The sequence below is a fragment of the Pseudomonas sp. EL_65y_Pfl1_R83 genome (assembly GCF_963970695.1).
Classification (GTDB): Bacteria; Pseudomonadota; Gammaproteobacteria; order Pseudomonadales; family Pseudomonadaceae; genus Aquipseudomonas; species Aquipseudomonas tritici.
Genome location: NZ_CAXAQI010000007.1, coordinates 56777 through 110567 on the forward strand (window position 1 = coordinate 56777; position 53791 = coordinate 110567).

Annotated in this window: 60 protein-coding genes and 2 pseudogenes (2 of these 62 cut by a window edge); 33 read left to right on the plus strand and 29 right to left on the minus strand. The window is 60.9% G+C overall.

What is annotated here, in order from left to right:
• On the plus strand, nt 1-213 hold the end of the coding sequence (gene mutM / locus AACY08_RS12175) for a bifunctional DNA-formamidopyrimidine glycosylase/DNA-(apurinic or apyrimidinic site) lyase (RefSeq protein ID WP_339415239.1). The gene continues 600 nt to the left of window position 1, outside the view; the window shows 213 of its 813 coding nt (coding positions 601-813); the start codon falls outside the window, past its left edge; its stop codon occupies nt 211-213.
• A gap of 121 nt (nt 214-334) precedes the next feature.
• Here mutM and AACY08_RS12180 read toward each other — a convergent pair whose 3' ends face one another.
• The 5 genes from AACY08_RS12180 to AACY08_RS12200 form a co-directional block, all read right to left on the minus strand.
• Nucleotides 335-586, minus strand: coding sequence for a YfhL family 4Fe-4S dicluster ferredoxin (locus AACY08_RS12180; protein WP_003195146.1), 252 nt, complete (start codon nt 584-586; stop codon nt 335-337).
• A gap of 102 nt (nt 587-688) precedes the next feature.
• Nucleotides 689-1168 carry a pantetheine-phosphate adenylyltransferase gene (gene coaD, locus AACY08_RS12185; protein WP_049711086.1) on the minus strand — a complete coding sequence of 160 codons (480 nt, stop codon included), beginning with the start codon at nt 1166-1168 and terminating at the stop codon, nt 689-691.
• 103 nt (nt 1169-1271) lie between these two features.
• Complete coding sequence (locus AACY08_RS12190; protein ID WP_339436154.1) at nt 1272-2867, minus strand: GMC family oxidoreductase; 1596 nt, start codon at nt 2865-2867, stop codon at nt 1272-1274.
• A 76-nt stretch (nt 2868-2943) separates the two neighbouring features.
• Nucleotides 2944-3489, minus strand: coding sequence for a twin-arginine translocation pathway signal protein (locus AACY08_RS12195; protein ID WP_339415241.1), 546 nt, complete (start codon nt 3487-3489; stop codon nt 2944-2946).
• 28 nt (nt 3490-3517) lie between these two features.
• The gene (locus AACY08_RS12200) at nt 3518-4945 is read right to left on the minus strand and encodes a coniferyl aldehyde dehydrogenase (protein WP_339469646.1); all 1428 of its coding nucleotides are present in this window, start codon (nt 4943-4945) and stop codon (nt 3518-3520) included.
• 146 nt (nt 4946-5091) lie between these two features.
• On the opposite strand from AACY08_RS12200, the gene AACY08_RS12205 reads away from it, so the two are divergent.
• Both AACY08_RS12205 and AACY08_RS12210 read left to right on the plus strand, forming a co-directional pair.
• Nucleotides 5092-5763: a TetR/AcrR family transcriptional regulator gene (locus tag AACY08_RS12205; RefSeq protein WP_065871966.1), complete on the plus strand. Its 672-nt coding sequence runs from the start codon at nt 5092-5094 to the stop codon at nt 5761-5763.
• 33 nt (nt 5764-5796) lie between these two features.
• Nucleotides 5797-6651 (plus strand): sulfurtransferase, encoded by an 855-nt coding sequence (locus tag AACY08_RS12210; RefSeq protein WP_339469648.1) that lies wholly within the window; start codon nt 5797-5799, stop codon nt 6649-6651.
• Nucleotides 6652-6679: 28 nt separating this feature from the next.
• Here AACY08_RS12210 and AACY08_RS12215 read toward each other — a convergent pair whose 3' ends face one another.
• The 4 genes from AACY08_RS12215 to AACY08_RS12230 are packed head-to-tail and all read right to left on the minus strand — an operon-like array spanning nt 6680 to nt 11153.
• Nucleotides 6680-7675, minus strand: coding sequence for a hydrolase (locus AACY08_RS12215; RefSeq protein WP_339469650.1), 996 nt, complete (start codon nt 7673-7675; stop codon nt 6680-6682).
• Between the two features lie 22 nt (nt 7676-7697).
• Complete coding sequence (rsmD, locus tag AACY08_RS12220; protein ID WP_339469651.1) at nt 7698-8315, minus strand: 16S rRNA (guanine(966)-N(2))-methyltransferase RsmD; 618 nt, start codon at nt 8313-8315, stop codon at nt 7698-7700.
• On the minus strand, nt 8315-9805 hold the full coding sequence (locus AACY08_RS12225) for a M16 family metallopeptidase (protein ID WP_339469653.1): 1491 nt from the start codon (nt 9803-9805) through the stop codon (nt 8315-8317). Before AACY08_RS12225 ends, rsmD begins: the two co-directional genes overlap by 1 nt.
• A complete protein-coding gene (locus AACY08_RS12230) occupies nt 9798-11153 on the minus strand; it encodes a M16 family metallopeptidase (protein ID WP_339415247.1) in 1356 nt (451 codons plus the stop codon). Before AACY08_RS12230 ends, AACY08_RS12225 begins: the two co-directional genes overlap by 8 nt.
• A 285-nt stretch (nt 11154-11438) precedes the next feature.
• Here AACY08_RS12230 and ftsY point away from each other — a divergent pair, with 285 nt between their 5' ends.
• The 4 genes from ftsY to rpoH all read left to right on the plus strand — a co-directional run bounded on the left by ftsY (nt 11439) and on the right by rpoH (nt 15518).
• Nucleotides 11439-12845 carry a signal recognition particle-docking protein FtsY gene (gene ftsY / locus AACY08_RS12235; RefSeq protein WP_339469831.1) on the plus strand — a complete coding sequence of 469 codons (1407 nt, stop codon included), beginning with the start codon at nt 11439-11441 and terminating at the stop codon, nt 12843-12845.
• Nucleotides 12842-13513, plus strand: coding sequence for a cell division ATP-binding protein FtsE (gene ftsE / locus AACY08_RS12240; protein ID WP_003213784.1), 672 nt, complete (start codon nt 12842-12844; stop codon nt 13511-13513). The genes ftsY and ftsE overlap by 4 nt, the downstream gene beginning before the upstream one ends.
• A complete protein-coding gene (ftsX, locus tag AACY08_RS12245; RefSeq protein ID WP_339469655.1) occupies nt 13510-14535 on the plus strand; it encodes a permease-like cell division protein FtsX in 1026 nt (341 codons plus the stop codon). Before ftsE ends, ftsX begins: the two co-directional genes overlap by 4 nt.
• Before the next feature lie 128 nt (nt 14536-14663).
• Nucleotides 14664-15518, plus strand: a complete 855-nt coding sequence (gene rpoH, locus AACY08_RS12250) for an RNA polymerase sigma factor RpoH (RefSeq protein ID WP_339469657.1) — start codon at nt 14664-14666, stop codon at nt 15516-15518.
• A gap of 98 nt (nt 15519-15616) precedes the next feature.
• Here rpoH and mtgA read toward each other — a convergent pair whose 3' ends face one another.
• The gene (mtgA, locus tag AACY08_RS12255; protein WP_339469659.1) at nt 15617-16339 is read right to left on the minus strand and encodes a monofunctional biosynthetic peptidoglycan transglycosylase; all 723 of its coding nucleotides are present in this window, start codon (nt 16337-16339) and stop codon (nt 15617-15619) included.
• Between the two features lie 74 nt (nt 16340-16413).
• Between mtgA and AACY08_RS12260 the strand changes: the two genes are divergently transcribed.
• The 5 genes from AACY08_RS12260 (at nt 16414) to AACY08_RS12280 (ending at nt 19541) form a co-directional block, all read left to right on the plus strand.
• Entirely contained in the window at nt 16414-16788 is a 375-nt protein-coding gene (locus tag AACY08_RS12260; RefSeq protein ID WP_339469660.1) for a DUF423 domain-containing protein, read from the plus strand.
• 80 nt (nt 16789-16868) lie between these two features.
• Nucleotides 16869-17069, plus strand: a complete 201-nt coding sequence (gene thiS, locus AACY08_RS12265; protein ID WP_163003275.1) for a sulfur carrier protein ThiS — start codon at nt 16869-16871, stop codon at nt 17067-17069.
• Nucleotides 17070-17121: 52 nt separating this feature from the next.
• Nucleotides 17122-17916, plus strand: coding sequence for a thiazole synthase (locus tag AACY08_RS12270; RefSeq protein ID WP_032884143.1), 795 nt, complete (start codon nt 17122-17124; stop codon nt 17914-17916).
• Between the two features lie 9 nt (nt 17917-17925).
• Nucleotides 17926-18651 (plus strand): tRNA (guanosine(46)-N7)-methyltransferase TrmB, encoded by a 726-nt coding sequence (gene trmB, locus AACY08_RS12275; RefSeq protein ID WP_339469661.1) that lies wholly within the window; start codon nt 17926-17928, stop codon nt 18649-18651.
• Nucleotides 18652-18728: 77 nt separating this feature from the next.
• The gene (locus AACY08_RS12280) at nt 18729-19541 is read left to right on the plus strand and encodes a hypothetical protein (protein WP_339469663.1); all 813 of its coding nucleotides are present in this window, start codon (nt 18729-18731) and stop codon (nt 19539-19541) included.
• Here AACY08_RS12280 and AACY08_RS12285 read toward each other — a convergent pair.
• The 10 genes from AACY08_RS12285 to AACY08_RS12330 form a co-directional block, all read right to left on the minus strand.
• Nucleotides 19534-20082, minus strand: a complete 549-nt coding sequence (locus tag AACY08_RS12285) for an RNA 2'-phosphotransferase (RefSeq protein ID WP_339469664.1) — start codon at nt 20080-20082, stop codon at nt 19534-19536. The genes AACY08_RS12280 and AACY08_RS12285 overlap by 8 nt on opposite strands.
• A gap of 28 nt (nt 20083-20110) precedes the next feature.
• A complete protein-coding gene (locus tag AACY08_RS12290) occupies nt 20111-20434 on the minus strand; it encodes a DUF3392 domain-containing protein (protein WP_010207241.1) in 324 nt (107 codons plus the stop codon).
• A gap of 17 nt (nt 20435-20451) precedes the next feature.
• Nucleotides 20452-21654: a radical SAM family heme chaperone HemW gene (gene hemW, locus AACY08_RS12295; RefSeq protein WP_339469666.1), complete on the minus strand. Its 1203-nt coding sequence runs from the start codon at nt 21652-21654 to the stop codon at nt 20452-20454.
• A complete protein-coding gene (rdgB, locus tag AACY08_RS12300) occupies nt 21651-22247 on the minus strand; it encodes an RdgB/HAM1 family non-canonical purine NTP pyrophosphatase (protein ID WP_339427647.1) in 597 nt (198 codons plus the stop codon). Before rdgB ends, hemW begins: the two co-directional genes overlap by 4 nt.
• Nucleotides 22244-22678, minus strand: coding sequence for a DUF4426 domain-containing protein (locus AACY08_RS12305; protein WP_339469668.1), 435 nt, complete (start codon nt 22676-22678; stop codon nt 22244-22246). The genes rdgB and AACY08_RS12305 overlap by 4 nt, the downstream gene beginning before the upstream one ends.
• 22 nt (nt 22679-22700) lie before the next feature.
• Nucleotides 22701-23321 (minus strand): methionine biosynthesis protein MetW, encoded by a 621-nt coding sequence (metW, locus tag AACY08_RS12310; RefSeq protein WP_339415255.1) that lies wholly within the window; start codon nt 23319-23321, stop codon nt 22701-22703.
• Nucleotides 23322-23328: 7 nt separating this feature from the next.
• The gene (metX, locus tag AACY08_RS12315; RefSeq protein ID WP_339415256.1) at nt 23329-24468 is read right to left on the minus strand and encodes a homoserine O-succinyltransferase MetX; all 1140 of its coding nucleotides are present in this window, start codon (nt 24466-24468) and stop codon (nt 23329-23331) included.
• 207 nt (nt 24469-24675) lie between these two features.
• A complete protein-coding gene (locus AACY08_RS12320) occupies nt 24676-25266 on the minus strand; it encodes a YggT family protein (RefSeq protein WP_339415257.1) in 591 nt (196 codons plus the stop codon).
• A 9-nt stretch (nt 25267-25275) separates the two neighbouring features.
• Nucleotides 25276-26094 (minus strand): pyrroline-5-carboxylate reductase, encoded by an 819-nt coding sequence (gene proC, locus AACY08_RS12325; RefSeq protein WP_339415258.1) that lies wholly within the window; start codon nt 26092-26094, stop codon nt 25276-25278.
• 34 nt (nt 26095-26128) lie between these two features.
• On the minus strand, nt 26129-26815 hold the full coding sequence (locus AACY08_RS12330; protein WP_339469670.1) for a YggS family pyridoxal phosphate-dependent enzyme: 687 nt from the start codon (nt 26813-26815) through the stop codon (nt 26129-26131).
• Between the two features lie 57 nt (nt 26816-26872).
• Here AACY08_RS12330 and AACY08_RS12335 point away from each other — a divergent pair, with 57 nt between their 5' ends.
• Nucleotides 26873-27907, plus strand: coding sequence for a type IV pilus twitching motility protein PilT (locus AACY08_RS12335; RefSeq protein ID WP_339469672.1), 1035 nt, complete (start codon nt 26873-26875; stop codon nt 27905-27907).
• Nucleotides 27908-27984: 77 nt separating this feature from the next.
• Here AACY08_RS12335 and AACY08_RS12340 read toward each other — a convergent pair whose 3' ends face one another.
• A complete protein-coding gene (locus AACY08_RS12340; RefSeq protein ID WP_339469674.1) occupies nt 27985-28623 on the minus strand; it encodes a C40 family peptidase in 639 nt (212 codons plus the stop codon).
• 250 nt (nt 28624-28873) lie between these two features.
• On the opposite strand from AACY08_RS12340, the gene AACY08_RS12345 reads away from it, so the two are divergent.
• Nucleotides 28874-29302, plus strand: a complete 429-nt coding sequence (locus AACY08_RS12345) for an NINE protein (RefSeq protein WP_370467849.1) — start codon at nt 28874-28876, stop codon at nt 29300-29302.
• Between the two features lie 76 nt (nt 29303-29378).
• Here AACY08_RS12345 and AACY08_RS12350 read toward each other — a convergent pair whose 3' ends face one another.
• The 7 genes from AACY08_RS12350 to gshB form a co-directional block, all read right to left on the minus strand.
• The gene (locus AACY08_RS12350) at nt 29379-30650 is read right to left on the minus strand and encodes a dihydroorotase (protein WP_339427649.1); all 1272 of its coding nucleotides are present in this window, start codon (nt 30648-30650) and stop codon (nt 29379-29381) included.
• Nucleotides 30647-31651: an aspartate carbamoyltransferase catalytic subunit gene (locus tag AACY08_RS12355; RefSeq protein WP_339427650.1), complete on the minus strand. Its 1005-nt coding sequence runs from the start codon at nt 31649-31651 to the stop codon at nt 30647-30649. The genes AACY08_RS12350 and AACY08_RS12355 overlap by 4 nt, the downstream gene beginning before the upstream one ends.
• Nucleotides 31652-31675: 24 nt before the next feature.
• Nucleotides 31676-32182: a bifunctional pyr operon transcriptional regulator/uracil phosphoribosyltransferase PyrR gene (gene pyrR, locus AACY08_RS12360; protein WP_339469676.1), complete on the minus strand. Its 507-nt coding sequence runs from the start codon at nt 32180-32182 to the stop codon at nt 31676-31678.
• 72 nt (nt 32183-32254) lie between these two features.
• The gene (gene ruvX, locus AACY08_RS12365; RefSeq protein ID WP_339469678.1) at nt 32255-32692 is read right to left on the minus strand and encodes a Holliday junction resolvase RuvX; all 438 of its coding nucleotides are present in this window, start codon (nt 32690-32692) and stop codon (nt 32255-32257) included.
• Nucleotides 32692-33261 carry a YqgE/AlgH family protein gene (locus AACY08_RS12370; RefSeq protein ID WP_339469679.1) on the minus strand — a complete coding sequence of 190 codons (570 nt, stop codon included), beginning with the start codon at nt 33259-33261 and terminating at the stop codon, nt 32692-32694. Before AACY08_RS12370 ends, ruvX begins: the two co-directional genes overlap by 1 nt.
• Nucleotides 33262-33328: 67 nt before the next feature.
• Nucleotides 33329-34234 carry an energy transducer TonB gene (locus tag AACY08_RS12375; RefSeq protein ID WP_339469680.1) on the minus strand — a complete coding sequence of 302 codons (906 nt, stop codon included), beginning with the start codon at nt 34232-34234 and terminating at the stop codon, nt 33329-33331.
• A gap of 102 nt (nt 34235-34336) precedes the next feature.
• The gene (gshB, locus tag AACY08_RS12380; protein ID WP_339469681.1) at nt 34337-35308 is read right to left on the minus strand and encodes a glutathione synthase; all 972 of its coding nucleotides are present in this window, start codon (nt 35306-35308) and stop codon (nt 34337-34339) included.
• 239 nt (nt 35309-35547) lie between these two features.
• Here gshB and pilG point away from each other — a divergent pair, with 239 nt between their 5' ends.
• The 6 genes from pilG to AACY08_RS12410 all read left to right on the plus strand — a co-directional run bounded on the left by pilG (nt 35548) and on the right by AACY08_RS12410 (nt 45326).
• Complete coding sequence (gene pilG / locus AACY08_RS12385) at nt 35548-35955, plus strand: twitching motility response regulator PilG (RefSeq protein ID WP_339415266.1); 408 nt, start codon at nt 35548-35550, stop codon at nt 35953-35955.
• Between the two features lie 46 nt (nt 35956-36001).
• Nucleotides 36002-36367, plus strand: coding sequence for a twitching motility response regulator PilH (gene pilH, locus AACY08_RS12390; RefSeq protein ID WP_014720320.1), 366 nt, complete (start codon nt 36002-36004; stop codon nt 36365-36367).
• Nucleotides 36368-36379: 12 nt separating this feature from the next.
• Nucleotides 36380-36904: a chemotaxis protein CheW gene (locus tag AACY08_RS12395; protein WP_339469683.1), complete on the plus strand. Its 525-nt coding sequence runs from the start codon at nt 36380-36382 to the stop codon at nt 36902-36904.
• Nucleotides 36901-38952 carry a methyl-accepting chemotaxis protein gene (locus AACY08_RS12400; RefSeq protein ID WP_339436147.1) on the plus strand — a complete coding sequence of 684 codons (2052 nt, stop codon included), beginning with the start codon at nt 36901-36903 and terminating at the stop codon, nt 38950-38952. The genes AACY08_RS12395 and AACY08_RS12400 overlap by 4 nt, the downstream gene beginning before the upstream one ends.
• 106 nt (nt 38953-39058) lie before the next feature.
• Nucleotides 39059-44878 carry an Hpt domain-containing protein gene (locus AACY08_RS12405; RefSeq protein ID WP_339469685.1) on the plus strand — a complete coding sequence of 1940 codons (5820 nt, stop codon included), beginning with the start codon at nt 39059-39061 and terminating at the stop codon, nt 44876-44878.
• A complete protein-coding gene (locus AACY08_RS12410; RefSeq protein ID WP_339415270.1) occupies nt 44871-45326 on the plus strand; it encodes a chemotaxis protein CheW in 456 nt (151 codons plus the stop codon). Before AACY08_RS12405 ends, AACY08_RS12410 begins: the two co-directional genes overlap by 8 nt.
• A 66-nt stretch (nt 45327-45392) precedes the next feature.
• Here AACY08_RS12410 and AACY08_RS12415 read toward each other — a convergent pair whose 3' ends face one another.
• Entirely contained in the window at nt 45393-45524 is a 132-nt protein-coding gene (locus tag AACY08_RS12415) for a hypothetical protein (RefSeq protein ID WP_339469837.1), read from the minus strand.
• A gap of 137 nt (nt 45525-45661) precedes the next feature.
• Here AACY08_RS12415 and AACY08_RS12420 point away from each other — a divergent pair, with 137 nt between their 5' ends.
• From AACY08_RS12420 to mdcH, 13 genes and pseudogenes are all read left to right on the plus strand, one after another.
• Complete coding sequence (locus tag AACY08_RS12420; protein ID WP_339415271.1) at nt 45662-46045, plus strand: polymorphic toxin type 44 domain-containing protein; 384 nt, start codon at nt 45662-45664, stop codon at nt 46043-46045.
• Nucleotides 46023-46442, plus strand: coding sequence for a hypothetical protein (locus AACY08_RS12425; protein WP_339469687.1), 420 nt, complete (start codon nt 46023-46025; stop codon nt 46440-46442). Before AACY08_RS12420 ends, AACY08_RS12425 begins: the two co-directional genes overlap by 23 nt.
• 328 nt (nt 46443-46770) lie before the next feature.
• Nucleotides 46771-47010, plus strand: coding sequence for a DUF6124 family protein (locus tag AACY08_RS12430; protein WP_339415273.1), 240 nt, complete (start codon nt 46771-46773; stop codon nt 47008-47010).
• Nucleotides 47011-47054: 44 nt separating this feature from the next.
• Nucleotides 47055-47180, plus strand: a pseudogene (locus tag AACY08_RS12435) (transcriptional regulator); the annotation flags it as partial.
• Nucleotides 47143-47370: pseudogene (locus AACY08_RS12440) on the plus strand (hypothetical protein); the annotation flags it as partial. The pseudogenes AACY08_RS12435 and AACY08_RS12440, both read left to right, overlap by 38 nt.
• A 206-nt stretch (nt 47371-47576) precedes the next feature.
• Nucleotides 47577-48299 (plus strand): hypothetical protein, encoded by a 723-nt coding sequence (locus tag AACY08_RS12445; protein WP_339469689.1) that lies wholly within the window; start codon nt 47577-47579, stop codon nt 48297-48299.
• Nucleotides 48300-48418: 119 nt separating this feature from the next.
• Entirely contained in the window at nt 48419-50089 is a 1671-nt protein-coding gene (gene mdcA, locus AACY08_RS12450; protein WP_339469690.1) for a malonate decarboxylase subunit alpha, read from the plus strand.
• On the plus strand, nt 50090-50923 hold the full coding sequence (locus AACY08_RS12455) for a triphosphoribosyl-dephospho-CoA synthase (protein WP_339469692.1): 834 nt from the start codon (nt 50090-50092) through the stop codon (nt 50921-50923).
• A complete protein-coding gene (locus AACY08_RS12460) occupies nt 50923-51222 on the plus strand; it encodes a malonate decarboxylase subunit delta (RefSeq protein WP_339415277.1) in 300 nt (99 codons plus the stop codon). Before AACY08_RS12455 ends, AACY08_RS12460 begins: the two co-directional genes overlap by 1 nt.
• The gene (locus AACY08_RS12465; protein WP_339469694.1) at nt 51215-52057 is read left to right on the plus strand and encodes a biotin-independent malonate decarboxylase subunit beta; all 843 of its coding nucleotides are present in this window, start codon (nt 51215-51217) and stop codon (nt 52055-52057) included. Before AACY08_RS12460 ends, AACY08_RS12465 begins: the two co-directional genes overlap by 8 nt.
• Nucleotides 52054-52824 carry a biotin-independent malonate decarboxylase subunit gamma gene (gene mdcE, locus AACY08_RS12470; RefSeq protein WP_339469695.1) on the plus strand — a complete coding sequence of 257 codons (771 nt, stop codon included), beginning with the start codon at nt 52054-52056 and terminating at the stop codon, nt 52822-52824. The genes AACY08_RS12465 and mdcE overlap by 4 nt, the downstream gene beginning before the upstream one ends.
• Entirely contained in the window at nt 52818-53414 is a 597-nt protein-coding gene (locus AACY08_RS12475; protein ID WP_339469697.1) for a malonate decarboxylase holo-ACP synthase, read from the plus strand. The genes mdcE and AACY08_RS12475 overlap by 7 nt, the downstream gene beginning before the upstream one ends.
• Nucleotides 53411-53791, plus strand: the start of a protein-coding gene (gene mdcH / locus AACY08_RS12480) for a malonate decarboxylase subunit epsilon (RefSeq protein WP_339469698.1). It continues 519 nt past the right edge of the window; 381 of the gene's 900 nt are visible here — the first part of the coding sequence; its start codon is at nt 53411-53413; the stop codon falls past the right edge of the window. The genes AACY08_RS12475 and mdcH overlap by 4 nt, the downstream gene beginning before the upstream one ends.

Genomic DNA, 53791 nt, shown 5'->3' on the forward strand with positions numbered 1-53791 from the left:
ATTGAGATCAAGCGCATCCTGGCCGCCGCTATCGAGCGCGGTGGTACGACGCTGCGGGACTTTATCGGAGGTGACGGGCAGCCGGGGTATTTCCAGCAGGAATTGTTCGTTTATGGCCGGAGCGGCGAGGCATGCAAGGTGTGCGGGACTGAGTTGCGCAATGTGGTGCTGGGGCAGCGGGCGAGTGTGTTTTGCCCTAAGTGTCAGCGCTGAACCTGTGTGATGGCTGAAATCGCCATCGCAGGCAAGCCAGCGCCCACCTTTGAATGTGCTCACAAATCCAATGTGGGCGCTGGCTTGTTTGCGATGAGGCCCTTACAGGCCCTGAAAAAACTCAAGCCTTACCGGTAATCTTCCGGTACTTCTCCATCAACTGCTCTTCCGTCTCCGGATGGGCTTCATCCAGCGGAATGCAATCTACAGGGCACACTTGCTGGCACTGAGGCTCGTCATAGTGGCCGACACACTGGGTGCACAGGTTAGGGTCGATCACGTAGATCTCCTCGCCTTGGGAAATCGCGGCGTTCGGGCACTCGGGTTCGCAGACGTCGCAGTTGATGCAATCGTCGGTGATGATCAGGGACATGGAAACTCCTGCCAGGGCTGTCAGCCAAGGCATCTGAAAACTAATGCGCGCAATTGTGCCGCATTGGCGCCCGCAGTGCGAGCAGGCGCCGATTAAGCGGTCTTACTTCTTGAAGCGCAGTGTCAGCGCATCGGCCACGGCCGGGTGCACGAACTTGGTGATATCGCCGCCCAAAGCCGCAATTTCACGGACCAACGTCGAGGAAATGAACGAATAACGTTCAGACGGCGTGAGGAACAGGCTTTCCACGTCCGGCGCCAATTGGCGGTTCATGTTAGCCAATTGGAATTCATATTCGAAGTCCGACACCGCGCGCAGGCCACGCAGGAACACATTGGCGTTCTGCTCTTTGGCGAAGTGCGCCAGCAGAGTGGCAAACCCCACCACTTCCACGTTGGGCAGGTGTTTGGTGACCTCACGCGCCAGCTCCACGCGCTGTTCCAGGGGAAACAGCGGGTTTTTCTTGGGGCTGGCCGCGACCGCGATGATCACATGGTCGAACAAGCGTGAGGCGCGTTCGACCAGATCGCCATGGCCTTTGGTAATCGGGTCGAAGGTACCTGGGTACAACACTCGGTTCATCGCGTCGTCCTGGCGGAGTCCGTTGGGGAACCGGATGGTATCGCAGCCATCCCGGTCGGCCAAGTCGACTTATGTAGATACATGCCGCTTATCGCGCGTTTTTTCATGCTGTTTTCAGACGTTCGGCCAAAGCCGTCGCCAGTTGCGCGGTTAAACCGTACACCGATAATTGTGGATTGGCCCCAATACTGGTGGGGAATAGCGAGCCATCGTGGATCGACAGGTTGCGCAGTTGGTGATGACGACCGAGGCTGTCGGCCACTGCGTTTTTCGGGTCTTCACCCATGGCACAACCGCCCATCACATGGGCGCTGCCCAGGCAGGTGCGGTGCAGTTCCAGGTTGAGGCCGTCGATCAGGCTGCGCGCTTCGGCCAGGGTTTTCACGTAGCGCGCGTCGTGGTGCAGCGGCTTGACCGACTTGGCGCCCGCCGCGAACTGGATTTCGGCCATGCTGTGGAACGCGCGGCGCAGGCCGTCCCATGCGTAATCCGAGACCTGATAGTCAAGCACTGGCGTACCGTCGCCGCGCAATTCCACGCTGCCGCCCGGGCTGTCAGGGTGGAAGCCGTCGCGCAGCAACGCCAGCATCGCGTGGGTGTTGGGCAATTGGCTCATATCCAGAGCGTTCTGGGTGCCATAGCCGCCGAGTAGGGTGCTCGCCAGCGCAGGGTGTAAGGGTGGCGCCTCTAGCTTGTAGGACATTTTGCCAGTGGTGCCGTCTTGCCATTGGAAATGGTCGGAATAGATCGACTGGGGTGCGCCATAGAACGGGTTGATCACCTCATCGAATAGCGCTGCGGAGAAATTCACCAGATGCAGGAAGGTGCGCTTGCCCAACCGTGAATGCGGGTCCGGAGCATCCGAGCGCATCAGCAGCGCCGGGCTGTTGATACCACCGCCCGAGAGCACGTAATGCTTGGCTTTTACCGTGATCTTACGTCCGGTCGGCGCCACGCACAGGTCGTCCAGGGCCACGCATTCCAGGCTGCTGATGGTGTCGCCGTTGTAGACGAGGCGTTCGGCGCGTGCCAGGTAAAGCAACTCGCCGCCCTTTTCCAGGGTGGAGGGAATCGTGGTCACCAGCATCGACTGCTTGGCGTTGACCGGGCAGCCCATGCCGCAATACCCGAGGTTGAAACAGCCACGCACATTGCGCGGGATCACATGCCAGCTGTAACCGAGCTTTTCGCAACCTTTGCGGATCACGTCATTGTTGGGGTTGGGCGGCAGGGCCCAGGGCGCTATGCCCAGGCGTTGTTCCATCTTTTCAAACCACGGCGCCATCTCGGCGCTGCTATGACCCTTCACCGCATATTCGCTGGCCCAATGGGCGAGTGTGGCGTCCGGGGTGCGAAAGCTCGACGTCCAGTTGATCAGTGTGGTGCCACCTACCGCCCGACCCTGCAGGATGGTGATCGCACCGTCCTTGCTCATGCGGCCGATGCCCTCCTGGTACAGGCTGGTGTAGGCCTCGTCCTCGAGCAGCTTGAAATCGCTGCTGGTCTTGAGCGGGCCTTCTTCGATCAGCAGCACTTTGTAGCCGGCAGCGCTGAGGATTTCTGCGGTGGTACCGCCACCTGCGCCGCTGCCGATGATCGCCACATCGGCTTCCAGGGTCAGGTCGCTGTCGAGGGCGGCGCCGTTATGGGTTTTCCAACCACGGGCCATGCCGTCGCGGAACAGATCAGGTACGGGCATAGAAGTGCACTCTTGTTGTTATAGATATCACTGGCTACGACGTTGCGGTCCCACATTTTTGAGTGGGTTATCAGGGTCAGATTTTGGGCGGGCCCGGATAGCCGCAGTGGGCCCAGGACGCCGGCTGGAAGTACCAGGCCATGATCACCAGCTTGAGCAGCGAGCCCTGGCCCATGCGCAGCAGGTTCAGGTAGCTGTTTTCCCAGCGGTGCAAAAAGTTGCGAATCTGTTCGCCGCTGGCGTTCTCCCAGCTGCCCCAGATCCCGGTCAACGGCCCACGGGTAATGCCCATGCCCAGCACGTCGAACAGTTGTTGGGTGAGCTTGAACATCTCCGGCGACAGGCGCTGCAGGCTGAAGTCGAGCTTCTTAAGCGTGTCTTCAATCCCGCGGGTGACTTCCTGGGCGCTGGCGACGCCTTCGAGCAGCACTGGGATGACTGCGCGCAAGAAGGGCAAGTCACTGCTGCGCAACATGGCAAAGCCGCTGGCCGGCGTGCTGCTGGAGCAACCGCTGAGGCTGGCGCCGAGCCCGGCGGTGGCCAGGAAGGCACTGGCGCACAAGCCGATTTTCAAGACGCCGCGCCGTGAAAGCGCAGGTGAATCAGTCAGGCTAGGGTTCATTGTTGTTGTTATCCCGTGGGTGGCGGTATCAGCGAACGAACAGCTTCTGGATCAACGTCTGGATGGATTTGCCGTAGGGCGGGTAGATCAACTTCGCCGCGTTCAGGCGTTGTTTCACCAACACACCCTTGGCTTTGCTGAAGGTAAGAAAACCTTCGTGACCGTGGTAATGGCCCATGCCCGAGGGGCCGATGCCGCCGAACGGCATATCGTCCTGGGCCACGTGCAGCAAGGTGTCGTTCAGGCACACGCCACCGGAATGGGTTTCGTGGAGCACGCGGTTTTGCTCGATTTTGTTGTAGCCGAAGTAATACAGGGCCAGTGGGCGAGGGCGCTGGTTGATGTAGGCAAAGGCTTGGTCGATGCCGCGATACGGCACGATCGGCATCACCGGGCCGAAGATTTCGTCCTGCATCACGGTCATGTCGTCGCTGACATTCAACAACAGGCTGTGAGCCATGCGCCGCGCCTGGCCCTGGTCGTACAGCGGGATCAGGGTGGCGCCCTTGTCGGTGGCGTCTTTCACGTAGGCATTGAGCCGGGCCAGTTGTCGCTCGTTGATGATGGCGGTGTAGTCCGGGTTGTTGGCCAGGGTCGGATAAAACCCGCGAATGGCCTGGGTGTAGGCCTTGACAAAACCGTCGACACGATCTTCCGGCACCAGCACGTAGTCGGGTGCCACGCAGGTCTGGCCGGCGTTCAACGCTTTACCGAAGGCAATGCGCTCGGCAGCATCCTTGAGCGGTACATCAGCGGACACGATGGCCGGCGACTTGCCGCCCAACTCCAGCGTGACTGGCGTGAGGTGTTCGGCCGCCGCACGCATTACATGCTTGCCGATGCTGGTGGCGCCGGTAAACAACAGGTGGTCGAAGGGCAGCTTGGAGAACGCCATGCCTACTTCGGCTTCACCCAGCACCACGCACACCAAATCCTCCGGGAAGACCTTTGCCAGCAGCGTCTTGAGCAGTTCGCCGGTGGCGGGGGTAGATTCGCTGAGCTTGAGCATCACCCGGTTGCCCGCCGCCAACGCGCCGACCAGCGGACCGATGGCCAAGTACAGCGGGTAATTCCAGGGCACGATCACCCCGACAACGCCCAAGGGCTGGTAGATAACTTTGGCCGAAGCCGGTTGGAAGGCAATGCCTACCGCCCGCCGGGACGGTTTCATCCAGCCCTTCAGGTGTTTGCTGGCATAGTGAATGCCATGCAGGCTGGGCATCAGTTCGGCGAACAGGGTTTCGTCGGCGCTGCGGTGGCTGAAGTCCTGGCTGATCGCGTTGATCAACGCCTGGCGCTCGTCGCTGAGCAAATCACGCAGAGCCTTCAGCCATTGTTGGCGCTGTGCGGCCGGTGGCATTGGGTTGGCGGCGTAGGCGCAGCGTTGCGCATCGAACAGGGTCTGGAGTTGATCCAGCACCTGGGAATCTTGCAAGTAGGCAACGTTGGCAGACATGGCGGCGTTCCCGATTGTTATAGGTCTGCCTGAGTTTTTAGAGTCATTACTCTAAATTGTCAAATAACATTGCAGCAACATGCACATTTATCCTGGCAAGGATAGGCCGTAAGATGCCCCATCACGTGTACAGAAGCTGATCCCCTATGGCACCACGAGTAAAGACCAGCGAGCGCATTGTGCAAACCAGCCTGGAGCTTTTTAACCAGCAGGGCGAGCGCAGTGTGAGCACCAACCACATCGCCGCCCATATGGAAATTTCGCCGGGCAACCTGTACTACCACTTCCCCAACAAGCAGGCGATCATCGCCGTACTGTTTCGCGAATACGAAGCCCTGGTGGACAGTTTCCTGCGCCCGCCTCAAGGCCGTGCCATGGCCGTGGCGGACAAGCGCTTCTACCTGCAAGCCGTATTGGCCGGCATGTGGCGTTATCGTTTCCTGCACCGCGACCTCGAACACCTATTGGAAAGCGATCCAGAACTGGCCACCGGCTATCGGCGTTTTTCCCAGCGCTGCCTGATCCAGGGCGGCGCGATTTACCAGGGGTTTGTCGATGCCGGCATTCTGAATATGGACCCGGTGCAAACCGAGGCGCTGACCCTCAATGCGTGGATTATCCTGACCTCCTGGGTGCGTTTTTTGTGCACGACCAACGAAAATTCCGCCCATTTGAGCGCCGAGGCCATCAAACGCGGGGTGTATCAGGTGTTGGTGCTGGAGGCTGGGTTTGTCACGCCCCAGGCGAAAGAGGCCGTGGACGCCTTATTCAAAGAGTTTTACGTGCCGTTGAATCAGGCATTGGAAGAAGTGAAGTAGGACCTTTCTCGAATCTATTCATAGGAGGCCGTCATGCCGCTTGCCCAACTGATCAGTCCCCAGCAACTGGCCGAGCGCCAGAAGGCTGGCGGGTTGGTGATCCTGGATTGCCGCTTTGCCCTGGAAGACCCGGACTACGGGCGCTGCAGCTACGCCGAAGGGCATATCGAGGGCGCGCAGTATGCTGACTTGGAACGTCATATGAGCGGGCCGGTGACCCAGGGTGTGACCGGGCGTCATCCGTTGCCGGCAGCGCAGACGTTCGCTCGGCAATTACGGGCTTGGGGCATCAGCGCTGACACCGATGTGGTGCTGTATGACGACGGTCCTGGCGCCTACGCCGCGCGGGCATGGTGGCTGTTGGTTTGGTTGGGCAAGCGTGATGGCGTGTTTATTCTGAATGGCGGCCTCAAGGCATGGCATGCCGCGGGTTTCCCGTTGAGCCTGGATACGCCGGTCGTTGAAGCTGGCACTTTCGCGGGGACGCCGGACAATCGCCTGCTGCTCGATGCCGAACACCTGCAAAAACGCCTGGGCCAGCCGGGATTGACGCTGATCGATGCGCGCGCTCAACCGCGTTTTCGCGGCGAAGTGGAGCCTATCGATCCGATTGCCGGGCATATCCCTGGCGCGCAATGCGCGGCGTTTAACGAAAACCTGGGCAGCGACGGTCGCTTCCTGCCGGCAGATCAGCTTAAGCAGCGCTTTGCTGCCCAACTCCGGGGGCGCTCGCCGGATGAGCTGGTGGCGTATTGCGGTTCAGGCGTGACGGCCTGCCACAACCTGTTTGCGCTGAGCCTGGCGGGTTATTCCTTGGGTAAGTTGTATGCGGGGTCTTGGAGTGAGTGGATTACTGATCCGCAGCGGGAAGTCGCTACCGGCGACTGAGTTGTCCGGCGAGCAAGCCCACACATGTTTAACCGTGTTGTGTCAGTAACCACTGGGGAATCCGGCGCTCCAGGTAGTAACCGGGGCGTTTGAGCGAGCCCTCAACAAACCCAACATGCCCACCCTTGTCCGTCAGCTCAAACTCAGTGCAGTCCGACAGCTCGCTGGCCTCTGGCAGGCTATGGGCAAACACAAACGGATCATCCGCCGCCTGGATAATCAGGGCCGGCGTGCGGATACTGCCCAGGTAATAACGACTCGATGCGCGGCGGTAATAATCCTTCGCACTCAGGTAGCCGTGCAGCGGCGCGGTCACGCGGCCGTCGAAGTCCCAGAACGTGCGCATCTTCTCCAGTGAGCCGAGGGACTCCAGGGTTTTAAGCCCGTCAGCCCGACCATCCTGCAGAAAACGGCTTTGCTTGACGCGGATATACGCGAGCATTTCACGCATGAAGTGTTTTTGATAAATCCGCGAAAAGCCCAGGCCGATCCGGTCCGCACACTGATCCAGGCGAAACGGCACCGACACCGCCGCCGCGCCTTGTAGCCCCGACGCCTTTCCGGTTTCGCCCAAATGCTTGAGCAGCACATTGCCGCCCAGGGAATAACCCACCGCGTACAACGGCGCCAAAGGCCGCTTGGCGCGCAGATGAGCAACCGCTGCGGCCAGGTCTTCGCTGGCGCCGGAGTGGTAACTGCGTGCCAGCAGGTTGGGTTCACCCGAGCAACCGCGCCAATTCAGCGCCACGCTGGCCCAGCCTTGGACGGCGAGGGCTTTTTGCAAGCCCGCTACGTAGGGTGAGTTGGACGAACCGGTCAGCCCGTGCAGCACCAGCACCAGAGGTGCGTGCGTGTCATGAGGCCCGTGCCAGTCGAGGTCGAGGAAGTCGCCGTCGTCCAGCCACAGGCGTTCGCGTTGGCGCTCGATATGAGTGGTGGGGCGGCACAGCGGCCCCCATAGCGTTTGCAAGTGGGGGTTGCCGAGGCCGAAGGCGGGGGTGAATTTTTCAGCGAAAGGCTTCATGAGGGTCCCGCTCACCACAGGTTTAGGCGGCGGTTTCGACCAGACGGTGCCACAACGCGTAATACACCCGCCCGGACTTCTGCTCCCGGTGCAGGCGCCACGCGCCCGGCAAGCCCAGTGTCGACGGCGCCGTCTCACTTTCGGTGTAGACCCACGCATCCGGCGCCAGCCATTGGCGTTCTTCCAGCAGCGCACACACGGTCGGCAACAGGTTCTGGTTGAACGGCGGGTCGAGGAACACCACGTCGTACTCGCTGGCGGCTTGGGTTTCCAGGTAGCGCAGCGCGTCGGCGGTTTGCACCTGGCCGTTGGTGCAACGCAGGGTGCCCAAGTGTTCCTTGAGGCTGGAGACGGCCACATTGCTGGCGTCCAGCGCCTGCGCCTGGGCGGCACCACGGGACAGCGCCTCCAGGAACAGCGCGCCGCTGCCCGCGAACGGGTCCAGCACCTTGGCCCCTGCGATGTAAGGCGCGAGCCAGTTGAACAGGGTTTCGCGCACGCGATCCGGCGTCGGGCGCAGGCCTACGACGTCGGGGAAGCTCAGCTTGCGGCTGCCCCATTCGCCGCCAATGATGCGCAGCTGGCCCACACCGTTATGCACGTTGTGGACAGGTTTTTTCGGGCGAGATGAACTGGCCATTAATGCTCCGGAACCCCGAGCGGCTGCTCGGCGGGTTTATCAGTGGGGGGCGGTAGTGGCTTTTGCGCAATCGTCGGGCCGGCGGTCACGATGACCATCTTGTCCGCGCTCAAGTGTTTGTTCATTGCAGCCTTGACCTGTTCTACGGTCAGGGCCTGGGATTGTTTCATGAAATCTTCCAGATAGCTCAGCGGCAGGTTGTAGAAACCCATCGCGCCCAGCTGCCCGACGATATCGGCGTTGCTTGCGGTAGACAGCGGGAAGCTGCCAGCCAGCTCACGCTTGGCGTCATCCAGTTCTTTTTGCGTCGGGCCGGTCTTGAGGTAGTCGGCCACCACATCCTCAACCAGACGCAGGGTGCCGCCGCTCATTTCGGCGCGGGTCTGCAGATTGATCATGAACGGTCCGCGCACCTGCATCGGCGAGAAACCGGAGTACACGCCGTAGGTCAGACCGCGCTTTTCACGCACTTCACTCATCAAGCGGGTGCCGAAACCACCGCCGCCGAGGATCTGGTTGCCCAAGGACAAGGCTGCGTAGTCCGGGTCGGCGCGGTCGATCCCCAGTTGCGCGAACAGCAGGTGCGTCTGCTTGGACGGGAACTCGATACGGGTCAGGCCGGGCTTGGGCTCGGTGGGCTGGGCGATTTTTGCCAGGGCCGGGCCTTTGGGCAGCGATGAGGAAATCTTGGCCGTCATGGCTTCAGCTTCGGCGCGGGTCATGTCGCCGACTACGGCAATCACCGCGTTGCCCGCTGCATAAGCCTTGGCGTGGAACGCCTGCAACTGCGCCAGGGTAATCTTCGGAACGCTTTGCGGCGTGCCTTCGCTTGGGTGAGCGTAAGGGTGGTCACCGTACAAGCGCTTGAACAGCTCGAGGCTCGCCAGCTTGCCGGGGTTTTGCTTCTGGTACTCAAAGCCGGCCAGGATCTGGTTCTTGATCCGCGCCAGGGAATCGGCCGGGAAAGTTGGCTTGCCGATCACTTGATCAAACAGGGTCAAGGCGGCGTCGCGTTTGGTGCTGTCACTCAGGCTGCGCAGGGAAACCAGCGCCATGTCGCGAAATGCGCCATTGCCAAAGTCCGCGCCGAGGCCTTCAAAGTCGCGGGCAATCTGGCTCACGTCCTTGCCCGGCACGCCTTCGTTGAGCATGGCGTTGGTCATCAGCGCCAGGCCAGGCACGTCGCCGTCCTGGCTGCTGCCAGCGGCGAACAGGATGCGCACGTCGAACATCGGCAGTTCGTGGGCTTCGACGAACAGCACTTTGGCGCCTTCGGCGGTATTCCAGGTTTGCACGTCGAGCTTGCGGTTGGTCGGCGCCTTGCCGTCCAGTTCCGTCAGGGATTGCAGTGTACTGCCCGATTGGGCTTTTTCCAGCGCTGGGCTCGCAACCGATTCAGTCGGACGCAGGAAGTACACGGCGCCGGCGGCGATCAAGGTGACAGCGATCAGGCCGGGAAAGATCAGGCGGCTGTTTTTGCGATCACTCATGAGCGGTCTCCTGGGGCAGGACATGGGCGACGCTGAGACGTTCGCGGGTGAAATAGGTGCGCGCGGCTTTCTGGATATCTTCCGGGGTCACGCTTTGCAGGTCGGCCAGTTCGGTGTCCATCAGCTTCCAGGACAAACCAACGGTTTCCAGCGCGCCAATGGCCGTAGCCTGGCTGGTGATGGAATCACGCTGGTAGACCAGGCCGGCAATGACTTGGGCGCGGATGCGTTCCAGTTCTTCGGCGGTCGGTGGTTTGGCTTTCAGCTCTTCCAGCAGGCGCCACAGGCCGGCCTCGGCTTGGGCCACGGTTTTCTTTTTCTGCTGGTTGGGAGTGGCGGTCAGCATGAACAGGGTATCGCCACGGGTGTAGGCGTCGTAGTGGGTAGAGGCAGCGGAGACCAGTTCCTCACCGCGTTCCAACTGCTCGGATATACGCGCGCTGTAGCCGCCGTCCAGCAAGGCCGAGATCAGGCGCAGGGCTTGTACCGAGCGTTTGTCTTCGGCGGTGGCCAGCCCAGGTACGTTGAAACCCAGGATCACGCTCGGCAGTTGAGTCTGCACATGCAGGGTCAGCAGGCGTTCGCCCGGCTCGGCCAGTTCCATCGGGATCTTGGCCGGTGGTACGTCACGCTTGGGGATCGGGCCAAAGTAGCGCTTGGCAAGGTTTTTTACCTCGTCCGGGGTGACGTCGCCGACCACCACCAGGGTCGCGTTGTTCGGCACGTACCAGGATTGGTACCAGTGGCGCAGCTCTTCGACCTTCATGCGGTCCAGGTCGGCCATCCAGCCGATGGTCGGCGTGTGATAACCGCTGGCCGGGAAGGCCATGGCCTTGAAGCGCTCATAGGCCTTGGACATCGGATTATCATCGGTGCGCAGACGGCGCTCTTCCTTGATCACCTCGATCTCGCGGCTGAACTCGTCGGCCGGCAGGCGCAGGCTGGCCATGCGGTCGGCCTCCAGCTCGAAGGCCACACCCAGGCGGTCACGCGCCAGCACTTGGTAATAGGCGGTGTAGTCATCGCTGGTGAACGCATTTTCTTCGGCGCCGAGGTCGCGCAGGATCAGCGAGGCTTCGCCGGGGCCGACTTTGGCGCTGCCCTTGAACATCATGTGCTCCAGGGCGTGGGACAAACCGGTCTGGCCCGGGGTTTCGTAGCTCGAACCGACCTTGTACCACACCTGGGAAACCACCACTGGCGCGCGATGATCTTCGCGCACGACCACCTTGAGGCCGTTATCCAGGGTGAACTCATGGGTGGGTTGTGGATCGGCAGCCAAGGCTGACAGAGGCAGACAAACTGTACCGAACAGCAGGCCTGCGGCGCGGCGGGCTAGAGCATTCATTCGTTTTTAAACCTGTTGGGCTGACCGCTTGGTCTTAGCGTCGGCGGGCGAGGAGGTTAGGGCGTGTCATTCATCATTACCAGTGGCACTGGTAATGATGAATGACACGCCCTAGGATACTGATCCGACTTAAGGACGGCCACTGCGGCGGTCCTGTTGAGGTCCTATTTAGGCCTTACAAAATGTTGCGCATGAACGAGCTGGCTAAAAAACAGTCTGTTACGCATCAAATTTTATTTACCGAAGCGCCCCTTGGCGCGTCGCTACCTTGAGATAGCCGTCTCCATGTTTGGTTCCAACGACGACAAGAAGACCCCAGCTGCGGCTGGCGAGAAGAAAGGCCTGTTCGGATGGCTGCGCAAAAAGCCGCAGGAAACCGTCGTCGAACAGCCGCAGGTTCAAGCTGAACCGATCCCTGACCCTATAGTAGAAGCCGAACCGGTCGCCGAAACGCCAGCGCCGGTGGTGTTGCCGATGGCTGAGCCGGTGTTGCAGCCGGTGTTGCAGCCGGTGGCAGAGGTTGAGCCAGAGCCAGAGCCAGAGCACAAACCGTGGCCTGAGTTGCCGGTGGCCGAAGAGCCTGTGGCGTTGGTTGAAGATGTGCAGACCGAGCATGTGGCACCGCCGATTCCGGCTGTGGCTGCGCCGGTTGACATCGTGGTCGAAGCGCCGCCCGTCGTTGAAGTGCCTGCGCCAGCGGTCGTCGAATCCCCGCCTGCCGCCGTCGAGCCCGAGCCTGTCGCTGACACTGCGCAAACCAGCAAAGCTGGCTTCTTCACCCGCCTCAAGCAAGGCCTGAGCAAAACCAGCGCCAGCATCGGCGAAGGCATGGCCAGCCTGTTCCTCGGCAAAAAAGTCATTGATGACGAACTGCTGGAAGACATCGAAACCCGTCTGCTCACCGCTGACGTGGGCGTCGAAGCTACTGCCGTAATCATCCAGAGCCTGACCCAGAAGGTAGCGCGCAAGCAGCTGACCGACGCCGACGCGCTCTACAAATCCCTGCAGGCAGAGCTGGCCGCCATGCTCAAGCCGGTGGAAGCGCCGCTGGTGATCACCCCGAACAAGCCGTTCGTGATCTTGGTGGTGGGCGTCAACGGCGCCGGCAAGACCACCACCATTGGTAAATTGGCCAAGAAACTGCAGTCGGAAGGCAAGAAAGTCATGCTGGCCGCGGGCGATACCTTCCGTGCCGCAGCGGTTGAGCAGTTGCAGGTCTGGGGCGAGCGCAACAAGATCCCGGTCATCGCCCAGCACACCGGCGCCGATTCCGCCTCGGTTATCTTCGATGCCGTGCAAGCCGCCAAGGCGCGCAACATCGACGTGCTGATCGCCGATACCGCCGGTCGCCTGCACACCAAAGACAATTTGATGGAAGAACTGAAGAAAGTGCGCCGCGTGATCGGCAAGCTGGATGCAGACGCGCCGCACGAAGTGCTGCTGGTGCTCGACGCCGGTACCGGCCAGAACGCCATCAGCCAGGCCAAACAATTCAACCAGACGGTGCAACTGACCGGCCTGGCATTGACTAAGCTCGACGGCACGGCCAAGGGCGGTGTGATTTTCGCCCTGGCTAAACAGTTCGGGCTGCCGATTCGTTACATCGGCGTTGGTGAAGGCATCGACGACCTGCGCACCTTTGAAGCCGAACCCTTTGTACAGGCGCTGTTTGCCGAGCGGGAGCGTTCATGATTCGATTCGAACAGGTCGGTAAACGCTATGCCAACGGGCATGTCGGCTTGCATGAGCTGAGCTTTCGAGTGCGTCGCGGCGAATTCTTGTTTGTCACCGGCCATTCCGGTGCAGGCAAAAGTACCTTGCTGCGCCTGCTGCTGGCCATGGAGCGCCCAACCACCGGCAAACTGCTGCTGGCGGGTCAGGATCTGGCAACTATCAGCAATGCGCAGATTCCGTTCCTGCGCCGCCAGATCGGCGTGGTGTTCCAGAACCACCAGTTACTGTTCGATCGCACGGTGTTCAATAACATCGCGCTGCCGTTGCAGATCCTCGGGCTGTCCAAGGCCGAGATCGTCAAGCGCGTGGACTCGGCCCTTGAGCGCGTGGCGCTGTCTGACAAGACCGATCTCTACCCCGGCGACCTGTCCACCGGCCAGCAACAGCGTGTCGGCATCGCCCGCGCCATCGTGCATCGCCCGGCCTTGCTGCTGGCTGATGAACCCACCGGTAACCTCGACCCGCGACTGGCGGCCGAGATCATGGGGGTATTCGAAGACATCAACCGCCTGGGCACCAGCGTGCTGATCGCCAGCCACGACCTCGCGCTGATCGCGCGCATGCGCCATCGCATGCTGACCCTGCAACGCGGCCGCCTGATCGGTGACGGGGAGGCCGGCGTATGAGTGCAACACGCAGCCCTAAAGTCTCCGAGCGCGTGGCGCCGAAACCGGCCGACCCGCAACCGCAGAAGAAGAAAAAACACGACGAAGACGACGGCCCGGACTTCAGCACCTTGCTGCGCGCCTGGATTGAAAGCCATCGCGCCAGCCTGCTCGACAGCCTGCGTCGCCTGGGCAAGCAGCCGATCGGCAGTTTTTTCACCTGCCTGGTGATGGCTGTGGCGTTGAGCCTGCCGATGGGTTTGTCGTTGCTGCTCAATAATGTCGAGCGCCTGGGCGGTTCCTGGCAGCGCGCGGCGCAAATTTCCCTGTACTTGAACATCGACGCCAGCTCCAAAGACGGCGAGTCCCTGCGCGATGACATCAAGAATATGCCCGGCGTGGCGGAGGCTGAGTACATCAGCCGTGATCAGGCTCTTGAAGAGTTCCAGCAACAATCCGGCCTGGGCGAGGCGCTCAAGGAGCTGCCGCAGAACCCACTGCCGGGCGTGGTTCTGGTAACGCCGAACGAAGTCGATAAGCCGACGCTGGAAGCCCTGCGACAAAAACTCGCAGAGATGCCCAAGGTGCAACAGGCGCAACTTGATCTAGTCTGGGTTGAGCGGCTGGCGGCGATTCTGAAGCTGGGCGACCGGTTTGTGTTCGGGCTGACGGTGCTGTTGGTGTCTGCATTACTTTTGGTGATAGGTAATACCATTCGTCTTCATATTGAAAACCGTCGCATCGAGATAGAAGTGATTAAACTGGTCGGCGGCACGGACAGCTATGTGCGTCGTCCTTTTCTGTACATGGGCGCGCTTTATGGCTTCGGTGCCGGGATTTTGTCCTGGGGGGTGCTGGCTTTTGGCCTTGACTGGCTGAACGACGCGGTTGTCGGGCTTGCCGGACTTTATGGCAGTGATTTCGCCTTGGCCGGTGTGCCGGTCGCCGATGGTCTGAGCCTCTTGCTTGGCGCAGTACTGTTGGGGTATATCGGTGCCTGGATTGCGGTTGCACGCCATTTACGTGAGTTGGCACCGAAGTAGTTAATGCCAGATTAATGTGGTTACGTTGTATTGACCGTATCAGTGGTTTAGGGAACTTGTCCTACGGTTCCCGGTCAATTTTCGCAGTGCTGAACTGCACGAGTTATGTGAGTCGGAGGTTTTTTCGTATGACCACTTCTTTGCAACCTGCTTATGCCTTGGTGCCAGGTGGGAACCTGGAAGCCTATGTGCACACGGTGAACAGCATTCCATTGCTGACGCCTGAGCAGGAGCGTGAACTGGCCGAGAGTCTCTACTATGAGCAGGATTTGGGGGCGGCTCGGCAGATGGTGCTCGCCCACCTGCGTTTTGTCGTACATATCGCCCGTAGCTATAGCGGCTACGGCCTGGCCCAGGCTGACCTGATCCAGGAAGGCAACGTTGGCCTGATGAAGGCGGTCAAGCGCTTCAACCCTGAAATGGGTGTGCGCCTGGTGTCGTTTGCCGTGCACTGGATCAAGGCGGAAATCCACGAGTTCATCCTGCGCAACTGGCGCATTGTGAAAGTCGCGACCACCAAGGCCCAGCGCAAGCTGTTCTTCAACCTGCGCAGCCAGAAGAAACGCCTGGCGTGGCTGAATAACGAGGAAGTCCACCGTGTGGCCGAAAGCCTCGGCGTGGAGCCGCGTGAAGTGCGCGAGATGGAAAGCCGCCTGACCGGCCATGACATGGCCTTCGACCCGGCCGCCGAAGCGGACGACGACAGCGCCTTCCAATCGCCGGCCAACTACCTGGAAGATCACCGGTACGACCCGGCGCGTCAGTTGGAGGATGCGGACTGGAGCGACAACTCCAACCACAACCTGCACGAAGCGTTGGAAGTGCTGGACGACCGCAGCCGTGACATCCTCTACCAGCGCTGGCTGGCGGAAGAAAAAGCCACGCTGCACGACCTGGCACAGAAGTACAACGTGTCGGCCGAGCGGATTCGTCAGCTTGAGAAAAGCGCGATGAATAAGCTGAAGTTGTCGATCGCCGCCTAAAGCGCTGCGAAAAACCAAAAAAATGCCCCGATCGAGAGATCGGGGCATTTTTGTTTGCATCTATTAACTGACCGTAGCAGCTGTCGAGAGAGGTTGGGTCAGTCGGACCAAGGGGCCTTGCGGGAGTTATTCAGCTCAACCAGATAACCATCCCCACCCAACTGGCCCATCTGCTGCCGAATCCACGCCGCGCGCCTTGCCACATACGCCGTCGGATGGCTGGCACTCCAGACCCGCGGGTTAGGCAGTACGGCGGCCAAATAGCTGGCCTGTTGCCGAGAAAGCCCCTTGGCACTTACCCCAAAGTGATGCCGCGCTGCCGCTTCTGCGCCAAACACCCCTTCATCCCACTCAACGCTGTTGAGGTACACCTCAAGAATCCGCTGCTTGGGCCACAACACCTCGATCAGCCCGGTAAACCAAACCTCCAGGCCTTTGCGCAAATAACTGCGGCCGGCCCACAGGAACAGGTTTTTCGACACCTGCTGGCTCAGCGTGCTGGCGCCGCGTATCGAACCGCCGCGCTCGTTGTGCTGGATCGCCGCCTGGATTGCGCCGAAATCAAAACCCCAGTGCTGCGGGAAGTGCTGGTCTTCACCGGCAATCACCGCCATTTTGAGGTCATCGGAGATATCGTCCCACGGCACCCAGCTGCGCTGCAGGTCGATGGGCTCGCCGTCAAGCCACGATTCGACCTTGCGCTCCACCATCAGCGCAGTGAAGGGCGGCGGGACGAAGCGAAACAGCAGGACCAACAGCATACTGCCGATGGCGAGCCATTTGACGACATTGAGAAAGCGTTTGAAGAGGACACGCAGCATAGAGATGGCTTGGCCGAACCCGTTGAGCGGGCCATTATACAGACCCTGCCCGATGAGTCTGACTGGAGTTCCTCATGCTGCGTAGCTTTCTGATGCTGGCTGCCTTTTTCGGCTTCACCGGTGTCGCCCTTGGCGCCTTCGCCGCCCACGGCCTGAAGAACCGCCTGAGTGCCGAATACCTGGCGATCTTCCATACCGGTGTGACCTACCAACTGGTGCACACCCTGGCCCTGTTTGGCGTGGCACTGTTGGCCGCGCACATTCCTGGCCGGCTGGTCACCTGGGCGGGCATCTCCTTTGCCGTCGGCATCCTGCTGTTCTCCGGCAGCCTGTATGTGCTGACGATTACCGGTATCAGCAAGCTCGGCATCATCACGCCATTTGGTGGCCTGGCTTTTCTGCTCGGCTGGTTCTTTCTGGGCCTGGCGGCGTGGCGCTTGCAGCTTTAGACCGCTTGACGCTTGAAGCTGACCTTCAGGTCCCAATCGCGCTAGAATGCTGGCCCCTAAAAACGATGGCGGCCCTTGGCATGCGCATTCAGTTGAACGGCGAGTCCCTTGAACTGCCCGACGGTGAAACCGTTGCGGCCCTACTGACCCGTCTGGACCTGACCGGGCGCCGCGTCGCAGTGGAGCTCAACCTGGATATCGTCCCGCGTAGCCAGCACGCCGAGACCGCGCTCACCGACGGTGACCAGGTCGAAGTGGTCCACGCCATCGGCGGCGGCTAGTCGCGCAGCTTGCTGAATTCTGCAGAACCTCACCCCATTTCGAGGATTTCCCATGAGCATCGTTCGTAGCGACAAGCCCTTCGTCCTGGCCGGTCGTACCTACCAGTCCCGCCTGTTAGTGGGTACCGGCAAGTACCGCGACATGGAAGAGACCCGCCTGGCCATCGAAGCCTCGGGCGCCGAGATCGTCACCTTCGCCGTGCGCCGCACCAACCTCGGCCAGATCGAAGGCGAGCCGAACCTGCTCGAAGTGCTGTCGCCGGATCGCTACACCTTCTTGCCGAACACCGCCGGGTGCTATGACGCCATCGAAGCCGTGCGCACCTGCCGCCTGGCCCGTGAGCTGCTCGACGGCCATAATCTGGTGAAGCTGGAAGTGCTGGCCGACCAGAAAACCCTGTTTCCCAACGTGATCGAGACCCTCAAGGCCGCTGAAACGCTGGTCAAGGAAGGCTTCGACGTGATGGTCTACACCAGCGATGACCCGATCATCGCGCGCCAACTGGCCGAAATCGGTTGTATCGCCGTAATGCCGCTGGCCGGTCTGATCGGTTCCGGTCTGGGTATCTGCAATCCGTACAACCTGCAGATCATCCTTGAAGAAGCCAAGATTCCCGTACTGGTGGACGCGGGCGTGGGCACTGCCTCCGACGCTACCATCGCCATGGAACTGGGCTGCGACGCAGTGCTGATGAACTCGGCCATCGCCCATGCCCAACAGCCAATCATGATGGCTGAAGCCATGAAACACGCCATCGTCGCGGGCCGCCTGGCGTACCTCGCCGGTCGCATGCCGAAAAAACTCTACGCCAGCGCCTCCTCGCCGCTGGATGGTCTGATCAAGTAAGAGCCATTGATGACTGAATCAAACGAAACGCCGAACACTCTGGACGACGCCGACGAGTCCAAGCACCGCCGCATCAAGAGTTTTGTGATGCGCGCCGGTCGCATGACCGAAGGCCAGCAAAAGGGCCTGGAGCAAGGCGCACCCTTGTTTGTGCTGCCCCTGGCCGACGCACCGGTGGATTACGACCAGGTGTTCGGCCGTTCGGCCCCGCGTTCCCTGGAAATCGGCTTCGGCATGGGCCACTCCCTGCTGGAAATGGCGGCAGCCTCGCCAGAACAGGATTTCATCGGTGTTGAAGTGCATCGCCCAGGTGTTGGCGCGTTGCTCAACGGCGTATTGACCCAAGGGTTGACCAACCTGCGGGTCTACGACTGCGACGCGATCGAAGTGCTCAACCGCTGCATCGCCGACAACAGCCTTGATCGGCTGATGCTGTTCTTCCCGGATCCTTGGCATAAATCCCGTCACCACAAGCGCCGTATCGTCCAGGCTTCCTTCGCGGAGCTGGTACGCAGCAAGCTCAAGGTCGGCGGCATCTTGCACATGGCCACCGACTGGGAACCGTACGCGGAATACATGCTGGAAGTCATGAACGTGGCCCCCGGCTACCGCAACCTGGCCGAAGACGGCAAATGCGTGCCACGCCCGGCTGAGCGCCCGATCACCAAGTTCGAACGCCGCGGCGAGCGATTGGGGCATGGGGTTTGGGATTTGAAGTTCGAGAAGTTGGCTTAAGCCGCTCTGCTATCACGGCGGTGGAATGGCTCCGTTCCACTGCCGCTTCGCTTTTACTTGTAAAGGAATACAAGTGCTTGAGAACCCTCCTTTCCAGCCTGCTGTTTCTCGGCTTTCTGTCTATGACAGCCTTCGCGGCCAGCACACCCTCTTTGCCAGTGATTTCCCCGGATGACTATTTTGAGCGTGCTCAAAAAAAGGCGGAACAACTCAAGCTGCTGTTTGATGAGAACGTCAAGCTGGAGGCCGGTGGCAAGCTGGATAAGGCTACGTTGCCCGAACAACTCAAAGAGGTTCAGGGCATCATGGAGGCGTTCCAACATGACCTGAAGATGGCCTCGGAGGGCGGGCATGTTGTCGCGACATACATGCTGGCCAATTACCAAAGCCGGTTCGGAATGTCCGACGAAGAACGCAAACAGGTTTGTGAGCCGATGCGCAAGGCCATGGGTCAAGGTCTGTTAGCCGCCGGTGTGGGTTATTACTATCAGTGCGATATGACCTACATGCGGCTGGACTTGTTGGATCCTGGGCACATAAAGTACTTGGAAGCGCTCAAGCAGATGCTGCTGAACGTTGACGCCAACCGTGATTATTACCCGTTGTACACCCATCGTTCGCTTTGTTTCGAAAGTGATCGGCTGGCCGAGATCAAGGAAGAAAGAACCTTGGGCAACATGCAAGCTCGCGCCAGTGCGCGGATGCTGACCTATGATCAGTATCGGGCTGATGCCTACTATATTTTAGCGGCGACGCGTATGAACGACAAAGGTCAGCCCGACAGCGTGAACTTGACCTACCTGAATCAGGCGCTGGCGCTGGGTTGCAAAGACCCGATGACGCTTAAAGCGTATTACGAGAAAGCGTTTGGTAGTCAGGCCTCTAAATAGCTTCAAGGAATTGAGCAGGAACCTGCTCGGTCAGCCAAACCCCGTTCTCAGCCTGGAAAAACTTGAAACCCTCGGCAAGCATCGTCGAGGTGTCTACCTTCAGAATCACCACCTTTCCATAGCGCTGCCCAACTTCCCTGGCCGTCTCAAGTCGTTCGCTGAGGTGCACATGGTGACGCGAGCCCGGAATCAGACCCTTCTGGCTGATCGATTCGATGAATCGCGTTGCGGTCCCGTGGTACAGGACTGCCGGCGGTTTTTTTTCATCGAGTTGCAACTGGACGCTTTGATTGGAGTGGCCCTGCACGGCCCGGATATGTTGACCGTCCACGGAAAACGAAAAGCGTTTCTTCTCGTTTGTGTGCACCACCTGCTCCAGCAGTTCTCGGCTAAGGCTGCGTCCTTCACGGGATGCGGCGTCGATCAGTGCTGCCACGCTGGCCCAACCCTCTGAGTCCAGTGAGAGGCCTATCGCTTGCGGTTCGTGACGTAATACATAACTCAGGAATTTGCTGGTGTCGTCCAGTAGCTTTTTGCTCATTTGCTGTCCTTGTCTTGGTCTGGTCGGTTCAGCGGCGATCTGCCACAACCCCAATCAACACCAGCACCACCACCAGCACCGGTGCCAGGCTGTAGTTATTGAACTGGCTCAACCCTCGCACAATCCACGGTGTGGCATAGATCAACGCCGCGCCGCTGCCGATCATGCACAGCAGCGCCATCAACGGTACGCGCAATGCGCCGGCGACGCTGCCCAGGCGGGCTTCTACCCAGCCTTTGATATCAGCGCCAAACAGCACCAGCAAACAGCCCACAAGGGCCAGGGATATTTCCGACAGGTTGCTGCGGCTCCAGCGGGATACGGTGGCGAGCAGGTCGAGTACCAAATCCATTCGATTTCCTTAGAGCGTCAGCTCAAAAACGTCTGCAGCAGGTCATTGAGAAAGAGTTGCCCGCGGTCGGTCGCCGCCAGGCGTGACGGTTCGACCTGCATTAAGCCGCTTTGTTCTGCATCCGTGCGTGCGTCATCCAGGCTTGCCAGATCGAGGCCGGTGCGCTCGGCGTAGAGCTTGGCTTCGACACCTTCGGTCAGGCGCAAAGCGTTCATCAGGAACTCAAACGGCAGTTCCTCGTTAGTCAGCTCTTTCGCCCCAGCCTGAAAGCTTTTGGCCGGGTTGAGGTAGTCCTTCGGCGCTCGCGTCTTCCAGGTGCGCACGATGCGCCCGTCCGGATGGCTGAGTTTGCCGTGGGCGCCGGCGCCGATGCCGATAAAGTCACCGAAGCTCCAGTAGTTCAGGTTATGCCGCGCCGGGCGACCTGGCTGGGCATAGGCCGAGACTTCATATTGCGCGTAACCGTGTTCAGCAAGCAGCGCCTGGCCCGCTTCCTGGATATCCCACAGCGTATCGTCTTCCGGCAGCGCGGGCGGCTGGTTCCAGAATACGGTGTTGGGCTCCAGGGTCAGTTGGTACCACGACAAGTGCGTGGGTTTGAGTGCGATGGCTTGGCGCAAATCGCTCAACGCGTCGTCCAGGGACTGATCGGGCAAACCGTGCATCAAATCCAGGTTGAAGTTATCAAACCCGGCCAGGCGCGCCATGCCCGCTGCACGCACGGCTTCATCACCATTGTGGATACGTCCCAGGGCCTGGAGCTTTTCCTGCTGGAAACTCTGGATGCCGATGGACAGGCGATTGATCCCCAGCTTGCGATAAGCCACGAATTTCTCTTGCTCGAACGTCCCTGGGTTGGCTTCCAGGGTGATCTCTATATCGCTGGCAAACCGGATGCGTGCTTCCACGCCCTCAAGCAAGCGGCCCAGCGCTGCGGCGCTGAACAGACTGGGCGTACCACCACCGAAGAAGATCGAACTCAGTTCGCGACCGTAAACCGCATACAGGTCCTGATCGAGATCGGCCAGCAAGGCGTCCACATAGTCTTCCTCCGGCAGCACCTTGCTGGCGGTGTGGGAGTTGAAGTCGCAATAGGGGCATTTGCGTACGCACCACGGGATGTGGATATACAGCGCCAGGGGCGGCAGCACAGGCAGGGCCGCCCGGGGTGTTTGCGCGCCGCCGTGGATCAGCGGCTGCGCGGAGGTGTTCTGGGTCATTTCAGGCTCAGGCGTTGGCGCAGCAAATCCATTGCGCGAGCGCGATGGCTGATCTGGTTCTTGTCGGCCGGGCTCAACTCGGCGCTCGAGACATTACGTTCCGGCACCCAGAACAGCGGGTCATAGCCAAAACCATGCTCACCGCTGGCCGCATGCAGAATGCGCCCGTGCCACAGGCCTTCGCACAGGATCGGCAATGGATCATCGGCATGTCGTACCAGGGCCAGCACACACACGAACTGCGCGCCGCGCATCGCGTCCGGTACATCCTTGAGGGCGTCGAGCAACTTGGCGTTGTTGGCCGCGTCGCCTTTGCCGTCGGCGTAACGTGCCGAGTAAATGCCAGGAGCGCCGCCGAGGAAGTCCACCGCCAGGCCCGAGTCATCCGCCAGCGCCGGCAGGCCGGAAATACGTGCCGCATTGCGTGCCTTGAGAATGGCGTTCTCGACGAAGGACAGGCCGGTCTCTTCCGGCTCCACCTGGCTGAACTCGCCAATCGAGCGCAATTGCACGGATTCGCCGAGCATCGCCTGGAGTTCTTTAAGCTTGCCGGCGTTGTGGCTGGCGAGTACGAGTTGGGTAAGGTTTATCATTGCGCCGGAAACAGTTCCTGGTTGAATTGGAAGCTATGGGCTTTGCCACCGGTTTCAACATTGATGGTAAACGTCTTGTATTCCCGCTGCGTCACGGCGTAAGGGGCGAGGTAGTTAATCCCGCCTTTTTCTTCGATTTGCTTGAACGTCAGTATCTCGCTCTTGCCGCTCAGATCCTTGATGGTGCCGGTGACTTGCGCCGCCACTGGCGTCACGCCTTTGATCACGGTTACGTTGATCAAGCCCTTCTCCTTGCTGCGCACCACGCCGATCTTCTGGGCGGTTTCCGGCTGCAGGAAGCTGGAAGTGAAGGTGTTGTAGTGGACGGTGATATCGCCGAAGTCTTTCTTGCGATTTGCGTCGATAGCGTCCGCGGCCATGGCGCTGGCGCCCAGGCAAGCGGTCAATAGAAAAACAGCCAAACGACTCATGAACGTCCCTCTTGAAAGATGATTAGACGGCAATCTTGTGGTCGATCAGGCCAGGGCTGCTGACCCGGTAAATACCAATTTCGCCCAACAGGTTGGGCCATAGCTTACTCGCCCAGCCGTGGCGGTGCTGTTGATCGACGGCAAGGCGGTTGATCACTTTGGCTTCACGCTCGCTACACAAGGCTTCGAAGTCTTCGAAAGTGCAGAAGTGGATGTTCGGCGTGTTGTACCAGGTGTAGGGCAGGAAATCCGATACCGGCATGCGGCCCTTTGTGGCCAGGTACCAGCGGCAGCGCCAGTGACCGAAGTTGGGAAAGGTGATGATGCACTGGCGGCCGACGCGCAGCATTTCGTCGAGGATGCGATCCGGGTAGTGCACCGCCTGTAGCGCCTGGGTCATCACCACGATGTCGAAACTGTTGCTGGCAAAGTTGCCCAGGCCCTTGTCCAGGTCCTGTTCGATCACGTTAATGCCCTTGGCTACGCACTGGGCGATGTTGTCCGGGTCGTTTTCCAGGCCGTAGCCGGTGACTTGCTTGTTGTCCCGCAGCCAACTCAGCAGTTCCCCATCGCCGCAACCCAAGTCGAGCACGCGGCTGCCAGCGGGGATCCAGTCTTGGATGATTTCCAGGTCGGCTCTCATGGTGCTCTCACAAAGTTATGCGGTTCATGTAGTTGCTGAAGGCTTGCAGGTACCGCGGGATCGGAATCAGGAAGGCGTCATGGCCTTGCGGAGCATCGATCTCCAGGTAGCAGACGTCTTTGCGCGCAGCCATCAGCGCATCCACCAGCTCACGCGAGCGTGCCGGCGAGAAACGCCAGTCGGTGGTGAAGGACATCACGCAAAACTTGGCCGTAGCGCCCTCGAAGGTTTTCGCCAGGTCGTCGTCGTGGTTGGCGGCCGGGTCGAAGTAGTCCAGGGCCTTGGTCATCAGCAAGTACGTATTGGCGTCGAAACGCCCCGAGAATTCCTCGCCCTGATAACGCAGGTAGCTCTCCACCTGGAACTCAACGCTGTGGAAGTCGTAGTTGAGCTTTTCGCTCTTGAGGCCACGGCCGAATTTTTCGCCCATGGAATCATCGGACAGGTAGGTGATGTGCCCGACCATGCGCGCCAGCATCAAGCCACGCTTTGGAATCACCCCCGCTTCCTGGAACGAACCGCCGTGGAACTCGGGGTCGGTAAGGATGGCCTGGCGCGCCACTTCGTTGAAGGCGATGTTCTGTGCCGACAACTTGGGGGCCGAGGCGATAGCCAGGCAATGGCGCACGCGATCCGGGTAGGTAATGGTCCATTGCAGCGCCTGCATGCCGCCCAGGCTGCCGCCGATCACCGCTGCCCATTGATCGACGCCCAGCAGGTCGGCAAGACGCGCCTGGCTGTGCACCCAGTCTTCCACGGTGAGCACCGGGAAGTCGGCGCCGAACGGCTTGCCGGTTTCCGGGTTGATACTGCTCGGGCCAGTGGATCCGTTGCAGCCGCCGAGGTTGTTCAGGCTGACCACGAAGAACGTGTTTGTGTCGATGGGTTTGCCAGGGCCGATGCAACTGTCCCACCAGCCAGGCTTGCGCTCGTCGGCGGAGTGGAAACCGGCAGCGTGATGATGGCCGGACAGGGCGTGGCAGATCAGCACGGCATTGCTCGCCGTGGCGTTCAGTTGGCCGTAGGTTTCGTAGATCAGGTCATAGGCAGGCAGCGAACGTCCGCAGGCCAGGGCCAGCGGTTCGCTGAAGTGCGCCACTTGGGGCACGACCAGTCCAACAGAATCGGGGGGGAAGGCAGTTGGCATCGACCCTGCTCTCGTTTAAATGAGGCGTAAGTCTAAAGACCGCTGCACCTAGCGGCAAGCAAAGGCCTGTGCGGATTCAATTCAATAGGCAGATACAAAATGTGGGAGCTGGCTTGCCTGCGATACCGGCGTGCCAGTCAGCCAATCCGTTGACTGATACACCGCTATCGCAGGTAAGCCAGCTCCCACACTTTACTGCGCCAAGTGTTAGATCAGCACTCGCAGGATGTCCGGCATTGAGGTCATGGCCGCCAGGTTGTTGATCACCAGCATATCCAGCAACTTGAGCACCATGAACGCCAGGATCGGCGAGATATCCAGGCCGCCCAGGTTCGGCAGCAGCCTGCGGAACGGCGCCAGGGCCGGCTCGCAGATCTGGTTCACCAGCTCAGCGCCAGGGTTATGGCTACCCGGAGCGACCCAGGACAGGATCACGCTGATGATCAAAGCAAAGAAGAAGATCTTCAGGAACAGTGCGGTCACGCCGATGATTGCCCAGACCAGCAACTGGACGAAATTGCCGGTGGTGCCGTAGGTCAGCAGCAGGGTCAGCGCCATCAAGGCCAACTGCACCAGGATCGCCAGTACCAGCGACGACATGTCCAGGCCGAAAAGGCTCGGGATGATCCGGCGCAACGGCTTGAGCAGTGGCTGGGTGGCCTTGACGATGAACTGGCAGAGCGGGTTGTAGAAGTTCGCGCGCACCAGTTGCAGCACGAAGCGCATCAGCACGATCAGCAAATACAGACTGCCGATGGTTTGCAGCACGTAGACGGCTGCGGTGTTCAAACCAATCATGTTGGCTCCTTATTTGCCAAGTTGTTCGGCGAGTTCGGCCGAGCGGTGCGCAGCGGCGCCCAATGCTTTTTCGACCAGGGCTTCAAAGCCCCCGGCCTGGAACGATTCGATAGCCGCTTGTGTGGTGCCGCCGGGGGAGGTCACGCGACGGCGCAACTCGGCTGCGTCCACGTCGCTGGACACCGCCATATGTGCGGCGCCCAGGGCGGTCTGTTCAGCCAGCTGCTCGGCAACGTCCTTGGACAGGCCCAGTTTCACGCCGGCGGCGGTCATGGCTTCGATCAGCAGGAAGAAATACGCCGGGCCGCTGCCGGACACGGCGGTGACCGCGTCCAGTTGCTGCTCCTGTTCCAGCCACAGGGCGATGCCCACGGCGGACAGCAGCTCTTGGGCCTGGTCACGTTGTTCGGCGGTGACGTCAGCCGTTGCGTACAAACCGCTCACGCCCTGGCGCAGCAGGGATGGCGTATTCGGCATACAACGCACGATCGGCTGGTCGCCGAGCCATTGCTTCAGGCTGGCGCAGTTGATCCCGGCGGCGATGGACACCACCAGTTGCTGCGGTTGCAGGCTCGGGCGCAGGCTTTCGCACACGGCCTTCATGGCTTGCGGCTTGACTGCCAGCACGATCACGTCGACGCCCTGGATGGCCTCAGCGTTGTCGGCAAAGGTTTCAATGCCGTGCTCGGCGCTGACGCGGGCACGGGTGTCGGCGCCCGGGTCGCTGGCGCGAATTTGCGCGCTGCCCAGGCCTTGGGCCCTTAGGCCACCGATCAGGCTGGCCGCCATGTTGCCGGCGCCGATAAAAGCTATACGCGTGTCTGTCATGACAGGTCCTTGGTTAAATAGAAGTCAGCCATTTTCAAGGCTGGCCGTAGTCGCGGGCGCCGAACAGGGCGGTACCGATCCGCACCCAGGTGGCGCCTTGGGCAATGGCCGACTCGAGGTCGTGGCTCATGCCCATGGAAAGTGTGTCCAACGGCAGGTTCAAACGGGCTTGCAGCTCGCGTACGGTGGCGAACGCCGCATCTTGGGCCGTCCGATCTGCAGTCGGCTCGGGGATCGCCATCAAGCCACGCAGCTTCAGGCGCGGCAAGGCGCTGATCGCATTGGCCAGGGCCGGCAGGTCGGCGGGTGTACAGCCGGACTTGCTGGCTTCGCCACTGACGTTGACCTGAATGCAGAGATTCAGCGGCGGCAGGTTGGCCGGGCGCTGTTCGGACAAACGTTGAGCAATTTTCAAACGGTCCACGGAATGCACCCAAGCGAAGTTCTCGGCGATCGCACGAGTCTTGTTCGATTGAATGGGGCCGATGAAGTGCCAACTCAAGGGCAAGTCGGTCAATTCCTCCTGTTTGCCCAACGCTTCCTGTAGATAGTTCTCGCCAAAATCGCGCATCCCGGCGGCATAGGCTTCGCGCACTGCGAGTGCGGGTTTGGTCTTGCTCACGGCCAGCAGGTGGATGCTGCTTGCGTCACGTTGCACGGCGTCGGCTGCGGCGCGGATGCGCTGGCTAACCAGGCCGATGTTGTCTGCTATCGTCGACATTCAAGATGCGCCCGTGGATATGGAGTCCGCGGCATTCTACTGGAAATGGAAAGCCCTATGGATATCACTGAATTACTCAGGGCCAGCGTGCGCCGTGGCGCCTCCGACCTGCATTTGTCAGCTGGCCTGGCGCCGATGTTGCGGGTGGATGGCGAGGTGTGGCCGCTGGATTGGCCGGTGCTCTCACCTACGCAAGTAGCGGACTTATTGAGACCCTTACTGAATCAGCACCAACAAAAGGATTTCGAAACATCTCTTGAAACGGATTTTGCTTTCGAGCTACCCGACGTAGCGCGGTTCCGGGCGAATGTGTTCCAGCAGGACCGCGGCATGGGCGCCGTGTTTCGCACCATCCCCTCTGAGGTGCAGAGCCTGGAAAACCTGGGCCTGGGGGATGTGTTTCAGCGTATCGCCCAGCTACCGCGCGGCTTGGTGTTGGTGACTGGCCCCACTGGCTCGGGCAAGTCCACAACCTTGGCGGCGATGATCGATTTTCTCAATCAGCATCGGCGTCAGCACATCCTCACGCTCGAAGACCCCATCGAGTTTATCCACACACCGAAAACGGCGTTGATCAACCAACGCCAGGTGCACCGCGACACCCATAGCTTTTCCACCGCACTGCGCTCGGCGCTACGGGAAGATCCTGACGTGATCCTGGTGGGTGAACTGCGCGACCTGGAAACCATCCGCCTGGCGCTGACGGCGGCGGAGACCGGACACCTGGTCTTTGGCACACTGCACACCAGCTCGGCGGCAAAGTCTGTAGACCGGCTGGTGGATGTGTTCCCGTCCGGGGAAAAAGCCATGGTCCGCGCGATGCTGTCAGAGTCGTTGCAGGCGGTGGTGTCCCAAGTGCTGGTGAAGAAGATGGGCGGCGGTCGGGTGGCGGCTCACGAGATCATGCTGGGCACGCCGGCGATTCGGAATTTGATCCGCGAGGACAAGGTGGCGCAGATGGTCTCGGCGATCCAGACGGGTGGAGCGTTGGGGATGAAGACGCTGGATATGAGTTTGAAGGCGTTGGTCGGGGAGGGCGTGATCAGTCGGGAAGAGGCGCAGGGCAAGGCGCGGGTGCCTGCAGACATATGAGGTCTTGAAAACGATGTAAATAAAATGTGGGAGCGAGCAAGCTCGCTCCCACATTTTTACTGTATTTCAGCCTGAAATCAGCGCTGAACGATCCGCAAGTTGTTCTGCTCTTTAGGCAGAACCCGCTTGGCAATCACGTAGTTCTTATTCCAGAACGGCTTTTTCAGCGTGTCGATGCTGACCGATTTGCCACGGCGCGGTGCGTGGATAAAACGGTCATTGCCCAGGTAGATAGCAACGTGGTTCACCTTACGGCTCTTCAGTTTGAAGAACAACAGGTCACCCGGTTTCAGGTCCTTGCGATCAACCTTCTGCCCGTGGCCTGCGGCCATGGCATTGGACGTGCGCGGCAAGTCTACTGCTGCAACATCATTAAACGCATATTTCACCAAACCACTGCAGTCGAACCCTTTACTTGGGCTGCTACCGCCCCAACGATAAGGCGTACCGAGCACGTTGACGGCGCGGCTGAGAACGCTGCTGCTCTGCTTGGTGTTGACGCCTACCAGGCCCGGTACTGCTTTGCCGTTGTGGGCCTTGCTCAGTTGAGTTGGGCGGCTGACAGTCAGCTTCACCGACTTGGTAGTGCCTGGCGTGCTGTGGACTTTAGGGGTGAAACCGTTAACGTTAGGAAGTCGTTGCTCACGATTGGTGGCGTGGGCGGCCAGTGGCATTAATAGGCAAATGGTTAGCCATGTCTTGAAAAATGGTCGCATTAGGCGTGGCTCTTATGGGTTTGCGCGCAACTTTATAACAGGTTTTAGTGTCGTTCTCAGGCCGTTTGTCGACTGAACCTTGACGTCAAAATCAGGAAAAACGCGACGATTCGCCGCAATTGTCCTACACAAGGCAGGTGGCATAAGGCTTTCAGGGCAGGGAAGATACCATTTGCCGTACGTCGGGCGCCTGTAAAAAAGTCACAAAGAAAGTGAAAAAATTTTTCTATCGAGGCAAAAGAGGTAAGCGATGAACACCTATCAACAGATTGGCCAGCAACAAGACACCCACAGCAAGGTGATCGGTTACCTGTTGTGGATTTTCGGTTTTACCGGCGCGCATCGCTTCTATTACGGCAAGCCGGTGACCGGTACGATCTGGTTTTTCACCTTGGGCTTGCTGGGGATTGGCTGGCTGATCGACCTGTTCCTGATCCCGGCCATGGACCGTGAAGCGGACCTGCGTTTTACCGCCGGGCCTATCGAATACAACGTGGCGTGGATTCTGTTGGCGTTCCTGGGCGTATTTGGCGTGCACCGTATGTATCAGGGCAAATGGATCTCCGGCCTGATCTACCTGCTGACCGGCGGCTTGTTCCTGGTGGGCGTGCTGTATGACTTCTGGACGCTGAATACGCAGATTTCGATTCGTAATGCCGAGCGCAACGGCGGACGTTGAGTCTCTAGAGGCCGATACACACTAACGGTGGGAGCGGGCTTGCTCCCACCGTTGCTGTGCCCACTCTAGACCGGCTTTAGGCCTGATAGCTGATCCGCCCATCCACCAAGGTGTAACGCACCGTCGCCGGCAAGCTATGCCCGATAAACGGGCAATTCTCACCTTTGGACAGCCAGTGCTCCCCAGCTACCGTGGAGCTGGCCGGATCAAACAGCACCAAGTCCGCCGCCGAACCCACCGCCAACTTACCCGCCGGTAAACGCAATGCCTCGGCCGGGCCGGCGCTCAGTCGCGTGAGCAACGTCGGCAAGTCCAGCAAACCCTCTTCCACCAGCGTCATCGCCAACGGCAGCAACAGCTCAACGCTGCTGATACCCGGCTCTGTCGCGCCGAACGGTGCCAGCTTGGCATCGCGCTCGTGGGGCTGGTGGTGGCTGGAAATCGCCGAGATCACACCCGACTTCACCGCCGCGCGCAAACCATCACGGTCGGCACGGGTGCGCAGCGGCGGTTGCACGTGGTAGAGGCTGGAGAAGTCGATCAGCGCCTCATCGGTCAAAATCAGCTGATACAACGCCACATCCGCCGTCACCGGCAAGCCACGGGCCTGGGCCTGCGCAATCAGGGCCACACCGCGTGCGCTGGTCAGTTGGCTGAAGTGCGCACGCACACCGCTTTGTTCCACCAGCAGCAGGTCGCGGGCCAGGGCCACGGTTTCGGCGGTTTCCGGAATGCCCGGCAAACCGAGGAAGCTGGCCACGGCGCCTTCATGGGCCAGGCCGCCTTCGGCCAAGTCGCGGTCCTGGGAGTGGAAGATCACCGTCAGGTCGAAGGTGGCTGCGTATTCCAGGGCGCGGCACAGGGTGCGGGCACTGCGAAAGCTCTCCAAACCGTTGCCAAAGGCCACGCAACCGGCATCGCGCAGGGCGATCAGCTCGGCCAGTTGTTCGCCTTCCAGGCCTTTGCTCAGGGCGCCAATGGGGAACACTTTGCAATTGCCGGCTTCACGGGCGCGGTCCAGGATCAGCTCGGTCACCGCCGAGGTGTCCAAGACTGGCTTGGTGTGCGGCGGGCAGCACAGGCTGGTCACGCCACCGGCCGCAGCGGCGCGGGTTTCGCTGATGATGTTGCCCTTGCGACTGTAACCCGGCTCGCGCAGGGCGACGTTCAGGTCCACCAGGCCAGGCGCGGCCACCAGGCCTTTGGCATCGATGGTTTCAACCGCGCTGAAACCAGCAGGGGCCGCTCCAATGGCGATGATCTTGCCGGCTTCCAGGTGCAGATCGGTAACTTGATCCAGGCCACTGGCCGGATCGATAACGCGGGCGCCGAGAATGCTGAGCTTCACTGGGCGTTCTCCTGCTCGAATTGACGTTGCGCGGTTTGCCCGCTCATGGCCATGGACAACACCGCCATGCGCACGGCGATGCCGTAGGTCACTTGGTTGAGGATCACCGACTGGTTGCCGTCGGCCACCGCCGACTCAATCTCTACGCCGCGGTTGATCGGGCCGGGGTGCATCACGATGGCATCCGGCTTGGCGCCGGCCAGGCGTGCAGTGGTCAGGCCGAACAGGCGGTAGAACTCGCCTTCGCTTGGGAGCAGGCCGCCGGACATGCGTTCGCGTTGCAGGCGCAGCATGATCACCACGTCGACCTCCTTGAGGCCTTCGGTCATGTCGGTGTAGACCTTCACGCCGTACTGCTCGATACCGATCGGCAGCAGGGTTTTCGGTGCGATCACGCGGATGTCCGGGCAACCCAGGGTTTTCAGGGCCAGCATGTTCGAGCGCGCCACCCGCGAGTGCAGGATGTCGCCGACGATGGCCACCGAGAGGTTTTCAAAGCTGCCCTTGTGCCGACGAATGGTGAGCATGTCGAGCATGCCCTGGGTCGGGTGGGCGTGACGGCCGTCGCCGCCGTTGATGATCGCTACCTGCGGGCACACGTGCTCGGCGATGAAATGCGCGGCGCCGGAATCGCCGTGGCGCACCACGAACATGTCAGCGGCCATGGCTTCCAGGTTGCGCAGGGTGTCGAGCAGGGTCTCGCCCTTGCTCGCCGACGAGGTCGACACGTTCAGCGTGATCACGTCGGCCGACAGTCGCTGGGCCGCCAGCTCAAAGGTGGTACGGGTGCGCGTAGAGTTCTCGAAGAACACATTGCAGATGGTCTTGCCGCGCAGCAGCGGGACCTTCTTCACCGCGCGGCCGCCGACTTCGAGGAACGAGTCGGCGGTGTCGAGGATTTCGGTGAGCAGTTCGCGGGGCAAACCGTCGAGGGACAAGAAATGTTGCAGCTGGCCCTGAGCATTGAGCTGCAGCGGGCGCTTGGCATCTAGAGGCGTCATCGCGGGGACTCTGTACAAGGCGGTTTAAAGGGCAAGGTCTTGCAGTTCGAGTTCGAGCGGCGTGGGACCGGACAATTTTACCCGCTGGTGGGCTTCCAGCGACAGTGTGGCGCCGACCACATCCGGGCTGATCGGCAATTCGCCGGCTTCCAGGTCCAACAGGCACACCAGTGTCACGCTGGCCGGGCGACCGTAGTCGAACAGTTCGTTCAGGGCGGCGCGAATGGTGCGGCCGCTCATCAGCACGTCATCGATCAGCACCAGATGCTGGCCTTCGATCTCGAAGGGCAGGGCCGACGGGCGCACTTGCGGGTGCAGGCCGTTCTGGCTGAAGTCATCGCGGTAGAAGGACACGTCCAGAGTGCCCAGGGGCGAATCGCTGCCGAGCTCTTCCAGCAGTGCCTGGGCCACCCACACACCGCCAGTGCGAATACCGATGAAACGCGGTTCGCTGATGGCGCGGTGTTGCAGATGGGCCGTGAGGCTTTTGGCCATCTGGCTGATCAGTTCGGCGGGGTTCGGCAAGCTCATGGTGGCTCCTTCAAGGCCTGGCGGGGGCAAGGTCCGGGCGTAAACGTAAAAAGACGCGGCAAGCCGCGTCAGTCAGGATTCAAATAAAGCTGTGTTTTCGTCCAGCCAACCCTGCAGCAGCAGGGCGGCGGCGATGGCGTCCACGGGGTTGTCGCGGTAGCTGCCTTTCTGCCCGCCACGGTCGCGTCGCTCGCCCTTGGCTTCAAAGGTGGTCAGGCGCTCGTCGTGGGTATAGAACGGGATGTTGTAGCGGCCATTGAGGCGGCGTGCGAACTTTTCGGCGCGCAGGCACATGTCGCTGGGCGTGCCATCCATATTCAAAGGCAACCCGACCACCACTGCGTCGGGCTTCCACTCTTCAATGAGGGCCTCGACCTGGTTCCAGTCCGGGATGCCGTTCTGGGCCTTGAGGGTGCACAGCTCGCGGGCCTGCCCGGTGATCACCTGGCCGACTGCTACGCCGATCTGTTTGGTGCCGTAGTCAAAGCCGAGGATCAGACGCAAGGCCATCAGGCGTGCCCCGCCTGGCTGGTCAGCAGGCTGAGGTTGACCCGCAGCTTCGCCGCCGCAGCTTCCAGGCGCAGTTCGCTGGGGGTGTTGAAGAGGATATCGGCGTCAAAGGGGCAGGTCAGCCAGGCATTGCTCGCCAACTCAGCTTCCAGTTGTCCGGCTTCCCAGCCCGCATAGCCCAGGGTGATCACGTTTTGCTCGGGGCCAGCGCCGTCAGCGATGGCGAACAACACGTCCTGAGAGGTCGACAGCGACACGCCTTCCAGGTCGACCGTGGCCTGGAACTTCGGCCCGGTGGGGTGCAGTACAAAACCGCGGTCGGTCTGCACCGGCCCACCGATGTAGATCGGCACGTCCTGGCAACGGGCCGGCGGGTCGACGTCCGGTCGCAGTTGTTCGAGGATGTCCGCCAGGTTCAGCTCTTGCGGGCGGTTTACCACGAGTCCCATAGCACCATTGGCCGTGTGCTCGACAATGTAGGTCAAGGTTTGCGCAAAGTTCGCGTCGGCCATATGGGGCATGGCGATCAGGAATTGGTGCTTGAGGTAGGTCGGGCTTACGTTTTTCATGTCCGCTAGTGTGGCGTTGGAGGGGCGAACTGACAAGCTGGCGATGTGCCGGATCCGGCAATTGTCATCAATTGCTGGAAAGCCGATCGCCCTTGGCGAACTTCCAGGTGCGGATGATTTCCAGGCGGTCAACATCGTTCAAATCCCCGCTGAACGGGGCAAACGGTGCAGCCAGGCGCACGATGCGCTGGGCAGCCTGGTCCAGCAATGGCTGGCCGGAGGACTCCAGAACCTGCACTTCATATAACGTACCGTCACGGTTGATCGACACCAGTAAGCGCAAATTGCCATATATCTGCTGGCGCCTTGCCTCATCCGGGTAGTTGAGGTTACCGATACGCTCAACCTTCCTGCGCCACTCGTCCTTATACCAGGCACCTTTGTCGCGCCTGGTCGAGGCGGCGTTCAACCGGTAGATACGCGGGCGCTTGGCGTACAACTGCTGCTCGTTGGCCAGCTCCGCTTCCAGGCTGGAAATTTCATCGGTCAGCGTCGAGCTGTCGAACGTCGGCGCCGGCTTGACGGGCTCGGGTTTCGGTTCGGTCTTGATCTTTTCGCGCTGGGTCGGGGCTTTTTGCGGTTTGGGTGCGACGGTAGTCACCGCAGGCTTGGGTGAGGCTTGCTTGACCTCGGGCTTAGGCGTCGGCGGCGGACCGACTTTATTCACCTTGTTGTCCTGGAACGGCGCCACTTCGGTGGTCTTGGGCACGGCTTTCTTGTCCAGGGTGCCGCTGCCTTGCTGGTTGTCCTGGGCGAGAAAGTCGGCCTTCTCGGGCGTCTTTTCGCTCTTGAACGTGGCGAGGGTGATTTCCAGGGTTTTGCTGATCTGCTTGGGTTCGACCATCGTGAACCCCACGCCGAGGATCAGGGCCAGGTGAATCAATGCCGCCAGGAACAGGGTAAATCCGAGCCGATCAGCCGGGCGCACGCCGCTGTGGGAGAGTTCGGGGGGCAGTTCGGACGGCAGGGGCATAAAAACCAACATCGCGGGTTTCGAGGTTCGGCATGATAGCGCAATGTTGGTTTTTAGCTTCAAGCGGCAAGCCACAAGCTGCAAGTCTAAAAGCGGTCTGCTTTAAACGTGCGGTTTGGAGCTTGCAACTTGCAACTTTTCGGCAATCACGGCCATAAGCATTTCCCCGATGTTGGTGCCGAAAGCATTGTCGATCTCGCGGATACAGGTCGGGCTGGTGACGTTGATTTCAGTCAGGTTCTCACCGATCACGTCCAGGCCCACAAACAGCAAGCCCTTTTCACGCAGTGTTGGACCGACTTGGGAGGCGATCCAACGGTCCTTGTCCGACAAAGGCCGTGCTTCACCACGGCCACCGGCCGCCAGGTTGCCACGGGTCTCGCCGGCTGCCGGGATGCGCGCCAGACAGTAATCCACCGGCTCGCCGTCGATCATCAGGATGCGCTTGTCGCCGTCCTTGATCGCCGGAATATAGGCCTGGCCCATGATCTGCTGGGTGCCCAGGGCGGTCAGAGTTTCCAGGATCACCGACAGGTTCGGGTCGCCCGCGCGGTGACGGAAGATCGAGGTGCCACCCATGCCGTCCAGCGGCTTGAGAATCACATCGCCATGTTTAGCGGCAAATTCACGCAGCACATCGGCGCGGCGGCTGACCACGGTCGGCGGCGTGCACTGCGGGAACAGCGTGGCGAACAGCTTTTCATTGCAGTCGCGCAGGCTCTGCGGCTTGTTGACGATCAGCACGCCAGCGCGTTCGGCCTGCTCCAGCAGGTAGGTGGAGTACACGAATTCCATGTCGAACGGCGGGTCCTTGCGCATCAGGATCACGTCCAGATCGCTCAACGGGCTGTCGATTTCATCTTGCAACTCGAACCACTTCTGCGGGTTGGCAAACACCTGCAGCGGGCGCATGCGCGCGCGGGCTTCGCCGTCGCCTTGGTAAAGATCGCGCTGCTCCATATAGAACAACGTCCAGCCGCGGGCCTGAGCGGCCAGGAGCATGGCCAGCGAGCTGTCCTTTTTATAGGAAATGCTGGCGATAGGGTCCATGACAATGCCGACGCGAACGCTCATGGGGGATTTCCTCTAACAAATAAGGGCACACAAAAGTGGCGTCAGAGTGGCGCTGCGGCTGTTGTGGGTCAAGGAAAAACCACCCGGCCGGTTGCTCGATAGATTGCGCCCGGAGACTGTGCTAAAAAGACTGCCACAGCGCAGCAGCCCTTGAATTCCAAGGCTTGCGGCGTTCATCCTGTGCAACATCAGACAGTACACACCGAAAACCGATTCGCTGTGGCGATGGCAGAGCAGATATGGAACAGCAATCCAACGCCTTGAGAGTGATGGTGATCGACGATTCGAAGACGATCCGCCGCACCGCCGAGACCCTGTTGAAGAACGTGGGGTGCGATGTCATCACGGCCATCGACGGTTTTGATGCCCTGGCCCGGATTGTTGATCATCACCCGCACATTATTTTTGTCGACATCATGATGCCGCGCCTGGATGGCTATCAGACTTGCGCGCTGGTGAAGAACAACCCGGCGTTCAAGTCGATCCCGGTGATCATGTTGTCCTCCAAGGATGGCCTGTTCGACAAGGCCAAGGGCCGTACCGTGGGTGTCGATCAGTTTTTGACCAAGCCTTTCAGCAAGGAAGAACTGCTGGGCGTGATCAAGGCCTACGTGCCTGCCTTCGCCGCAGTAGAACAAGCACACTGACGCCGCCTCACAAGGGCCGGTGTCCACCTATGTAGTGGGGAAAACCATGGCACGTGTTCTGATCGTCGACGATTCGCCGACCGAAATGTACAAACTCACCGGCATGCTGGAAAAGCACGGCCACCAGGTCCTCAAGGCTGAGAACGGTGCGGACGGCGTGGCCCTGGCCCGCCAGGAAAAACCCGACGCCGTGCTGATGGACATCGTGATGCCGGGCCTCAATGGCTTCCAGGCCACGCGCCAGCTGTCCAAGGAGCCGGAAACCAACGGCATCCCGATCATCATCATCACCACCAAGGACCAGGAAACCGACAAGATCTGGGGGGCACGCCAGGGCGCCAAGGACTACCTGACCAAGCCGGTCGATGAAGAAACCCTGATCGCCACCCTGAACAAGGTGCTGGCCGGCTGACGGTACGCGATCATGACCGAGTCGCAAACCGCCTTTGAGCTGTTGCTGGACATCGACCGCCGCTGCCGCCTGTTGGCCGCCGACCTGCCGTCCCAGGAAACCCGCCTGCAACGTTGGAGCGGCATTGGTTTTCGCCTGGGGCAGCACTGGTATGTGGCGCCCATGGGGGAAGTCGCCGAAGTCCTGCATGAGCCGCGTTGCACTTTAATGCCCGGGGTCAAGGCCTGGGTCAAAGGCGTGGCTAATCTGCGTGGGCGCTTGTTGCCGGTGATGGACCTGGGTGGTTTCCTCAGCCTTGAACTGTCCAAGGCGCGTAAACAGCGGCGGGTGTTGGTGGTGGAATGTAACGACCTGTTTGTCGGGCTGCTGGTGGACGAGGTGGTGGGGATGCAGCATTTTGCACAAGACGCGTGGCTGGCGAACGCCGCACCCGACGCACCGTATATCCAAGGCTGGTTCGACGGCGACCAGCGGTGGCAGGTCTTCAGCCCCTTCGCCCTGGCCCAGGCCCCAGGTTTCATGGATGTTGCCGCATGACCACCGCCACCACGTCCAAACCCCAGGCCGGCTCGCGCAGCCGCTCGCAGATCATCGTGCTGTTTATCGCACTGATCGTGTTCATCATGTTGCTGTTCGCCAACTTTGCGTACCTCAACACCCAGTCGACCTATGACAAACAGTACATCGGCCACGCCGGTGAATTGCGCGTGCTGTCCCAGCGCATCGCCAAAAACGCCACCGAAGCTGCCGCCGGCAAGGCGGCTGCGTTCAAGCTGTTGGGCGAGGCGCGCAACGATTTCGCCCAGCGCTGGGGCTACCTGAAAAAAGGCGACCCACAAACCGGGCTGCCCGCCGCGCCCAGTGCGGTACGCGCCGAAATGCGCGCCGTACAGACCGACTGGGAGGCGCTGCTGAAAAATACCGATGCGATTCTTGCCAGCGAGCAGACCGTGCTGTCGTTGCATCAAGTTGCCGCGACGCTGGCCGAGACTGTGCCGCAATTGCAGATCGAGTCGGAAAAGGTCGTCGACATCCTGCTGCAACGTGGCGCCCCGGCCAGCCAAGTGGCGTTGGCCCAGCGCCAGTCACTGCTGGCTGAACGTATCCTGGGTGCGGTGAACACCGTGCTCGCCGGCGACGAAACCGCCGCGCAGGCCGCCGACGCCTTTGGCCGCGATGCCAACCGATTTGGGCTGGTGCTCAACGGCATGCTCCAGGGCAACCCCGGCCTGCGCATCACCCAGGTCGAAGACCGCGACGCCCGCGCGCGGCTGGCGGAAATTGCCGAGCTGTTTGAGTTTGTCTCCGGCTCCGTGGATGAAATTCTTGAGACCTCGCCGCAACTGTTCCAAGTGCGCGCATCGGCGAGCAACATCTTCAACTTGTCGCAAACCCTGCTCGATGAAGCCTCACACCTGGCCACCGGGTTTGAAAATCTTGCCGATGGGCGCAGCTTGGACACCATCGGTGGCTACGTGCTCGGCTTGCTGGCGCTGACCTCGATCATCCTGATCGGCCTGGTGATGGTGCGTGAGACCAACCGCCAACTGCATGAAACTGCCGAGAAGAACGAGCGCAACCAGAACGCGATCATGCGTCTGCTGGATGAAATCGAAGACTTGGCCGACGGCGATCTCACCGTGACCGCGTCGGTGACCGAAGACTTCACCGGTACCATCGCCGACTCCATCAACTATTCCGTGGATCAGCTGCGCGACCTCGTCGCCACCATCAACCTCACCGCCGGGCAAGTCGCCGGAGCGGTGCAGGATACCCAGGCCACCGCCATGCACCTGGCCCAGGCGTCGGAGCATCAGGCCCAGCAGATCGCCGAAGCCTCCACCGCGATCAACCAGATGGCCCAGTCCATCGATCAGGTCTCGGCCAACGCCGCCGAATCTTCGGCAGTGGCAGAGCGTTCGGTGGAAATTGCCAACAAAGGCAACGAGGTGGTGCACAACACCATCCACGGCATGGACAACATTCGCGAGCAGATCCAGGACACCGCCAAGCGCATCAAACGCTTGGGCGAGTCGTCCCAGGAGATTGGCGACATCGTCAGCCTGATCGACGACATTGCCGACCAAACCAACATCCTCGCCCTCAATGCCGCAATCCAGGCGAGCATGGCTGGGGATGCAGGGCGCGGCTTTGCCGTGGTGGCGGATGAAGTTCAGCGCCTGGCCGAACGTTCGTCGGCCGCGACCCGGCAGATCGAAACCCTGGTGCGCGCGATCCAGGCCGACACCAACGAAGCGGTGATCTCCATGGAGCAGACCACCACCGAAGTGGTGCGCGGCGCGCGGCTGGCGCAAGACGCCGGGGTGGCGCTGGAAGAAATCGAAGGCGTGTCGAAGACCCTGGCAGCGCTGATCCAGAGCATATCCAACGCGGCGCAGCAACAGACCTCGTCGGCGGGGCAGATTTCCCTGACGATGAATGTGATTCAGCAGATCACTACGCAGACCTCGTCGGGCTCCACGGCCACGGCCGAAAGTATCGGTAACCTGGCAAAAATGGCCAGCCAGTTGCGCCGGTCGGTGTCGGGTTTCACCCTCCCGGCCCCCAAGCAGGTCGACGATTGAAATGCCGTCAAAATCTGGGAGCGGGCTTGCCCGCTCCCAGATTAGGTATCCATTGGTTTGAGATATCTGCAAGACAAGCAACCCACGAATTCTAAGCGGAGCAGTTATGGTTGATCGGCACGACTACGTGGCCCTCGAATGGGTCAAGGGCGACATTGCCGAAACCCTGAAACAGGCCCGTTCGGCGCTGGACGCGTATGTCGAAACCACTGACGGCGACGCAATAAGCGAGTGCCTGGCTGGCATCCACCAGGTGCATGGCGCGTTGCTAATGGTCGAGTTCTACGGCGCCGCGCTGTTGGCCGAGGAAATCGAAGCACTTGCCCTGGCCCTGCAAGCCGGGCGCGTCAGCCAGCGCGATGAAAGCATCCGCCTGCTGCAACAGGCCCTCAACCAATTGCCGCTGTATCTGGAGCGTGTACACAGCGCCCGACGCGATCTGCCGCTGGTGGTGTTGCCGCTGCTCAACGACCTGCGCAGCGCACGCGGCGAAAGCCTGCTGTCGGAGACCAGCCTGTTCAGTCCGCAACTGCTGTCGATTGCGCCGCTGCCCGACGAAGCGCTGGCGCAACGCGCGACGCCTGACCTGAAAGAGCAACTGCGCCAGTGGCACCCACTGCTGCAACACGCCTTGGCGGGTTTGTTGCGCGAAGACCACGGCCCAAGCAACCTGGAAGACATGGCGCGAGTGTTCGCGCGTCTTGAAGCGTTGTGCCAGGGCGCGCCGCTGTTGCCGCTGTGGCAAGTCGCCTCGGCATTGGTCGAAGGGATGCTCATCGGTGTGATCGCCAACAGCCCGGCCCTGCGCAGCTTGCTCAAGGCCAGCGACAAACAGCTCAAACGCCTGCTGGCCCAGGGTATCGGTGGGATCAACCAGCCGGCGCCGGATGAATTACTCAAGAGCTTGCTGTTCTATGTCGCCAAGGTCACCCGACCGACGCCGCGCATGCAAAGCCTCAAGGAACGCTACGGTTTGGATGAGGCCTTGCCTGACAGCGCGGTGGTCGACGCCGAGCGCGCCCGCCTGGCCGGTCCGGATCGCAATGCGATGGGCTCGGTACTCGGCGCGTTGTGTGAGGAGTTGGTACGGGTAAAAGAGCGCCTCGACTTGTTCGTACGCAGCGACCGCCAGCACACCAATGACTTGGATGCGCTGCTCGCGCCGCTGCGGCAGATCGCCGACACCTTGGCCGTGCTGGGCTTTGGCCAACCGCGCAAAGTCATCATCGACCAGCTTGCGGTGGTGCTGAGCCTGGCTCAAGGTCAACGCGACCCCAACGATGCCGTATTGATGGACGTTGCCGGCGCGTTGCTCTACGTCGAAGCCACGCTGGCCGGCATGGTCGGTACCGTCGAGCCGGAAAGCCGCGAAGAAAGCCGCCTGCCCACCACCGACCTGACCCAGATCCACCAACTGGTGATCCGCGAATCCTGCCAGTGCCTCAAGCAAGCCAAGGAACTGGTGATCGACTGCATCGAAGCCGATTGGGACCGCCAGCGCCTTGAGTCCCTGCCGGAACTGCTGAGTCAGGTGCGCGGCGCCCTTGCGATGATCCCGCTGCCCCGCGCGGCGAGCCTGATGCGCGGATGCACCGATTACGTCGACGAGCAATTGATGGACACCGATGCGCCGCCGTCCGAGATGCAGCTTGCGCATTTTGCTGACGTGATCAGCAGCCTGGAGTACTACCTCGAACGTATGCTCGAAGACCCGGACGCCGCCGGCGAACGGGTGCTGGAACTGGCCACCCAAGGCCTGGCCGCACTGGGTTACCTGCCCGTCGAGAAGCCCTGGCGCCAAGCCTTGGCTGCACCGGATGGGGCACTCTCGGGTGAGATCGCGCCGAGCCAGTCCCAGTTCGATGCACTGGCCAGTCCAACGTCGCGCCTGAACCCGCCGGCCCTGCAACGCCCCGGCAGCCTGTTGCCGCCACCGGCCGATGAAGAACCCATCGACGATGAACTGCGCGAAGTCTTCCTCGAAGAAACCGACGAAGTCCTCGAGGCGCTGCACCGCTCTCTGCCCAACAGCACCAACAAAACCGCCCAGGGCGAAATGCGCCGTGCTTTCCATACCCTCAAAGGCAGTGGCCGCATGGTGCGCGCCCTGGTCTTGGCCGAGCTGGCCTGGGCCGTGGAAAACTTGCTCAACCGCGTGCTGGAACGCAGTGTTGTCCTGGGCCCCGAGGTGCAACAGGTGCTGGATGAAGCGGTGGCCCTGCTGCCGGAGCTGATCGCCGACTTCGCCACCGACGACCAACGCCAGCGCGATGAAGTCGACGCCCTGGCTGCGCGTGCCCACGCCTTGGCCAGCGGTACGCAAGCGCCGGTCGCAGAGTCCCACGACCCGATGTTGCTGGAGATCTTCCGCAACGAAGCCCAAAGTCATCTGGACAGCCTCAACCACTTCCTGCAACAGGCTGCCGAGCATGTGCCGCTGCAAGTCAGCGATGAGCTGCAACGCGCCTTGCACACCCTTAAGGGCAGCGCCTACATGGCCGGCGTGTTGCCCATCGCCGAACTGGCGCGCCCTCTCGACCACCTGACCCGCGAATATAAAGCTCACCGCCTGCCGCTGGACCTGGACGAAGTGGAGTTATTGCTGGAGGCCGAAGACCTGTTCCAACGCGGGCTGCGTGATTTGAACAGTTATCCCCTGGCGCCTATCAAAGGCGCAGAGGCCCTGATCAGCCGCACCCAACGCCTGCTGGATCACCAGCTCGAAGCACTGCTCGACGCGCCGAGTACTGGCCTGCACATCAAGCGTGACACGCAACTGATCGCCAACTTTCTGGCCCAGGGCATGGACATCCTGCTCGACGCCGAAAGCCTGCTGCGCCGCTGGCAACAACACCCCGGCGAGCGCCAGGAGCTCACCGCGCTGCTGGACGAATTGACCACGTTGGGAGAGGGCGCTCACGTTGCCGACCTGCACGCCATCGACGAACTCTGCGAAGCCCTGCTCGACCTGTATGGCGCCGTGGAAGAGAGCAGTCTGGCCGTCAGTGAGCGGTTTTTCCACGAAGCTGAGCAAGCCCACGAAGCGCTGATCAGCATGCTCGACCAATTGGCCGCCGGCCAGGAAGTCAGCCCGGCGCCGGCACGGGTCCACGCCCTGCGCGGTCTGCTGGACGACGCCCTCGATCCGTCCGCCACCGGCCTGATCAAAAGCGACGGCAGCCGCACGCTGAGCATTTCCGAGCTGGGCGCCGCCACACAGCAGTTGGAACATGAAACGGCGATAGACGACGAGATTGTCGAAATATTCCTCGAAGAAGCCGTGGACATCCTCGACAGCGCCGGGCAGTCGCTCAAACGCTGGTTGCTGGCGCCCGACAGCGCCGCACCGTTGTCGTCGTTGCAGCGTGATTTGCACACCCTCAAGGGCGGTGCGCGCATGGCCGAAATCGGGCCCGTGGGCGACTTGGCCACTGAGTTGGAATGCCTGTACGAAGGGCTGGTGGACCGCCGCTACAGTTACTCCACCGAGCTGTCCCTGTTGCTGATGGCCAGTCATGAGCGGCTGGCCTTGCAGCTTGAAGAACTGCAACAGCACCAACCCCTGAGCGATGCCAATGAGCTGATCGCCGCGTTACGTGAATTCCGTCAGAACAGCACGCCTTCCGCACCGGCCGAGGCGCCCCAAGCGTCGGGCGCTGATCCTGAATTACTGGATATTTTCCTCGAAGAAGCCGCTGACATTCTCGACAGCTCAGGCAGCGCATTGCTGCGCTGGCAGGCCGAGCCCGGCAATCGACAGGAAGTGGAAACCCTGCTGCGCGACTTGCACACCCTCAAGGGCGGCGCGCGCATGGTCGAAATTGCGCCCATTGGCGATTTGGCCCACGAGCTGGAATTTCTCTACGAGGGCCTGTCCGCCGGCTTGATCGCGCCCTCTGCGGAGCTGTTCGCGTTGCTGCAAGGTTGCCATGACCGCCTGGCGCAGATGATCGACGCTGTGGCGGATGGCCTGCCTGTAGGCTCGGTGGACAAACTCATCGAGCGCATCAAAAGCCTGTTGCACCCAAGCGTAGAGCCGGTAACACCAGTGGCGTTGCCAGTCGGCAAGACGGAAGCAGTCGTCGACCCGGCTGCCGACATGGTGAAAATCTCCGCCGAGCTGCTCGACGACCTGGTCAATCTGGCCGGTGAAACCTCGATCTTCCGTGGCCGAATCGAGCAGCAAGTCAACGACGCACGCATCGCCCTGACGGAAGTGGAAACCACCATCGAACGCATGCGCGACCAACTGCGCCGTCTCGACACCGAAACCCAGGGCCGCATCCTCAGCCGCCAACAGGCCGAGGCCGAACGCCTGGGCTACGAAGAATTCGACCCGCTGGAAATGGACCGCCATTCGCAGTTGCAGCAGCTGTCCCGTGCGCTGTCCGAATCCGCCTCCGACCTGCTGGACCTCAAGGACACCCTTGAGCGCCGCAACGAGGATGCGCACGACCTGTTGCAGCAACAGGCACGCATTAACACCGAGTTGCAAGAAGGCCTGATGCGCACGCGCATGGTGCCGTTCGAACGCATGCTGCCGCGCCTCAAGCGCATCGTGCGCCAGGTAGCGGGCGAGTTGGGCAAAGACGTGGAGTTCATCGTCGGCAATGCCGAGGGCGAGATGGACCGCAACGTGCTGGAGCGCATGGCGGCGCCGCTGGAACACATGCTGCGCAACGCCGTCGACCATGGCCTGGAATCCCGCGATGTACGGCTGCTGGCCGGTAAGCCGGAAAAGGGGCGCATCACCCTGGACCTGACCCATGAAGGCGGCGACATTGTCTTCGACATGCGTGACGACGGTGCCGGTGTGCCGCTGGAAGCGGTGCGGCGCAAGGCGATCAAGCGTGGCTTGCTCGACCCCAATCAAGAGATCAGCGACCGCGACGTGTTGCAGTTCATCCTGCAACCTGGGTTCTCCACGGCGGAGAAGATCACCCAGATTTCCGGACGCGGCGTGGGCATGGACGTGGTGCATGAGGAGGTGCGTCAGTTAGGTGGCTCAATGTTCATTGACTCGACGCCGGGCGAGGGTGTGCATTTCCGCATTCGCTTGCCGTTTACCGTGTCGGTCAACCGCGCGCTGATGGTGCAGTGTGCGGACGATCAATACGCGATTCCGCTCAACACCATCGAAGGCCTGGTGCGCGTGCTGCCGCATGAGTTGGCCGGGCACTATCAGCAGGATCCGCCGTGTTATGAGTACGCCGGCCAGCGCCACGAGCTGTTCTATCTCGGTGACTTGTTGCAGACCGTCAGCCGCCCGAAACTGCTGGGCCAGTACCAGCCCGTGCCGGTGCTGTTGGTGCAGTGCAATGAGCGGCGCGTTGCCATCCATGTGGACGCCATGGCCGGTACGCGGGAAATCGTGGTCAAGGGCCTGGGCCCGCAGTTTGCGGGTGTGCAGGGCTTGTCCGGCGCGACGATTCTGGGCGATGGGCGTGTGGTACTGATCATCGACTTGCTGGCACCTATCCGCGCCCGCCAGCCCGCTTTGCCGGCTCAAGCGGCTGATGTGCCGCTGATTCTCAACGATCCCCTGAAAAAGCGCCCGCTGCTGGTGTTGGTGGTGGACGATTCGGTCACCGTGCGCAAAGTCACCAGTCGCCTGCTGGAGCGCAACGGCATCAACGTGCTCACCGCCAAAGACGGCATCGACGCGCTCGCTGTGCTTGAAGAACACACCCCGGACCTGATGCTGCTCGACATCGAAATGCCGCGCATGGACGGCTTCGAAGTGGCGACCCAGGTGCGCGCCGACCCGCGGCTGATGCGCCTGCCGATCATCATGATCACCTCGCGCACCGGCCAGAAACACCGCGACCGCGCCATGGCCATCGGCGTGAATGACTACCTCGGCAAGCCGTATCAAGAGTCGGTGCTGCTGGAAAGCATCGCCTATTGGAGCAAGTCCCATGCTTGACCACCGCACCCGCCAACTCACCGGCCTGTTGCTGCCCCTGGCCGATCGTCACCTGGTGCTACCCAACGTCGCCATCGCCGAGTTGATCGACTTCCAACGCGGCGAACCGGCCAGCGATGCGCCGCCGTGGTATCTGCGGCAAGTGACGTGGCGCGATCGGCAAATCCCGTTGATCAGCTTTGAAGCGGTGTGCGGCGAAGCGAGTGTGACCGGCGCACGCTCGCGGATCGTGGTGCTGAATGCGTTGGGTGGGCGGCCGACGTTGAAGTTTATTGCGCTGGTGATCCAGGGCATTCCAAGGTCGTACAAGCTCGACAGCGAATTGAGCTACGTGGATGTGCCGCTGTGCCCGCTGGAGCTGGCGGCGGTGCAAGTGGGGGAGCATGTGGCGAAGGTGCCGGACCTCATGGGGTTGGAAGCGTTGCTGGTCGAATCCGGATTAGCCTGAGCACTATTCTCCAATTCAACGAGACCAACTGTGGGAGCTGGCTTGCCTGCGATAGCGGGGTGTCACTCACACATAAGCCAACTGACCCACCGCCATCGCAGGCAAGCCAGCTCCCACGCTGAGCACAATCCGCGCAAACCGCTCAATCACTGGCTGCTCCCGATGCTCGGCCTGCCATAAGTCATAGGCACTTTGCATCGACAACCATTACTGGGCGATATGTCGGAATAGGATGGAGTTACTGTAAGCGAGTTCTGAGTTTGGAATAGGCGGGTTTTCAGGCCGCAGTGGAGTGGCTAGTTTCTGCACTCCTCACTGCCAGCAAGGATTCGCAAATGGCCGTACCGTTAATGCCGCCGGGTGTTTCACTTCTCGAAAATATGGCGACAGCCAAGTGCAAGGGCACTCATCTCCAGTCAGGCTCCGCATTCGCTTATTCCTGGTTTTACTCACAGGTCAGGGCTGCCGGCCCATGGAACTACAAGAAGCGAGGGCGTCAGTACGAAGCTTTTGGTAACTTCAATTACGGTGCTACAGGCACGGTGCTGGGCATTCCCGAGCATGTTCTGTTACGGGCAGCAGGTGTCGCTCAAACATTCGCAAAAACCACCAAGCCGGAATTTGGCTCATGGTGGGGCGGTGACCCTTTTGGCGATGATCCTCGAGATCAATATTGGATAAGGAGAGGTATCGAGTATGCAATTTCTCAGGGCTACTAAGAGCCTCTTGCCGGTCCTGCGCAACTGCCTGCTGGTGGCCTGCCTGATTTATATCGGGGGCAATTGGATCATGTCATCCGGTACCCCGGATTTGGACGAAGTGGTTTTGAAACACTCCTTAGGCAACGGCAGCTCAATTTATGGAGCACGTGACGGTCAGGGCGGCGCGACAGTGGGGTTTTCCTACAGGTACTACGTTTATAAGGACTTAGGTAGTGATCGGGAAATACTGACAGCGCTGGTTTCGGCACATCCCTTTTTGAAAACCAAAGAGCCTGATGTCCAAGTGACTCGGGTGGATGGCGTCATCCACCTCATTGTCCGTGGGGAGGTTTATGAGTACCGCAGCTATCCGCTTGAAGGTTTGGGGGCTGTGAGCATCGACATGAAGTTGTAGGCCGGCCGGCTTCGGATTTTTCCCGCAAGATTTTGGGCAGTGCATGAACTTGTCGCGTGCAGCCAGCGCGCCTAGTCTTCGTCCCGTCATCGCAAAAAACGGTGACACGGACGTGCAAGTCCGACGAAACTGTTTAGGCGTACAAACGCCCAGCCAACCAACGGGCGTTGTTTGTGCTCGCTGCTTTATGGCGGCTGCGCGCAGGAGGTCTTCGGACCTGCTGGGTGTCCTAAACAGGCCCGGTCTTGCACACCTGCGCACGGTCGCCACCCTCATTCGCGTGCAAGCGAACGGTGGCGCTCCTTACTCACTGTTTAGGAGATTCATCATGGTCAAACCTACCCCCAATCCGCCCCTTTTCACCGTAACGCCCCACCAAGACACCGAAACCCTGCTGGTTAACGCCAGCGAGACCCTGTCCTCCCTGAGCGCACTCACCTGCAACTTGGCCTTCGACCTGGACACCTCCCAGCGCGCAATCATGCTCGGAATCCAGCAAATGGCAGCGTTGGGGCAGTTGTTGGTTGATAGAGCGTTGGAGCACGTCAGCCCATCGCCGGAATCTTAAAGCGGTCTCAAATAGGGACTGATCGTTAACAAGCGCCACCGAGCAAATGGAATGCCGGGAACAGTTTTGTGCAGCGGGTCGTGCAGCAGGACAAGATCAATCTGATTGGGGGCAACCCATTGGAACCCACGGATGGACAGCAAGGCAAACCGGGAGAATCTGCAACGTAGCGGCGGCTTGAAGGCTGAGCCGCCGGATCGCAAAGAGTGTGATGGGCTGATGCGTTCAGCCCGGGATCGGTTGAAGGATGCCGGCAATCCACAGTGATCATTCGCCAGTCGTTTTGACCTGGCTGACAACGCTGCTCATGCTATCGCCCTTACGGCCTTGCGCTTGCAAGGGTATCGCTCGGACAAACGTTGCCAGTTGATTGACAGCACGACCACACTGCAGGGAAACGTGGAGGACCTGTTGGCCAGCTATCAGTGAGAATGAATCGGTCAGAACGTTGGAGGGGGCGTCCTGGGGAATTGCGGCGAGTCGCGGATCACTTGCTCGCCCCATCGTAAAGATCCTCGCCCCACTGCCGATAGCCAATGGAGTTTTTCGACAGAAGTATCGACGCAATGTGGCTTTTGGATGGGTTTGCCTGGCTCTACAACCTCAACCGTTTTACCGGCACGCTGCTGATGTGGTTTGGCGTGCTGGTGTTCACTGCGGTGGTAACCATGAACGTGCAGTCCAACCGCGGGAAGCTGTGGGGCTTCATGATTGCCACCGCAGGCGCGGTGTTTATTCTGGTGTACCTCGAAAGCCTCAAGCTGATCGGTGCCGATAAGGCAATCAAAGGCGTTGTGAGCAATTTCGTGGTCATGACCCTGGGCGGTCTCGGGTCGGGTCTGCTGGCGGTGGCGATTTCCCAAGGACCCACACCGGAAGAGGATAAACAGGCTCGTGGGTTTATCCGTGATCGTCTGCTGGATGCGCTTGAGTACGCTTTTGTGTATGTCGCGATCTGCTCGTTCACCCTGTTCGCGGTCTGCCTTCCGCTCAACCTGCTGGGGTGGCCTCCGCTCGGCGAGCATGACCTGCTGAGCCTGCTGATTGTGTGTCTGGGCGCATTGTTGGGTTACGCGATAGCGTCCCGCCCCAGTCGCTTGAGAAACTGGGAGCAAGTGGGTGCTTGTGCGCTGGTGGTGTTGCTCGTGCTGCTGTTACCGGTTTACGCGCAGGCGCTGTCAGGGATGTGGGATTGGAGTTGGGCGGCCGTGTCGGGGTTGCACGTTTTTGCGGCGTTGGCGTTTTTCAGGACCCTATGGTTCCATCGCAGCGAATGGCGCAGGGTCTGAACGCGCGTGTTGATTGAGTCATCATTAACCCAAGCGTAACAGTCCAACGTCCAGCTTGATTGATGGCCCCCTCGATCGCTCCTAAGGTAAGCCCACGACAGCAAATCCGTGGAGCGACCATGACAACAACAAAAAACCCCGACTCGCGCTGGACGCGGCGGCGCGACGAGAAGCAGCGGCGGCTCGGGCTGGTCAAAAAGTACGCAGACGGGGCCGTGCTGCCCAGCGACAAGATCGTGGAGGCGCTCGAAGCGCTGATCCTCCCCGGCGACCGCGTCGTGCTGGAAGGCAACAACCAAAAGCAAGCCGACTTCCTCTCGCGCTCCCTGGCCAAGGCCGATCCCGCCAAACTCCACGATTTGCACATGATCATGCCCAGTGTCGGCCGTTCCGAGCACCTGGACCTGTTTGAAAAGGGTATCGCTCGCAAGCTCGATTTCTCCTTCGCCGGCACCCAATCCCTGCGCATCAGCCAGTTGCTGGAAGACGGCCTGCTGGAAATCGGCGCAATCCACACTTACATCGAACTCTACGCACGGCTGGTGGTGGACCTGATCCCCAACGTGGTGCTCTCCGCCGGTTTCATGGCCGACCGCGCCGGCAATATCTACACGGGCGCCAGCACCGAAGACACCCCGGCGTTGATTGAACCCGCTGCCTTTAGCGATGGCATTGTCATCGTGCAGGTCAACCAGTTGGTCGACGACGTCACCGACTTGCCCCGTGTCGATATCCCGGCGAGCTGGGTGGATTTTGTGGTGGTGGCCGACAAACCCTTCTACATCGAGCCTTTGTTCACCCGCGACCCGCGCCATATCAAGCCGGTCCACGTACTGATGGCGATGATGGCGATCCGCGGCATCTACGAAAAACACAATGTGCAGTCGCTCAACCATGGCATCGGCTTCAACACCGCCGCCATCGAATTGATCTTGCCCACCTACGGCGAATCACTCGGCCTGAAGGGCAAGATCTGCCGCAACTGGACCCTCAACCCGCACCCAACCCTGATCCCCGCCATCGAAAGCGGCTGGGTAGAAAGCGTGCATTGCTTCGGCACCGAACTGGGCATGGAGAACTACATCGCCGCACGGCCAGACATTTTCTTCACTGGCCGCGACGGCTCGATGCGCTCCAACCGGATGTTCTGCCAGTTGGCGGGCCAGTACGCGGTGGACCTGTTTATCGGCGCCACCCTGCAAGTCGACGGTGACGGCCATTCCTCTACCGTGACCCGTGGCCGTCTCGCCGGTTTTGGTGGCGCGCCGAACATGGGCCACGACCCGCGCGGCCGCCGCCATGGCACGCCAGCCTGGCTCGATATGCGCCACGGCGACGCCCCCGAAGCGTTGCTCGAACGTGGCAAAAAGCTTGTCGTGCAAATGGTCGAGACCTTTCAGGAAGGCGGTAAACCGACCTTCGTCGACACCCTCGACGCGGTGGAAGTGGCGCGCAAAAGCGGGATGCCGCTGGCACCGATCATGATCTACGGCGACGACGTGACTCACCTGCTCACCGAAGAAGGCATCGCCTACCTGTACAAGGCACGGTCCCTTGAGGAGCGCCAGGCGATGATCGCCGCCGTCGCCGGGGTGACCGCCATTGGCATGCGCCACAACCCCAAGGACACCGCACGCATGCGCCGCGAAGGCTTGATCGCCTTGCCCGAAGACTTAGGCATCCGTCGCACCGACGCCACCCGCGAGTTGCTGGCCGCCAAAAGCGTGGCTGACTTGGTGGAGTGGTCCGGTGGCCTGTACAACCCGCCCGCCAAGTTCAGGAGCTGGTAAATGCGCGCCCTCAAACTGCATGAACTGAGCCTGGCTGAACGCCTGGCGGATATGGCCGTCGATGCGCTGATTGATGAGGCTGACTTGTCGCCAAAACCTGCGTTGGTCGACCGGCGTGGTAACGGCGCCCACAGCGATTTGCACTTGGGCCTGATGCATGCTTCGGCGCTGTCGCTGTGGCCTATGTTCAAGGAAATGGCGCAAGCGGCTATCGAATTCGGTGAGGTCGGTTTGCCCCTGCGCGAAGCGCTCGGGCGCATTGGCCGTGAAGGGGAGTTGGCGATGCTCGCTACCACCGACGGCGTGAATACCCATCGTGGTGCGATCTGGGCCCTTGGCTTGCTGACCGCAGCGGCAGCCCTGCAACCACGCTCCATAACGCTGACCGCAGCCAGATTAGCCTTGCTCAACGACCGCTTCGCGCCCCAGCCCATGAGCCACGGCGCCCAGGTAGCCCAACGCTACGGCGCACGCGGCGCCCGCGAGGAAGCGCAACTTGGATTCCCTTCCGTGATGCAACGTGGCCTGCCGCAACTGCGCAAAAGCCGCCAGCAAAATACCGGCGAACAGAACGCTCGCCTGGATGCGTTGCTCGCGATCATGACTGACCTGGCCGACACCTGTGTGCTCTACCGCGCGGGTATCGAGGGGCTGAACGCCATGCAAAAAGGCGCTCAAGCGGTGTTGGACGCCGGTGGCAGCGCAAGCCTCGCTGGGCGTCGCAGCTTGCACGAACTGGACAACCAGTTGCTGGCCCTGAATGCCTCCCCCGGTGGTGCTGCTGACCTGTTGGCCGCCTGCCTGTTTATCGATCGCCTCGACGGAGCGTTGTGATGGAAACCTTATCCTTTGAATTCCCCGCCGGGCAGCCGCCAAAAGGCCGCGCGCTGGTGGGTTGTGTCGGCTCGGGCGACCTGGAAGTGCTGCTGGAACCAGGCACGCCGGGCACGCTGACCATCCAGGTGCAGACCTCGGTGAATGGCGCCGAGCACCGCTGGCAGCATCTGTTCGAACGCATCTTCCAGGAGCAGACGCCACCGGCGTTGAAGATTGATATCCACGATTTCGGCGCGACCCCTGGCGTGGTGCGTTTGCGTCTGGAACAAGGCTTTGAGGAGGTGGGTCATGACTGACTTGCTCGCTAAACACAGCTTTGTTGAATTGGGTGCGCGGCAGCGGGCGAAGGCGCTGCTGGATGCAGGTTCCTATCGTGAATTGATCGATCCGTTCCAGCGCGTTATGTCGCCGTGGCTCAGCCGTCAAGGCGTGGTGCCGCAAGCCGATGACGGCGTGGTGATCGCCAAGGGCAGCATCGCTGGCTTGCCTGTGGTGATCGCGGCGATTGAGGGCAATTTCCAGGGCGGCAGCCTGGGTGAAGTCGGCGGTGCAAAAATCGCCGGCGCTCTGGAGCTGGCGGCTGAAGACAATCGCAAGGGCATTCCCACCCGCGCAGTTCTGCTGCTGGAGACCGGTGGCGTGCGCTTGCAGGAGGCCAACCTGGGCCTGGCGGCGATTGCGGATATCCATGCAGCGATCGTCGATCTGCGCCAATACAAGCCGGTAATCGGCGTGGTGGCGGGCAGTGTCGGTTGCTTTGGCGGTATGTCGATTGCGGCCGGGCTGTGCAGTTACCTCGTTGTCACCCGTGAAGCGCGCCTGGGCCTGAATGGCCCGCAAGTGATCGAGCAGGAAGCCGGCCTGGAAGAATACGACTCCCGCGACCGGCCTTTCATCTGGAGCCTTACCGGCGGTGAGCAGCGCTTCAACAGCGGCCTGGCCGACCGTTATGTGGCAGACGATGTGGCGCAGATTCAGCAGACCGTCAGCGCACTGCTGCAACAAGGCCTGCCCGCCCGGCAACGCAGCCGTCAGGCCGACTATTACCTGGCGCGCCTGGCCGAATTGGATACCACGCCGCAAATCGAACCGGCGACGGTGCGCGAGCTGTATCAAGGAGAACGCTCATGAGAGGCTTGCAGTGGTTCAATGCATTGAGCGTCGGCGCGACGCCTGTTGCGGGTTTGCCGGATTCTCTGAAAGTGGCCGACGGCGTAGTGGGCGAACACGCCGTGCGATTTCTGGCCGTGGTCACCGACGAACACAATCGCTTCCCCCGCGCACGCAGTGGCGAAGTCGGGTTGCTGGAAGGTTGGGGGCTCGCTAAAGCGGTGGATGAAGCCATCGAGAAGGGCGACAAGCGCCCGCTGATCGCTATCGTCGATGTGCCGAGCCAAGCCTACGGCCGTCGCGAAGAAGCCCTCGGCATCCACCAGGCCCTGGCCGCCGCCGCCGACAGCTACGCCCGCGCCCGACTGGCCGGGCATCCGGTGATTGCGCTGCTGGTGGGCAAGGCGATGTCCGGAGCATTCCTCGCGCACGGCTATCAGGCCAACCGCCTGATCGCCCTGCGCGACCCCGGTGTGATGGTGCACGCCATGGGCAAGGCCTCGGCGGCGCGGGTGACCCTGCGCAGTGTCGAAGAACTGGAAGCCCTGGCCGCCAGCGTACCGCCGATGGCGTATGACATCGACAGTTATGCCAGCCTTGGTTTGTTGTGGGAGACCTTGTCGGTCAGCCAGATTGAACAGCCCACGTCGGAGGACGTGGCGCGGGTCAGCGATTGCCTGGTGAGTGCGATCAAGGCTATCGGGGGGAGTGATTTGAGCGGGCGTCTCGGTGCAACCAATCGCGCTGCGTCCAGCCATGTTCGGCAACTGCTGCGGGAACAATGGTGAACGCGCACGACCTGCTCTGGGGCATGACCCCGGCCCACCTGCCCGCTGATGCACCGGCCTGGGCGGTGGAGGTGATCGGCGCCGGTCACCCGGTGGTGGTGCGTCGCGCCATTACCCAGCCGGGCCTGGTTGCAGTGGGTGTGCGCGGGCGTGTGCGTGAGCAGCGGCTTGCCGCCGAGATGCCCATCGCTGCGCTGCAGCGGCGCGTAGTTCCGGAAGCTTTGTGCGGCGTGGTGTCGCCACGGAACTTGCCCGCATTGCGAGCACTTGCGTCGCTGCAGACGGTACTGGCGAACGAAACCTGGGGCGTCACTGGCAGCGCAGGTTTCGAACTGGCCACGGGTATTGAAGCGCTGCATGCCCTGAGCGACCTGGATTTGATTTTGCGCACGCCCGAGCCATTGGCGCGAGGTGATGCTGAGGATCTGCTGGCGATTCTCGACACTGCGGAGTGTGCCGTGGACCTGCAACTGCAAACCCCTTTCGGTGCAGTCGCCTTGCGCGAATGGGCGAGCGGGTCGCGCCGTGTGCTGCTCAAAACCGTCAGCGGTGCGCACCTCGTGCTTGATCCATGGCAGGCCGTGGCATGAGCAGCCTTCTCGTGTTCCCCGGCCAGGGCGCCCAACGCCCAGGCATGCTCCAGGCGTTGCCGGCCGCTGTGTTGGAGCAAGCCAGCGATGCCTTGGGTGAGGACGTTCGCGCCTTGGATTCGGCGCAAGCCCTGGCGAATACCCGCGCCGTTCAGCTTTGCCTGTTGATCGCTGGCGTGGCCTATGCGCGCCTGCTGCAACACACACCGGATTATGTTGCGGGCCTGTCTATCGGTGCCTATCCGGCGGCGGTGATCGCAGGCGCGCTGGACTTCAGCGACGCAATCAAACTGGTCAGCCTGCGCGGTGAGCTGATGCAAAACGCTTATCCACAGGGCTACGGAATGACCGCCCTGATTGGCCCGGAGTTTTCCACA

Coding starts and splice junctions, on each gene's coding strand:
- AACY08_RS12180 (WP_003195146.1), bottom strand. CDS start 586: ATGTCCCTGATCATCACCGACGATTGCATCAACTGCGACGTCTGCGAA.
- coaD (WP_049711086.1), bottom strand. CDS start 1,168: ATGAACCGAGTGTTGTACCCAGGTACCTTCGACCCGATTACCAAAGGC.
- AACY08_RS12190 (WP_339436154.1), bottom strand. CDS start 2,867: ATGCCCGTACCTGATCTGTTCCGCGACGGCATGGCCCGTGGTTGGAAA.
- AACY08_RS12195 (WP_339415241.1), bottom strand. CDS start 3,489: ATGAACCCTAGCCTGACTGATTCACCTGCGCTTTCACGGCGCGGCGTC.
- AACY08_RS12200 (WP_339469646.1), bottom strand. CDS start 4,945: ATGTCTGCCAACGTTGCCTACTTGCAAGATTCCCAGGTGCTGGATCAA.
- AACY08_RS12205 (WP_065871966.1), top strand. CDS start 5,092: ATGGCACCACGAGTAAAGACCAGCGAGCGCATTGTGCAAACCAGCCTG.
- AACY08_RS12210 (WP_339469648.1), top strand. CDS start 5,797: ATGCCGCTTGCCCAACTGATCAGTCCCCAGCAACTGGCCGAGCGCCAG.
- AACY08_RS12215 (WP_339469650.1), bottom strand. CDS start 7,675: ATGAAGCCTTTCGCTGAAAAATTCACCCCCGCCTTCGGCCTCGGCAAC.
- rsmD (WP_339469651.1), bottom strand. CDS start 8,315: ATGGCCAGTTCATCTCGCCCGAAAAAACCTGTCCACAACGTGCATAAC.
- AACY08_RS12225 (WP_339469653.1), bottom strand. CDS start 9,805: ATGAGTGATCGCAAAAACAGCCGCCTGATCTTTCCCGGCCTGATCGCT.
- AACY08_RS12230 (WP_339415247.1), bottom strand. CDS start 11,153: ATGAATGCTCTAGCCCGCCGCGCCGCAGGCCTGCTGTTCGGTACAGTT.
- ftsY (WP_339469831.1), top strand. CDS start 11,439: ATGTTTGGTTCCAACGACGACAAGAAGACCCCAGCTGCGGCTGGCGAG.
- ftsE (WP_003213784.1), top strand. CDS start 12,842: ATGATTCGATTCGAACAGGTCGGTAAACGCTATGCCAACGGGCATGTC.
- ftsX (WP_339469655.1), top strand. CDS start 13,510: ATGAGTGCAACACGCAGCCCTAAAGTCTCCGAGCGCGTGGCGCCGAAA.
- rpoH (WP_339469657.1), top strand. CDS start 14,664: ATGACCACTTCTTTGCAACCTGCTTATGCCTTGGTGCCAGGTGGGAAC.
- mtgA (WP_339469659.1), bottom strand. CDS start 16,339: ATGCTGCGTGTCCTCTTCAAACGCTTTCTCAATGTCGTCAAATGGCTC.
- AACY08_RS12260 (WP_339469660.1), top strand. CDS start 16,414: ATGCTGCGTAGCTTTCTGATGCTGGCTGCCTTTTTCGGCTTCACCGGT.
- thiS (WP_163003275.1), top strand. CDS start 16,869: ATGCGCATTCAGTTGAACGGCGAGTCCCTTGAACTGCCCGACGGTGAA.
- AACY08_RS12270 (WP_032884143.1), top strand. CDS start 17,122: ATGAGCATCGTTCGTAGCGACAAGCCCTTCGTCCTGGCCGGTCGTACC.
- trmB (WP_339469661.1), top strand. CDS start 17,926: ATGACTGAATCAAACGAAACGCCGAACACTCTGGACGACGCCGACGAG.
- AACY08_RS12285 (WP_339469664.1), bottom strand. CDS start 20,082: ATGAGCAAAAAGCTACTGGACGACACCAGCAAATTCCTGAGTTATGTA.
- AACY08_RS12290 (WP_010207241.1), bottom strand. CDS start 20,434: ATGGATTTGGTACTCGACCTGCTCGCCACCGTATCCCGCTGGAGCCGC.
- hemW (WP_339469666.1), bottom strand. CDS start 21,654: ATGACCCAGAACACCTCCGCGCAGCCGCTGATCCACGGCGGCGCGCAA.
- rdgB (WP_339427647.1), bottom strand. CDS start 22,247: ATGATAAACCTTACCCAACTCGTACTCGCCAGCCACAACGCCGGCAAG.
- AACY08_RS12305 (WP_339469668.1), bottom strand. CDS start 22,678: ATGAGTCGTTTGGCTGTTTTTCTATTGACCGCTTGCCTGGGCGCCAGC.
- metW (WP_339415255.1), bottom strand. CDS start 23,321: ATGAGAGCCGACCTGGAAATCATCCAAGACTGGATCCCCGCTGGCAGC.
- metX (WP_339415256.1), bottom strand. CDS start 24,468: ATGCCAACTGCCTTCCCCCCCGATTCTGTTGGACTGGTCGTGCCCCAA.
- AACY08_RS12320 (WP_339415257.1), bottom strand. CDS start 25,266: ATGATTGGTTTGAACACCGCAGCCGTCTACGTGCTGCAAACCATCGGC.
- proC (WP_339415258.1), bottom strand. CDS start 26,094: ATGACAGACACGCGTATAGCTTTTATCGGCGCCGGCAACATGGCGGCC.
- AACY08_RS12330 (WP_339469670.1), bottom strand. CDS start 26,815: ATGTCGACGATAGCAGACAACATCGGCCTGGTTAGCCAGCGCATCCGC.
- AACY08_RS12335 (WP_339469672.1), top strand. CDS start 26,873: ATGGATATCACTGAATTACTCAGGGCCAGCGTGCGCCGTGGCGCCTCC.
- AACY08_RS12340 (WP_339469674.1), bottom strand. CDS start 28,623: ATGCGACCATTTTTCAAGACATGGCTAACCATTTGCCTATTAATGCCA.
- AACY08_RS12345 (WP_370467849.1), top strand. CDS start 28,874: ATGAACACCTATCAACAGATTGGCCAGCAACAAGACACCCACAGCAAG.
- AACY08_RS12355 (WP_339427650.1), bottom strand. CDS start 31,651: ATGACGCCTCTAGATGCCAAGCGCCCGCTGCAGCTCAATGCTCAGGGC.
- pyrR (WP_339469676.1), bottom strand. CDS start 32,182: ATGAGCTTGCCGAACCCCGCCGAACTGATCAGCCAGATGGCCAAAAGC.
- ruvX (WP_339469678.1), bottom strand. CDS start 32,692: ATGGCCTTGCGTCTGATCCTCGGCTTTGACTACGGCACCAAACAGATC.
- AACY08_RS12370 (WP_339469679.1), bottom strand. CDS start 33,261: ATGAAAAACGTAAGCCCGACCTACCTCAAGCACCAATTCCTGATCGCC.
- AACY08_RS12375 (WP_339469680.1), bottom strand. CDS start 34,234: ATGCCCCTGCCGTCCGAACTGCCCCCCGAACTCTCCCACAGCGGCGTG.
- gshB (WP_339469681.1), bottom strand. CDS start 35,308: ATGAGCGTTCGCGTCGGCATTGTCATGGACCCTATCGCCAGCATTTCC.
- pilG (WP_339415266.1), top strand. CDS start 35,548: ATGGAACAGCAATCCAACGCCTTGAGAGTGATGGTGATCGACGATTCG.
- pilH (WP_014720320.1), top strand. CDS start 36,002: ATGGCACGTGTTCTGATCGTCGACGATTCGCCGACCGAAATGTACAAA.
- AACY08_RS12395 (WP_339469683.1), top strand. CDS start 36,380: ATGACCGAGTCGCAAACCGCCTTTGAGCTGTTGCTGGACATCGACCGC.
- AACY08_RS12400 (WP_339436147.1), top strand. CDS start 36,901: ATGACCACCGCCACCACGTCCAAACCCCAGGCCGGCTCGCGCAGCCGC.
- AACY08_RS12405 (WP_339469685.1), top strand. CDS start 39,059: ATGGTTGATCGGCACGACTACGTGGCCCTCGAATGGGTCAAGGGCGAC.
- AACY08_RS12410 (WP_339415270.1), top strand. CDS start 44,871: ATGCTTGACCACCGCACCCGCCAACTCACCGGCCTGTTGCTGCCCCTG.
- AACY08_RS12415 (WP_339469837.1), bottom strand. CDS start 45,524: ATGCAAAGTGCCTATGACTTATGGCAGGCCGAGCATCGGGAGCAGCCA.
- AACY08_RS12420 (WP_339415271.1), top strand. CDS start 45,662: ATGGCCGTACCGTTAATGCCGCCGGGTGTTTCACTTCTCGAAAATATG.
- AACY08_RS12425 (WP_339469687.1), top strand. CDS start 46,023: ATGCAATTTCTCAGGGCTACTAAGAGCCTCTTGCCGGTCCTGCGCAAC.
- AACY08_RS12430 (WP_339415273.1), top strand. CDS start 46,771: ATGGTCAAACCTACCCCCAATCCGCCCCTTTTCACCGTAACGCCCCAC.
- AACY08_RS12445 (WP_339469689.1), top strand. CDS start 47,577: ATGTGGCTTTTGGATGGGTTTGCCTGGCTCTACAACCTCAACCGTTTT.
- mdcA (WP_339469690.1), top strand. CDS start 48,419: ATGACAACAACAAAAAACCCCGACTCGCGCTGGACGCGGCGGCGCGAC.
- AACY08_RS12455 (WP_339469692.1), top strand. CDS start 50,090: ATGCGCGCCCTCAAACTGCATGAACTGAGCCTGGCTGAACGCCTGGCG.
- AACY08_RS12460 (WP_339415277.1), top strand. CDS start 50,923: ATGGAAACCTTATCCTTTGAATTCCCCGCCGGGCAGCCGCCAAAAGGC.
- AACY08_RS12465 (WP_339469694.1), top strand. CDS start 51,215: ATGACTGACTTGCTCGCTAAACACAGCTTTGTTGAATTGGGTGCGCGG.
- mdcE (WP_339469695.1), top strand. CDS start 52,054: ATGAGAGGCTTGCAGTGGTTCAATGCATTGAGCGTCGGCGCGACGCCT.
- AACY08_RS12475 (WP_339469697.1), top strand. CDS start 52,818: ATGGTGAACGCGCACGACCTGCTCTGGGGCATGACCCCGGCCCACCTG.